General features: G+C 57.9%; 49 protein-coding genes and 1 pseudogene (2 of these 50 cut by a window edge). 27 read left to right on the top strand and 23 right to left on the bottom strand.

Features of this window, described 5'->3' with window-relative positions; all coding sequences use genetic code 11:
- A protein-coding gene (locus ACM6I0_RS03845) for a DUF3320 domain-containing protein (protein WP_414921495.1) crosses the window boundary here: on the top strand, positions 1–4,776 show its 3' portion. Its footprint begins 1,062 nt before the window's first position; 4,776 of the gene's 5,838 nt are visible here — the last part of the coding sequence; the start codon falls outside the window, past its left edge; the stop codon is at positions 4,774–4,776.
- A gap of 105 nt (positions 4,777–4,881) precedes the next feature.
- On the opposite strand, the gene ACM6I0_RS03840 is transcribed toward ACM6I0_RS03845, so the two are convergent.
- Positions 4,882–5,322, bottom strand: coding sequence for a hypothetical protein (locus tag ACM6I0_RS03840; protein ID WP_285432084.1), 441 nt, complete (start codon positions 5,320–5,322; stop codon positions 4,882–4,884).
- Positions 5,323–5,735: 413 nt separating this feature from the next.
- On the opposite strand from ACM6I0_RS03840, the gene ACM6I0_RS03835 reads away from it, so the two are divergent.
- Positions 5,736–6,608 carry a DNA/RNA non-specific endonuclease gene (locus ACM6I0_RS03835; RefSeq protein WP_285432086.1) on the top strand — a complete coding sequence of 291 codons (873 nt, stop codon included), beginning with the start codon at positions 5,736–5,738 and terminating at the stop codon, positions 6,606–6,608.
- A gap of 63 nt (positions 6,609–6,671) precedes the next feature.
- On the opposite strand, the gene ACM6I0_RS03830 is transcribed toward ACM6I0_RS03835, so the two are convergent.
- The 3 genes from ACM6I0_RS03830 to ACM6I0_RS03820 form a co-directional block, all read right to left on the bottom strand.
- The gene (locus tag ACM6I0_RS03830) at positions 6,672–7,880 is read right to left on the bottom strand and encodes a cation:proton antiporter (protein WP_414921494.1); all 1,209 of its coding nucleotides are present in this window, start codon (positions 7,878–7,880) and stop codon (positions 6,672–6,674) included.
- A gap of 219 nt (positions 7,881–8,099) precedes the next feature.
- Positions 8,100–8,510, bottom strand: a complete 411-nt coding sequence (locus ACM6I0_RS03825; protein WP_285432090.1) for a cupin domain-containing protein — start codon at positions 8,508–8,510, stop codon at positions 8,100–8,102.
- A 46-nt stretch (positions 8,511–8,556) separates the two neighbouring features.
- Entirely contained in the window at positions 8,557–9,051 is a 495-nt protein-coding gene (locus ACM6I0_RS03820; RefSeq protein ID WP_414921493.1) for a cupin domain-containing protein, read from the bottom strand.
- Positions 9,052–9,524: 473 nt separating this feature from the next.
- On the opposite strand from ACM6I0_RS03820, the gene ACM6I0_RS03815 reads away from it, so the two are divergent.
- The 6 genes and pseudogenes from ACM6I0_RS03815 to ACM6I0_RS03790 all read left to right on the top strand — a co-directional run bounded on the left by ACM6I0_RS03815 (position 9,525) and on the right by ACM6I0_RS03790 (position 13,104).
- Entirely contained in the window at positions 9,525–9,923 is a 399-nt protein-coding gene (locus ACM6I0_RS03815) for a hypothetical protein (protein WP_285432092.1), read from the top strand.
- Between the two features lie 65 nt (positions 9,924–9,988).
- Positions 9,989–10,384, top strand: a complete 396-nt coding sequence (locus tag ACM6I0_RS03810; protein WP_285432094.1) for a hypothetical protein — start codon at positions 9,989–9,991, stop codon at positions 10,382–10,384.
- 571 nt (positions 10,385–10,955) lie between these two features.
- Positions 10,956–11,144: pseudogene (locus ACM6I0_RS03805) on the top strand (hypothetical protein); the annotation flags it as partial.
- Between the two features lie 145 nt (positions 11,145–11,289).
- Positions 11,290–11,508, top strand: a complete 219-nt coding sequence (locus tag ACM6I0_RS03800; RefSeq protein ID WP_285435809.1) for a hypothetical protein — start codon at positions 11,290–11,292, stop codon at positions 11,506–11,508.
- Between the two features lie 38 nt (positions 11,509–11,546).
- Entirely contained in the window at positions 11,547–12,008 is a 462-nt protein-coding gene (locus ACM6I0_RS03795; RefSeq protein WP_285435810.1) for a hypothetical protein, read from the top strand.
- Positions 12,009–12,741: 733 nt separating this feature from the next.
- Positions 12,742–13,104 carry a DUF6124 family protein gene (locus tag ACM6I0_RS03790; RefSeq protein WP_414921492.1) on the top strand — a complete coding sequence of 121 codons (363 nt, stop codon included), beginning with the start codon at positions 12,742–12,744 and terminating at the stop codon, positions 13,102–13,104.
- 84 nt (positions 13,105–13,188) lie between these two features.
- Here ACM6I0_RS03790 and ACM6I0_RS03785 read toward each other — a convergent pair whose 3' ends face one another.
- Entirely contained in the window at positions 13,189–13,689 is a 501-nt protein-coding gene (locus ACM6I0_RS03785; RefSeq protein WP_259154671.1) for an Lrp/AsnC family transcriptional regulator, read from the bottom strand.
- Between the two features lie 119 nt (positions 13,690–13,808).
- On the opposite strand from ACM6I0_RS03785, the gene ACM6I0_RS03780 reads away from it, so the two are divergent.
- The 3 genes from ACM6I0_RS03780 to ACM6I0_RS03770 all read left to right on the top strand — a co-directional run bounded on the left by ACM6I0_RS03780 (position 13,809) and on the right by ACM6I0_RS03770 (position 17,541).
- On the top strand, positions 13,809–14,843 hold the full coding sequence (locus tag ACM6I0_RS03780; RefSeq protein WP_285435814.1) for a histone deacetylase family protein: 1,035 nt from the start codon (positions 13,809–13,811) through the stop codon (positions 14,841–14,843).
- A gap of 50 nt (positions 14,844–14,893) precedes the next feature.
- Positions 14,894–15,949, top strand: a complete 1,056-nt coding sequence (locus tag ACM6I0_RS03775; RefSeq protein WP_285435815.1) for an ornithine cyclodeaminase — start codon at positions 14,894–14,896, stop codon at positions 15,947–15,949.
- Between the two features lie 176 nt (positions 15,950–16,125).
- A complete protein-coding gene (locus tag ACM6I0_RS03770; RefSeq protein ID WP_285435817.1) occupies positions 16,126–17,541 on the top strand; it encodes an amino acid permease in 1,416 nt (471 codons plus the stop codon).
- 134 nt (positions 17,542–17,675) lie between these two features.
- Here the strand turns inward: ACM6I0_RS03770 and hutC are convergent, their stop codons facing one another.
- The 9 genes from hutC to hutH all read right to left on the bottom strand — a co-directional run bounded on the left by hutC (position 17,676) and on the right by hutH (position 27,002).
- Positions 17,676–18,413 (bottom strand): histidine utilization repressor, encoded by a 738-nt coding sequence (gene hutC / locus ACM6I0_RS03765; protein WP_285435818.1) that lies wholly within the window; start codon positions 18,411–18,413, stop codon positions 17,676–17,678.
- Positions 18,413–19,549, bottom strand: a complete 1,137-nt coding sequence (hisC, locus tag ACM6I0_RS03760; protein ID WP_414921491.1) for a histidinol-phosphate transaminase — start codon at positions 19,547–19,549, stop codon at positions 18,413–18,415. The genes hutC and hisC overlap by 1 nt, the downstream gene beginning before the upstream one ends.
- The gene (locus tag ACM6I0_RS03755) at positions 19,546–20,346 is read right to left on the bottom strand and encodes an amino acid ABC transporter ATP-binding protein (RefSeq protein ID WP_285435922.1); all 801 of its coding nucleotides are present in this window, start codon (positions 20,344–20,346) and stop codon (positions 19,546–19,548) included. Before ACM6I0_RS03755 ends, hisC begins: the two co-directional genes overlap by 4 nt.
- Before the next feature lie 104 nt (positions 20,347–20,450).
- Positions 20,451–21,122, bottom strand: a complete 672-nt coding sequence (locus tag ACM6I0_RS03750; protein ID WP_414921490.1) for an amino acid ABC transporter permease — start codon at positions 21,120–21,122, stop codon at positions 20,451–20,453.
- Positions 21,119–21,778 (bottom strand): amino acid ABC transporter permease, encoded by a 660-nt coding sequence (locus tag ACM6I0_RS03745; protein ID WP_090185343.1) that lies wholly within the window; start codon positions 21,776–21,778, stop codon positions 21,119–21,121. The genes ACM6I0_RS03750 and ACM6I0_RS03745 overlap by 4 nt, the downstream gene beginning before the upstream one ends.
- A gap of 74 nt (positions 21,779–21,852) precedes the next feature.
- A complete protein-coding gene (locus tag ACM6I0_RS03740; protein WP_285435822.1) occupies positions 21,853–22,689 on the bottom strand; it encodes a transporter substrate-binding domain-containing protein in 837 nt (278 codons plus the stop codon).
- Positions 22,690–22,817: 128 nt separating this feature from the next.
- A complete protein-coding gene (locus ACM6I0_RS03735) occupies positions 22,818–24,194 on the bottom strand; it encodes an FAD-binding oxidoreductase (RefSeq protein ID WP_414921489.1) in 1,377 nt (458 codons plus the stop codon).
- Positions 24,195–24,198: 4 nt separating this feature from the next.
- Positions 24,199–25,395: an alpha-hydroxy acid oxidase gene (locus ACM6I0_RS03730; protein ID WP_414921488.1), complete on the bottom strand. Its 1,197-nt coding sequence runs from the start codon at positions 25,393–25,395 to the stop codon at positions 24,199–24,201.
- Between the two features lie 77 nt (positions 25,396–25,472).
- Positions 25,473–27,002 (bottom strand): histidine ammonia-lyase, encoded by a 1,530-nt coding sequence (gene hutH, locus ACM6I0_RS03725; protein ID WP_414921487.1) that lies wholly within the window; start codon positions 27,000–27,002, stop codon positions 25,473–25,475.
- A 417-nt stretch (positions 27,003–27,419) separates the two neighbouring features.
- Between hutH and ACM6I0_RS03720 the strand changes: the two genes are divergently transcribed.
- Positions 27,420–28,382: an isopenicillin N synthase family dioxygenase gene (locus tag ACM6I0_RS03720; RefSeq protein WP_414921486.1), complete on the top strand. Its 963-nt coding sequence runs from the start codon at positions 27,420–27,422 to the stop codon at positions 28,380–28,382.
- 528 nt (positions 28,383–28,910) lie between these two features.
- On the top strand, positions 28,911–29,273 hold the full coding sequence (locus ACM6I0_RS03715; RefSeq protein ID WP_259154654.1) for a DUF6124 family protein: 363 nt from the start codon (positions 28,911–28,913) through the stop codon (positions 29,271–29,273).
- 164 nt (positions 29,274–29,437) lie between these two features.
- On the opposite strand, the gene ACM6I0_RS03710 is transcribed toward ACM6I0_RS03715, so the two are convergent.
- The 6 genes from ACM6I0_RS03710 to ACM6I0_RS03685 form a co-directional block, all read right to left on the bottom strand.
- Positions 29,438–29,737 carry a hypothetical protein gene (locus tag ACM6I0_RS03710; protein WP_222587572.1) on the bottom strand — a complete coding sequence of 100 codons (300 nt, stop codon included), beginning with the start codon at positions 29,735–29,737 and terminating at the stop codon, positions 29,438–29,440.
- A 407-nt stretch (positions 29,738–30,144) separates the two neighbouring features.
- Entirely contained in the window at positions 30,145–31,446 is a 1,302-nt protein-coding gene (locus tag ACM6I0_RS03705) for an MFS transporter (protein WP_414921485.1), read from the bottom strand.
- 47 nt (positions 31,447–31,493) lie between these two features.
- On the bottom strand, positions 31,494–32,651 hold the full coding sequence (gene tcuB / locus ACM6I0_RS03700; RefSeq protein WP_414921484.1) for a tricarballylate utilization 4Fe-4S protein TcuB: 1,158 nt from the start codon (positions 32,649–32,651) through the stop codon (positions 31,494–31,496).
- Positions 32,638–34,092, bottom strand: a complete 1,455-nt coding sequence (tcuA, locus tag ACM6I0_RS03695) for an FAD-dependent tricarballylate dehydrogenase TcuA (protein WP_414921483.1) — start codon at positions 34,090–34,092, stop codon at positions 32,638–32,640. Before tcuA ends, tcuB begins: the two co-directional genes overlap by 14 nt.
- Positions 34,093–34,259: 167 nt before the next feature.
- Positions 34,260–35,195 carry a LysR substrate-binding domain-containing protein gene (locus ACM6I0_RS03690; protein WP_414921482.1) on the bottom strand — a complete coding sequence of 312 codons (936 nt, stop codon included), beginning with the start codon at positions 35,193–35,195 and terminating at the stop codon, positions 34,260–34,262.
- Between the two features lie 322 nt (positions 35,196–35,517).
- Positions 35,518–36,909: an MFS transporter gene (locus tag ACM6I0_RS03685; protein ID WP_285435832.1), complete on the bottom strand. Its 1,392-nt coding sequence runs from the start codon at positions 36,907–36,909 to the stop codon at positions 35,518–35,520.
- Positions 36,910–37,329: 420 nt separating this feature from the next.
- Between ACM6I0_RS03685 and ACM6I0_RS03680 the strand changes: the two genes are divergently transcribed.
- Positions 37,330–38,241, top strand: a complete 912-nt coding sequence (locus tag ACM6I0_RS03680) for a YeeE/YedE thiosulfate transporter family protein (protein ID WP_414921481.1) — start codon at positions 37,330–37,332, stop codon at positions 38,239–38,241.
- A 153-nt stretch (positions 38,242–38,394) separates the two neighbouring features.
- Here ACM6I0_RS03680 and ACM6I0_RS03675 read toward each other — a convergent pair whose 3' ends face one another.
- The 3 genes from ACM6I0_RS03675 to ACM6I0_RS03665 form a co-directional block, all read right to left on the bottom strand.
- Complete coding sequence (locus ACM6I0_RS03675) at positions 38,395–39,498, bottom strand: DNA alkylation repair protein (RefSeq protein WP_414921480.1); 1,104 nt, start codon at positions 39,496–39,498, stop codon at positions 38,395–38,397.
- Between the two features lie 25 nt (positions 39,499–39,523).
- Positions 39,524–40,135 carry a glutathione S-transferase gene (locus ACM6I0_RS03670; protein ID WP_414921479.1) on the bottom strand — a complete coding sequence of 204 codons (612 nt, stop codon included), beginning with the start codon at positions 40,133–40,135 and terminating at the stop codon, positions 39,524–39,526.
- A 76-nt stretch (positions 40,136–40,211) separates the two neighbouring features.
- The gene (locus tag ACM6I0_RS03665; RefSeq protein WP_222587289.1) at positions 40,212–41,132 is read right to left on the bottom strand and encodes a MurR/RpiR family transcriptional regulator; all 921 of its coding nucleotides are present in this window, start codon (positions 41,130–41,132) and stop codon (positions 40,212–40,214) included.
- 309 nt (positions 41,133–41,441) lie between these two features.
- On the opposite strand from ACM6I0_RS03665, the gene ACM6I0_RS03660 reads away from it, so the two are divergent.
- The 13 genes from ACM6I0_RS03660 to ACM6I0_RS03600 form a co-directional block, all read left to right on the top strand.
- Positions 41,442–43,379: a bifunctional 5-dehydro-2-deoxygluconokinase/5-dehydro-2-deoxyphosphogluconate aldolase gene (locus ACM6I0_RS03660; RefSeq protein WP_414921478.1), complete on the top strand. Its 1,938-nt coding sequence runs from the start codon at positions 41,442–41,444 to the stop codon at positions 43,377–43,379.
- A gap of 160 nt (positions 43,380–43,539) precedes the next feature.
- A complete protein-coding gene (gene iolE, locus ACM6I0_RS03655) occupies positions 43,540–44,433 on the top strand; it encodes a myo-inosose-2 dehydratase (protein ID WP_414921477.1) in 894 nt (297 codons plus the stop codon).
- The gene (gene iolB / locus ACM6I0_RS03650) at positions 44,430–45,239 is read left to right on the top strand and encodes a 5-deoxy-glucuronate isomerase (protein ID WP_414921476.1); all 810 of its coding nucleotides are present in this window, start codon (positions 44,430–44,432) and stop codon (positions 45,237–45,239) included. The genes iolE and iolB overlap by 4 nt, the downstream gene beginning before the upstream one ends.
- 44 nt (positions 45,240–45,283) lie before the next feature.
- Positions 45,284–46,786 (top strand): CoA-acylating methylmalonate-semialdehyde dehydrogenase, encoded by a 1,503-nt coding sequence (locus tag ACM6I0_RS03645; protein ID WP_414921475.1) that lies wholly within the window; start codon positions 45,284–45,286, stop codon positions 46,784–46,786.
- Positions 46,787–46,811: 25 nt separating this feature from the next.
- Entirely contained in the window at positions 46,812–47,633 is an 822-nt protein-coding gene (locus ACM6I0_RS03640) for a TIM barrel protein (protein ID WP_414921474.1), read from the top strand.
- A gap of 128 nt (positions 47,634–47,761) precedes the next feature.
- Positions 47,762–49,693, top strand: coding sequence for a 3D-(3,5/4)-trihydroxycyclohexane-1,2-dione acylhydrolase (decyclizing) (gene iolD / locus ACM6I0_RS03635; protein ID WP_414921473.1), 1,932 nt, complete (start codon positions 47,762–47,764; stop codon positions 49,691–49,693).
- A gap of 33 nt (positions 49,694–49,726) precedes the next feature.
- The gene (locus ACM6I0_RS03630) at positions 49,727–50,737 is read left to right on the top strand and encodes a Gfo/Idh/MocA family protein (protein WP_414921472.1); all 1,011 of its coding nucleotides are present in this window, start codon (positions 49,727–49,729) and stop codon (positions 50,735–50,737) included.
- Positions 50,738–50,890: 153 nt separating this feature from the next.
- Complete coding sequence (locus tag ACM6I0_RS03625) at positions 50,891–51,943, top strand: Gfo/Idh/MocA family oxidoreductase (protein ID WP_414921471.1); 1,053 nt, start codon at positions 50,891–50,893, stop codon at positions 51,941–51,943.
- Between the two features lie 149 nt (positions 51,944–52,092).
- Complete coding sequence (locus ACM6I0_RS03620) at positions 52,093–53,019, top strand: sugar ABC transporter substrate-binding protein (RefSeq protein ID WP_285435846.1); 927 nt, start codon at positions 52,093–52,095, stop codon at positions 53,017–53,019.
- A gap of 70 nt (positions 53,020–53,089) precedes the next feature.
- The gene (locus ACM6I0_RS03615) at positions 53,090–54,655 is read left to right on the top strand and encodes a sugar ABC transporter ATP-binding protein (protein ID WP_414921470.1); all 1,566 of its coding nucleotides are present in this window, start codon (positions 53,090–53,092) and stop codon (positions 54,653–54,655) included.
- A gap of 57 nt (positions 54,656–54,712) precedes the next feature.
- Positions 54,713–55,735 carry an ABC transporter permease gene (locus ACM6I0_RS03610; RefSeq protein WP_414921469.1) on the top strand — a complete coding sequence of 341 codons (1,023 nt, stop codon included), beginning with the start codon at positions 54,713–54,715 and terminating at the stop codon, positions 55,733–55,735.
- Positions 55,736–56,062: 327 nt separating this feature from the next.
- Positions 56,063–56,467, top strand: a complete 405-nt coding sequence (locus ACM6I0_RS03605) for a TraR/DksA family transcriptional regulator (RefSeq protein ID WP_007907888.1) — start codon at positions 56,063–56,065, stop codon at positions 56,465–56,467.
- A gap of 199 nt (positions 56,468–56,666) precedes the next feature.
- Positions 56,667–57,671, top strand: partial view of a methyl-accepting chemotaxis protein gene (locus ACM6I0_RS03600; RefSeq protein ID WP_414921468.1) — the 5' portion only. The gene runs 600 nt beyond the window's last position; 1,005 of the gene's 1,605 nt are visible here — the first part of the coding sequence; the start codon lies at positions 56,667–56,669; its stop codon lies off the right edge, out of view.

Below are 57,671 nucleotides of genomic sequence, written 5' to 3'. Positions count from 1 at the left end.
TTCGATGTCGAAATCAACGAGGGTAACGAAGGTCCGGCCGGTAAATTAACGCTCTGGCAACGCAAACTCCTCGATCTGACGACTCGCAACCGTCTACTGCATTTGCCAGACAGCGCTAAAGGCGTACGTCTTGTCTGTCCTGATCCAGCAGCGCTTGAAGACCTTCTTTCGAGTGGCCAGCGCATTCGAGTGGTGCCGGTACCTGACCTGAATAGCAGCGGCCGTGATGTGGCCGTCTACGAGCAGCAGAATAATGAAAGCCTGGTAGACGAAGTCGCCCGTCAAGCGCTTGCTCGGGGCGAAGTGCTCGCCAGCCTGGAGAAGATCAAGCTTGAAGCAACCTTGATTGAGCTATTCCGAAAGGCGCGCAGCGATCTGGAGGAGGGCGGGGCAAACACGCTGTTTTTGGCAATCGGCTTTCTTAAATGGAAGAAAAGCGCCGAAGACCCGAAGACCTACTCCGCACCCCTGATTTTGCTGCCGGTGAAACTTGAGCGCAAAAGTGCCTTGTCTGGGGTGACGCTGACGTTGCTCGACGAGGAGCCGCGTTTCAACCTAACCCTACTTGAATTGCTGCGTCATGATTTTGAGTTGGTGATACCCGGGCTCGATGGCGAGCTACCAAGTGATGAAAGCGGCATCGATGTTACCGGCATCTGGAACATGGTGCGTCGAGCGGTACGCGATGTGCCCGGATGTGAGGTGAGTACCGAACTGGTTCTGGGCACTTTCTCATTTGCCAAATATTTGATGTGGAAGGACTTGAATGCCAACGGGGCACAGCTGCTGCAAAGCCCATTGGTCAAACATTTGCTGGAGCCTAAAGAAGCAGGTGAAGGCTTCTCTGGCTCGGACGAGTTTCCCAGGCCAGAGCGCCTGGACTCAACAGTAACGCCTGCTCAGCTTTTTGCGCCATTGCCCGCTGACTCTTCGCAGTTATCTGCCGTGGTGGCATCGGCTGGCACTCATAGTTTCGTCATGGATGGACCTCCGGGAACCGGTAAGTCGCAGACCATTGCCAACATGATTGCTCATAACCTTGCACTAGGCCGTCGCGTTTTGTTCGTGGCAGAGAAGCGTGCTGCCCTCGACGTGGTTTATCGTCGCTTAGCGGAGAAGGGGTTAGGCGAGTTCTGCCTGGAGTTGCACTCAAGCAAAGCGTCCAAAGTTGAAGTGCTCAAGCAGTTGGATCGCGCATGGGATGTGAGTGACGCATTGAGCGCCGAGGAGTGGGAGCGTGAGGCTGCTCGATTGCAAACGCTGCGGTCGCGACTTAACCAGTTGGTCGAGGTCCTGCATCGACGTTGGAGCAACGGTCTTTCCCTGCATCAGGCGATTGGTCGCGTCGTTCGTGATCACAGTCCTCAGACGCCGAGACTGGCTTGGCCAACAGGCAAGGAACACGATGCTGCCGAGTATGGCCAGTTGCTCGATCTGGCGCGTCGGCTTGGGCTTAACGGCGTTGCGGCGCGCGACTTGTCAGGCAAGTTTGGCGCACTGGCACAGACCCAATGGTCGAACGCCTGGCAGGCACAAATTGCAAGCGCCTCGCGTGAGTTGCCACAGGCCCTTGACGCGCTAAATACTGCAAGTGAGAGGCTTCTTGGCCTGACGCACTTGGCGTTGCCTGTGGCGGAAGTCACACAGGTACAGCAGCTTCACGATTTGACGAGCTTGATCGTGGAATCCTGCGGGATGAACCTTTCATTCGCATTTGCCCCCAATGTTGTCACGCGTATAGAAGCAGCCCGGCGTGCTTGTCAGTTGGTAGAGAGCTATCGGGAGTTGGAGGAAAGCCTGTCACTGGATTATGCCGATGAAGCTTGCCGTCGCATCCCGCTTGAGGCCATGCACCGCGAATGGCGAGAGGCCGAGGGCAAGTTCTGGTTCCTGGCTACTTTCGCCAAGAAAAAGGTGGCGGAAAAAATAGCCTCTTTAGGTGGCGCGGCGGGCCTTCCGGACACGCTGGGTGACCTCGCCATTTTCGAGCGCCTGCATGCGCAGTTAACGGAGTTGGACGCGTTGGCAAGTGACATGCAGTCGATCCCTGGCTGGCAAGGTCTGACCAGCGACACCGCCCTTACACTGCGAGCTATCAAACTGGCTGAAACGCTGCGCGGGCTGCTGAGTGGCTTGGCCGAATCACCCGACCACTTGGTTTCATTGCGCGGCGCAGTCGCGCGTCTCGTCATCGATGCGAATGAGATGTTGGCGCCGGGTGGGCAAATCAGCGCAGCGTTATCGGCATTGCAACAGGCGTTGTCTCGCTATAACGAAGCCGCTCGGCTATTCGCTGGATTGGCAGCAACGGACGCAGACGCGCATCCGAGTGTTGCGGCGTTGCGGGCTACTTCACTTTCTATCCAGCAGCAGGAAGAACAACTCAAGGCCTGGTGCGACTGGTGTCGAGTACGCAAGCAGGCTGGTGAAGCCGGCTTGGCAAGCCTCGCCCAAGCGTTGGAAGCCGGAAGCCTGACTCCGTCTGCAAGCGAGGAAACTTTTGTCACGGCCTATGCTCATTGGTTTGCGACACAGGGCATCGACAGCGAGCCGCTTCTGAGGAATTTTGTCGCTGCCGAGCACATGAGTGACATTGGTGCTTTCGTTCGCCTGGACGACGAACTGGCTAAACTGACGGTGCGATACATTCGGGCGAAACTATGTGGCCTGATCCCTTCAAAGAATGACATTCCCAAGAGCAGCGGCTTCGCCATTCTCAAGCATGAATTGCAGAAGTCCCGTAGACACAAACCAGTCCGGCAGCTGGCTATTGAGATGGGGGACGCGCTGAATCGCCTCGCACCGTGCATGCTCATGAGCCCACTGTCGATTGCGCAGTTTTTGCCTGCCGATCAGCCCCCATTCGATCTGGTCATCTTCGACGAGGCTTCGCAGATTGCTCCATGGGACGCAATCGGTTCGATAGCTCGGGGCAAGCAAGTTGTTATCGCCGGTGACCCTCGTCAGATGCCGCCTACGAACTTCTTCAGCCGTGGCCCCAATGCTGGCGACGACGACACAGCAGAAGACATGGAGAGCATCCTGGACGAATGCCTGGGAGCAGGGGTGCCGAGCCACAGTTTGAGTTGGCACTACCGTAGTCGCCATGAAAGCCTGATCGCGTTCTCCAACCATCGTTACTACGATAGTAATTTGATTACCTTCCCAGCAGCCGAAACTCGCGCAAGTGCTGTTGAATGGCGCAGGGTCGAGGGCGTGTATGCGAAAGGAAAAGGCCGTTACAACCAAGCTGAGGCTGAAGCCATTGTCAGCGAAACAGTCAAACGTCTAACCGATCCTGCGTTCGTCGCTGCGGGTCATTCAATCGGGATCATCACGCTCAACTCTGACCAGCAAAAGCTGATCAACGATCTGTTGGACGCTGCCCGTAAGCAACACCCACAGATTGAGCCGTTTTTCCAGGATACCCAGACCGAACCCGTCGTCGTCAAAAACCTGGAAACGGTCCAGGGCGATGAGCGAGACCTGATTATGCTCGGGATCGGCTACGGGCCCACCGAGCCGGGTGCGCAGGTTATGTCGATGAACTTCGGCCCTCTCAACAAGGACGGTGGATGGCGCAGGCTAAACGTCGCCATCACACGGTCACGTCGAGAGATGTTGGTATTCACCTCGTTCGACCCGTCGATGATCGATCTGAACCGGACCAATGCTCGGGCGGTCCGGGATTTGAAGCACTTCATTGAGTTTGCTCAGCGTGGCCCCAAGGCTTTGGCAGAGGCGGTACATGGCTCGGTTGGTGGATATGACTCACCGTTTGAAGAAGCTGTTGCTCAAGGGCTGCGTCGTCTTGGGTGGCAAGTAGTCCCGCAGATCGGCGTGTCGCGTTTTCGTATCGATCTGGGGATTGTTCACCCTGATCGTCCGGGTGACTATTTGGCGGGTGTCGAGTGTGATGGCGCGACTTACCACAGTGCCGCCACCGCTCGGGACCGGGATAAAGTCAGAGGCGCGATTCTCAGCGGCTTGGGATGGAACCTGGTGCGACTTTGGTCCACGGAATGGTGGGTAAATAAAGAAGGCGCCTTGCAGAAGCTGCACATGGCTCTGAACGACCTTCTGGCTCAATCCCGAGTAGAGGCAATCGATAGTCCAGTAACCGAGGAGCCACTGGCCGCTCCAATCGTTATCGATTTCTCAAGCGACTCCGGCATTAGTGATGAGTTGCCAGAAGCGCCCATTAGCTCCGTGAGTACATTGCCGTCGCAGATTGCGGACGTTCGTGTTGCTCGTGCTCACAGCGATCAACCGGTTTCTCTGGGGCAGAAGGGTGAATATCGCGTTGCCGATCTTTCTACGCTTGCGCACATGATCCAACCCGAGCAGTTTCACTTAGCGCATTACAGTCCGGTGCTCCGTCAGATCATTGAAGAGGTGCTACGCCAGGAAGCCCCCATTCTCGACACACTCTTAGTCCAGCGTATTGCTCGCGCACACGGTTTCCAACGATCAGGACGGCTTATTCGAGACAGAGTGCTGGAACTGGCCGAACAGCACCATCACGTTCGGCAGGAAGGACTTGAGGAGGCATTCGTCTGGCACGCCGAGGGCGATGTGATGGAGTGGTCGACATACCGTGTTCCGGTATCGGTCGATGACGCACGTTCAATCGAGGAGATCGCGGCGCAGGAGTTGCGTATCGCCGCGAGCATTATCGATTCTGGGGACCGAGCCCTTGAGGTTGCCAGGCTATTAGGCGTCAGACGTCTAACAGGGGCGGCACGTGAACGCATTGAGCGAATACTGAGCGCATAGGGGCCGATTGATTCGTCGTGGTTTAGCGTTTTCCGAGGGCGGCTATTTAGCCGCCTTGCCACTTCATGAGCGTGGCGTGGGAAACTGGCCGAAGCTCCTCTGCGCTCAATGCCCCTCTTGAACATAGGGACCCAAGGAAAAACCTTGCGTATCCCAGTTGATTTGGTAGATCACTTCTTTCCTTGGCTTGATGTTGGCCGCGACAGTTTTGATCGCGGCACCCGCGCACAGTCCAGATTCGGCTAGTCCGGTACCGAGGTTCACTTTACCGGGCGGCAAAACGAAAGATGCCTTTTGACCGGGAGCTATCTTCGCGGCGCGCTGACCATCAATGTAGAGCACGGCGTCACATCCCGCGCCGACAAACCCGTCATCACGGAAAATGGTCAGGCGTCCCGAATCTTCCGTATCTTGTGCATCTTCGCTTTTGATCGGGAACATATCGTTGGCCGGCACCGGCCGCGCTTCCGAAACCTGCATAGGCGATGTTTCGCACCCGCCCAAGGCGAGCAGGAGTGCCCCCGTTGCGATAATCCTTCGCATCATTTCTCCCTCCAGAAAAAGGCGAATGTATCAGAGCGTCATACTGCTTTGCTTCACTGGTCATGTTAGACCGTCGGGCAACAAGTGCAGACCTCAGCCCTATGTGCAACGGGTACTTTCCGATCCGGTTGCTCCCGAATGCCAGAGCACAGCGGTTTGGTTTTCCCCGTTTTCTGCCGATCACTTTGTCGACGTGAATTGACAGGTAGAATGCCAACGCTGCTCAGCACTAAAGGGATTAATGGTGGTCATAACGCGCACGATCGTTAGTGGTCGTACTGTTTGGAACCGACCGGTTCCACACGGGTATTTTGATCAAGGACAGTGAAAGCATGCTCACCGCAACATAATCTGCAGCCGCCTCCATCGGCATTCGCCCTACGTTTACTCCTCAATCCCATTCGAAGATCTAAAGCATGTACCTACGCAAAATTGCAGTTGGGCTGTCGGCCCTTGTTTTGCTCTCAACCGGCGTGGAAGCCCGCAGCCTGCTGGATTTCCTCAAGCCACCCAGCCAGTCTCAGGAACACGCGTCCCGCTCGGGCTCGATCAGCCAGAACGCGGCGCTGGACCTCTATTCAAACAAGCAGAAGCAGGCGTCGTTCGAGGGCTGTGCCGATCTGTTCCCGTCAGCCAGGCCGATCAACATGGCCACCGTGCCTGCAACCATGAACCCGTTGGCCTTGTGTTCCGATAACTTCGCGGTGCTGTACTCACAAACCAGCAAGACACCGTTGGTAGTGGTGGAGCGTCTTACTGCCGCCCAGCTTCAGGATGCAAAAGGGGAGGAGCGCACTAACCAGTTCTATGCGGACCCACGCATTCCCAAGGGTGGGCGGGCAGAGTTGAGCGACTACCGTAGCCAGCATCCGGCCGTGGACCGTGGTCATCAATCCCCGGCTGCCGATGCACCGAGTCCTCATGCGATGGCACAATCTTTTGCGCTGTCGAACATGGTGCCGCAAGACCCTACCAACAACCGGAAGATCTGGAGCAAGGTCGAATCCGATGTCAGGAAATTTGCCAAGCGAGCCGATGGCGATGTTTTTGTGTTTACCGGCCCGCTCTTTGACTCGGGTCACTCCACCATTGGCGACAACAAAGTCTGGGTGCCGACTCGCCTGTTCAAGCTGGTTTACGACGCATCGTCCAAGCGCGCCTGGGCTTACGTATTACCCAACGCGGAAACTCGTATTGAGAGACCGATGGACTATGACGCTTTCGTAAAAAGTACGGGGCTCAAGTTGCTGGGTAATTTACCGGTGACAGGTTCCGTGGGGCGCAGTTGATGCCTTCTGCTTGACGGGCTGCACCCTGAAAGTTTGAAAAAAGGGGATGGATTTATAGTTTTCTTAAACTATATCCGTCTCCTTTTTCGTCTTCTTGGCCAGTCGTGCAACCCACGGATTGGCACTCAAACCATGCAGCAGCACGCTGAGTAAAACAGTACAGGCAGCGGTCGCCACCAGCGTGCGACTGGCGTTCAGGGGGAAGTCCAGGATCATTACGGCGAAGACGATGCTGGCCAGTCCTCGCGGTCCGAACCAACCGATGAACAGACGGGTTTCGCCATCGAAGCGGGTTCCCGCCAAGCTGATCAACACAGGCAGGATACGGATTACGGTCAAGCTGAGCACCGCGTAAATCCACATGTTCAGGGTGACGATTGCCCAGGCCCAGGGAATCACCAGTGCGCCAAATACGATCCAGGTAATGACCGATAACAGGCTGGCGATTTCTTCGCCGGCCTCGAGCAGATGGTGCTTTTGTTCGGTAAACAAATAGCTCGCGAGCAGCCCCCCGACGAAGGAAGCGATAAAGCCGCTGCCACCCAGTGTTTGCGCCGTGGCGAAGCATAAAAGCGCCAGCCCGGGCAGGGTCAATTGTGACCACATGGGTGTTTGCCAGCGGTGTTTTGCGGAGTAACGCTGTAGCAGCCAGGCGATGAGTGTCATGGCGATACCCACCAATGCACCGATGCCCAGCTCTTCGATCACCAGCTCCAGTGCCAGCGTCATAGGAGACTGCGTTTGCTCTTCCACCAGCAGCGCCAGGAACATCAACAGTACCGGAACACAGATACCATCGTTGAGCCCGCTCTCCACGTTCAACCCTTCGCGCACAGGCGCTTGAACCTTGGGGTTGCTCACCACCGCCTTGCCCAGCGCAGCGTCCGTGGGCGCCAGGAGAGTCGCCAGGATGGCCAGTTCCAAGAGAGGAACCTGCGGAAACAACCAGATACCCGCCAGCCAACCGCTCAGGATGGTCAGTGGTAGACCGATCAATAACAGGCGCAGTGGCAATCCTTCGTATGCCCGTAACACCTTGAGGTCGGCGTTAGCCGCATCGCTGAACAGAACGATCGCCAGGGTCAGTTCAGCCAGGATCTTGAGGCCTTCCTTGTCAATCCGGGGTTGCAGAACGCCCAGCACCGCCGGACCCAGAATCAATCCCGCCAGCATGAACATCAGCGGACCATTAATCAGGCGTGACTCGAGTTTCCCGGCAAATATGCTGTAGGCCAGGAGGAAGGCGGCGAGCAAGGCTAAGTTCTGATACATGGACGACCCACCTTTTCAGGTCAGGGCAAGTTGTTCAGATACTTTGGTTTGAACGTGTTACTGGGCTTTCTATTGCATAAGGTTAGCTGGCCTGGCTGAGTCCGTAGCGAGCAGTTGACGATTGTGTCGGCCAACTGTTCGCTCACTCGCTTGAATACCGCACCTCGTTTTCGGTAAATCCATTCAGTTTCAACTGGCAGGTTCACTCAACAGGTCAACTCATTCGCCTGTCGGACCGACGTTATATTCCTCGTCGGTGACCTTTTCCATCCAGACGACACTCACACCGTCCAACGCTTCCTGGACCCCAATGTGGGTCATGGCTGTGGTGGCGCTCGCGCCGTGCCAGTGTTTATGACCCGGTGGGCACCAGATGACATCGCCGGCACGAATTTCCACAATCGGTTCGCCTTCACACTGCGTCCAGCCGCAGCCTGCGGTGACGATCAGCGTCTGACCCAGCGGGTGGGTGTGCCAGGCGCTACGAGCGCCGGGTTCAAAGGTGACGCTGACGATGGATGCTCGGGCCGGTGAAGGAGGGGAGTTGAGCGGGTCCATACGGACGGTGCCTGTGAAGTACGCTTCTGGGGCTTTTATCGATGGCTGCGAGCCTGCGCGCTTGAGGATCATGGTCGCTCCTGGATAAATGAAAACTGAAAATACACGTAACGCGTCTTCACTTTGACGCGTTGCGAGGGTCGTCATGACTATCAATATACTCAAGCCCCAACGGACCTGTTCCATACACCTGAGAGATGTACTCTCCCGACTTGGCCCAATGAAAATGCGGCGTATTGGCCGGGAGCACTACAACACTGCCGGGGCCGTAGGCAACCAACTTGTCTGGATCAAAGACAGACCCGAAACCAATATAAAACACACCGGACATTACGGTGTAGATACGATCTTCAGGGTGTGTATGGGGCATTAACTTGATGCCATTCGGCACTTTGACTCGCACAACGTACGGGCCTGGCTTACTGGGGTCGCCGACCAGCACCGCCAGCTTCACTTCTTTCGGGAACGCCGGAAAGTTACGCCACTCCACGTCTTCATTGTGCAAGGCCCCGGGTGTGCCGAGCGGCAAGGGTTGCGCCTGAACGAACGGTATTGTTGCGCACGCGACAAGAAGGGTGGTCAGGCAAGCAGTTTTCATAATGCTCTGAATCATGAGAGACACCTTGGCTACGTCATCGGTAAATCGGCATCGTCACCGGGGGCTCTATAAACACGTCAGGCGAGTCGCCGATGAAGACACAAAACGCCTGCGTAATCTAAAGGCAGAGCACAGTTGTGATAATGCCGCCAATGCGCATTTCAGTTGATACGTAATGTAATCAATCGGTGATGTCCTGTTCCCCATTCGAAACACCGCGCTCATTCAGCGCGCCACCGGTCTCGAAGAGGATCGACGCGCAAATGATCTGGCGATTGACGGGGAGGCGCCTTCCCAATAACTGTAGCGAACGAGCCGGGAAAAAATAAACCCATTCTCTAATGCCTATCGGTTTAACTTTGTTTCAGGAATGAATCATTTTTGTTGATTTTGCGCTATTAACTTTATCGTGAATTAATATATTTTTTGGTTGTTGGATGGCTATTCTCAATGCATTGGATCCGTAGGCTCATAGCAGGGTGAAGGGCATGAATAAGGTAATTATTTATTCGTTAGTCGTGCTGTTCATGACAAGTTGCTCATCTTCTGAGCATCAAACTGCGGTCGATGCCCACGCCGATGCGCCGGCAAGCGCGAAACAACTAAATGGCAGTGAGATTAACGCGACGGTGATAGGTCGCAAGCATTCGAGTGTGACGTCTACCGGTTATCCCTTTACTGAAACATTGAACCCTGACGGGACTGCAGTAATCCAGATTTCCAGCGATCCGATGCAATCCGGTTATTGGGTTATTACGGAGAATGTTATCTGTGTGACCTATCAAAAATATGGCAAGGAATGCAATAAAGTACTCACTGATGGGGTTGCAGTCTGGTTTGTCGATAGTGTGAATAACAAAACCAATAACAAATTTACAGTCAAATAAAGGCTGTGGCTGTTGTCTTTTGATTGATAAGTTTTATCGGGGTTGGCAGACAGTGGAGGTGCGGTATGAATATTGAACGTTGGAGTTGCCTGTTCCTGGTACTTGCCTTGTCCGGGTGTGCTACGTCTGGTGGAAATACGGTGAAGCCGGTTTCAGCTTCAGCAGTGGCGCTTGATGATGAGCAAGTTCGCAGCACCTTGGTTGGGAACAAACTCAATAATATCGGCCCTTCAGGCTTGCCCTATACTTTAAGTTTTAATGCTGATGGGACCGAAATATTCACACTGTCCGGTAAACCACCCGAGACGGAATATTGGACCGTCAAGGAGGGGGTGATTTGTTTCACCTCGCCCAAAATCCCCAAAGAATGTTATCGATTAAAAAAAGACAAGGATGATTACTGGCTGGTACATCCACAGACAGGAGCAGTCCACTACCACTACACACTGACTCCACAGTGATCGTGGTTTGTTCCTGCGTCCTGAGCGCCGCGAGCGTCATCTGAAGCGCGAAATGCGCGCCAGTACGGATGTCTCCGGTTTAAAACGTAAAGGATGTCCCCGGTTTCTACAATTCAACCCATCTCCCCTGTGGGAGTGGGCTTGCCCGCGATGGCGTCAGACCCAACACCATCAATTTCAGCCAAGAAAAATTGGCCCAACATTCGAAGTCTTAAACAGGTTTCAAGTCGCCTGTTTAAAGACACCCAGTGTTACGTCCTAACGGCTACAACGCCTTGCGTCGTTACCTACGCGTACGCCAGAATCTGCCGGCTTGTGCGTCCAGGGCACGGGTTCTATCGTGGCTGGGTCACTGAAAAACAGTGATCGGGTTTGGTAGCCCGGCATAACTAGACGCATAGCGCACCGTTTGCAGATCCTTTAGGTCTCTGCTTTATGGCGGCCATGCGCAGGGCTCCTTCGGGGGCGCCGGGTTTATCTAGTTACCGGTCTACCAACCCGCGTATGGCCGCCACCCGTCGGTTGGTAGCGAGGGTGAAGGCTCCTTTTTAAGCATTAACTAGATAGCTTCATTCATGATCAAACCCACACCCAACCCACCCCACCCGATACCGATCCAGCATCCCCGTACGAATCCGTCGATTCCAAAAAATTCCACGACGCCGCCGAGCGCGCTCTCCACCACTACCTCAACCCGGGCGCCCTCATCATGGCCGCGGTCAACGAACCCGAGCGCATGTTCCTCGTCTACCCCGAGTACTACTGGCTAGCACCCTCCCCAAGACCCTACCGGGATTAAGCCAGTGGGGTTCGTCGCCACAGCGAGGTGTGATCGCGATGTTGAAATGCCATCACCAAAATAGTATGTTGCTGAAAAATCATCTATGGTTCACAAGGAAGACATCATGTCGCTCAAAGGGAAGATCATTTCCGGCTATCTCGTCATTGGCCTGATCTACACGCTTTACTCCTGGCTGTTCACTTCGTACTCCCACGCCAGCTTCGCCTATAACCTCGGCAGAGGTCTGATGTGGCCGGCTGCAATGTCTCCTGCTTTCGGTACGTTTATCGGCGTCATTGTCCTGCTCGTGGTCATCGGCGCGATTCATTTGAATCGACGCTAATCGATCCGCACCTCCAAACTGATCAAGGACAAATGCTCATGGGCATGAGAAAGCTAACGCTGGCTGTGTTGTTCGCGGCGGCACTGGCAGGCTGTGGTGGTAGTAAGGACAAGGCAGAGGAGTTGATTGAGGTCAGCGGTTTGACCAAGCATTACAGCACCATCGTGGAAATCGCATCGGCAAGTTACGCTTCCCGTTACCCGATGCTGGAACGGGAACAGATTCGCAACGTCGTGCGGGACAAACTTGATCAGGACGAATTGAAAAGCAAGATGGTTGACATCTATGCCGATCATTTCGACGACGAAGAACTCGAACTGATGATTCGTGCCAATAAGCATCCCGAGCAAGCCATGGCGATTATCCTAGGCTCCAAAGAAGGCCGCGCGCTAGCCGAAAAGGTAATGGATGTCCAAAAAACCATTTCACAAGACATGCAAAAGTCGATGGTAAACAGTGATGATGCAATCATCGATGCTCTGGATGAGCTGAAGGGCTAAAGCTCATCATCGCGCCTGATGTCGTACACAGACGTCTTCAAGGATTTTCAGGCCGCTGATTCAGTAGATGAAGCGTAGCGTAACGGCCATTAACGCCCGCGTAATGCAGCTGTCGAGCCAGCGAGGCTGCCTCCGCGGGCGTTATTGTAAAAAAGATGAAACCTATTTCAGGACTAGATAGCCTGGCCGATTCGGCAATGCCGTCAATCAACCTCAGCAATCATCCTGAACCCTAAGCCGTACCTATTCATTGTCATCTTGAAGCCTTGAATTCAATCCTGTCCTCCCTGTGAGAACGAGCCTGCTCGCGATGGCGTCAGATCCGACGCCACCGATTTCACACAAGAATTTGTCCATCGGTGTTTGATGCCTTAAACAGGTTTCAAGTCGCCTGTTTAAAGACACCCAGTGTTACGTCCTAACGGCTACAACGCCTTGCGTCGTTACCTACGCGTAAGCCAGAATCCGCCGGCTTGTGCGTCTGTGGCAGGGGTTCTATCGTTTGCTCGTCACTAAAAACGGTGATGGGTTTGGTAGACCCTCAGCATCGACGCATAGCGTCACCTTCGGCGGTCCTTCTTCAGGGCTGCGATTTTATGGTGGCCATGCGCAGGGCTCCTTCGGGGGCGCCGGTTCCGATGCCCGGTCTACCAACCTTCGTATGGCCGCCACCCTCCGTTTGGTAGCGAGAGGGCGATGGCTCCTTTTAATAAGTAGCATCGGAGTTTCATTCATGATCAAACCAACACCCAACCCACCCGATACCGATCCAGCGTCCCCCTACGAATCCGTCGACTCCAAAAAATTCCACGACGCCGCCGAGCGCGCCCTCGACCACTACCTGAACCCGGGCGCCGTCATCATGGCCGCGGTCAACGAACCCGAGCGTATGTTCCTCGTCAATCCCAAGTACGACACCGAATCCCTGCTGGCCAATGCCAGTGAATCACTGGGCTCGGCCACCACCATGCTCAGCAACTTCGCGACGTTGCTGGACAACTCGCACCGCAAGACCCTGCTGGGAATTACCCAGGTGGTGATGTTGGGGGAATTGGCAGTGAATCAGGCATTGGATCTGGTTGAGGTGAAGGAGTAAGAGCACACCCTGTGTGGCGGTGGTTAGTCCGTCGTCACAGAGGGGAGGGTAAGTCGGCAGGGGTTGGATGGCGCTTCGGCCCATTCAGTCTTTGCTCGATTTGGGTATCGCAATACGGCTACTGGTCTTGACCTCGCGTAATGCCAGGCTGGACTGGATGGATGCGATACCCACCTGACGCCTGAGCACCTGCTCGATAAAGTCGCTATAGCTATCAAGATCCTCTGCCAACACTTGCAGCACGTAATCGGCATCCCCGGTGATCTTGTGACAGGACAACACCTCGGGCAATTGCGCAATCACTGCCTCGAAGGCGTCGGGAGCATGATCGGCGTGGGTGGAAAAACGAATGTGCACGAAGGCCATGATGTCCAGTCCCAGCATTCGTCGATCAAGGTTCGCCTGGTAGCCCTTTATCACTCCCGCCTCTTCCATTCTCTTTCGCCGCCGCCAGCAAGGAGTCAGGCTTAACGACAGGCGCTCGCTGAGTTCGGCGTTGGAAATGCTCGCATCCTCTTGCAGCAACGTGAGTATTGCCAAGTCCGTCTCGTCGAGACTGATGCGTTTGGATGATTTTTTCTGCATTTGGCCAATCCTGAGTATAAAAACCCGAAAAATCTAGTAAACCACGAAAACAAAGCAAAGAAAGCGCATCCGTGCCGGAACAGAATATTTGCACTGGCTCACATTAACGGATGCGCAGAATGTTTACAGTTTTCAGTGATTCCCACCGTTTGCACCACGGCACCGAATTGAAAGACGGCGTGCTCAAGCCGTCGTTCGAACAGCCCAGTCGGGCCGATACCGTCCATAACCGCGTCAAGCAGGTAGGCCTAGGCCAGATCGTAGAACCGCGAGCCTTTGATCGCATGTGCTACGTCAACGCGCACAGCGAGCGCTACGTCAGCTTTCTGGAAAGTGCCTGGACAGAATGGTGCGCGACCGGACGTACCCACGACGCCCTGCCGCTGGTATGGCCAGTGCGCGATCTGTCCAACGAACAAGTACCGGCCTTCATCGACGGCAAATTGGGTTTCTACGCCATGGACGCTGGCTCCCCGATTACCGCCACGACATGGCAAGCGGTTAAAACCAGTGCCGACATAGCCCTCACTGGCCTGGCATTGATCGATGAAGGCCACGACAGTGCCTTTGCCCTGTGCCGTCCGCCCGGCCATCACGCAGCGCGTGAATACATGGGCGGCTACTGCTATCTCAACAACGCCGCCATTGCTGCACAAAGAGCCATTACCCAAGGCGCCAAGCGTGTCGCGGTACTGGACGTCGACTTTCATCATGGCAACGGCACCCAGAACATTTTCTACGAGCGCAGTGACGTCATGTTTGTCTCGTTGCACGGCGAGCCCGCGGTGTCCTATCCGTACTACTCAGGTTATAGCCACGAAGTCGGCGCAGGCCTCGGTGAAGGTTACAACCTGAACTATCCGCTGCCAAAGAACACCACCTGGGAAAGTTACCGCAACGCCTTGCACCACGCCTGCAAGAAACTCCAGCAATTCGCCCCGCAAGTGCTGGTTATTTCACTGGGCGTCGACACCTTCAAGGACGACCCCATCAGCCACTTCCTGCTGGAAAGCGAGGACTTCATCGGCATCGGTGAGCTGATAGCGGGCGTGGGTTGCCCCACCCTGTTCGTGATGGAAGGCGGCTACATGGTTGATGAAATCGGGATCAATGCGGTCAACGTGCTGCATGGCTACGAGAGCAAGCGCGCCTGAACCACCCCCTGAATGGCAGCGCTTCAAACATTAAATCGGAGAATAAAAACATGACTCTTTTTATAGACGTCGATCATGCCGCACGCCTGTTCGCCAAGGTGGGGATCCGCCGCGCAATCCGCGAAATGGCGACGTATATCGAAGCCGATTATTCGCGTTGGGCACAGTTTGATAAGTCGCCCCGCACCGCCAATCATTCGGCCGACGGTGTGATCGAGTTGATGCCCACCGACGATGGCCAACAGTACTCGTTCAAATACGTGAATGGTCACCCGGATAACAGTCAAAGGAATTTGCTGACGGTCATGGCCTTCGGTGTCCTGGCCGATGTCCAGAGTGGCTATCCAACGCTGCTCAGTGAACTGACGCTCACCACTGCCGTGCGCACTGCCGCGACCTCTGCCTTGGTTGCGCAGTCCCTGGCGCGGCCCGATGCAAGCATCATGGCAATCATCGGCAATGGCGCTCAGAGCGAATTTCAGGCCCTTGCCTTTCACGAAATGCTGTCCATCAAGGAACTGCGCATTTTCGATATCGACCGCGACGCTTCACTCAAGTTGAAGCACAACCTGTGCGCGTTCCCGGACATTGAAGTGATTCTGGCCAGCTCGGTGCAGGAGGCGGTCAAGGGCGCGCACATCGTTACCACAGTCACCGCCGACAAAGCCTATGCGACGATTCTGACGCCCGAGATGATCGAACCCGGCATGCATATCAACGCGGTCGGCGGTGACTGCCCCGGGAAAACCGAACTGCACGCCGACATTCTGCGCAATGCCCGGGTCATCGTTGAGTTTGAACCTCAAACCCGGATTGAAGGCGATATTCAACAACTGGAGCCTGACTTTCCCGTCATCGAGTTTTTCCGGATTGTTCAAGGCGAAGTCCCGGGTCGCGAGAACGACGCACAGGTCACCGTGTTCGATTCGGTGGGCTTTGCCCTGGAAGACTTTTCGTCCCTGCGCTACGTGCACGATCTGGCGCGGGAGCATGCCATCGGTGAGCGCATCCATCTGGTGCCCACGCCTGCCAACATAAAAAATCTCTACCAACTGCTTGATCAGCCGCCCGCAATCGCCCCCCCGCGCCTGCGCACAGCCAGCTGATAGCCATCGATGACGCCCACTGAGCAAATCGCCAGGGGGCCGTTCATGGTGTGAGTGGTCGAGGAACCCTGCCACTGCAAAACCAACACCGGCAGTCGCCGTTGTACCTCTAACAAGAACGCTAGACACCCACCTTTCTGCCAAAACTCAAAAACATAAAATCAAGAGGTTTTGTAATGAAATCGACTCCGTCCGAGCGGGTTGAACAGCCCGCGCTGCAGCGCACGCTCAGCAATCGTCACATTCAATTAATGGCAATGGGAGGCGCCATCGGTACAGGCCTGTTCATGGGGTCAGGAAAGATCATTGCCCTCTCAGGTACGTCGATCATCCTCATTTATATGATCATCGGGATGTTCGTCTACTTCGTCATGCGCGCCATGGGCGAACTGTTGCTCTCCAACTTGAACTTCAAAACCTTCGCCGATTTTGCCGGTGCCTACCTCGGCCCGCGAGCGGCATTTTTCCTCGGCTGGTCATACTGGTTGAGCTGGAGTGTCGCGGTGGTGGGCGATGCCGTCGTGGTCGGCGGATTCTTTCAGTACTGGTTCCCCGATGTGCCTGCGTGGATCCCGGCCATCGGTATGTTGATGACGCTGTTCGCCTTAAACGTGCTGACCGTCAGGCTTTTCGGTGAAGTGGAGTTCTGGTTCGCGATCATAAAGATCATTGCTGTCGTCACCCTGATTGGCGTCAGCATAGTGATGATTGCCAGCTCCTTTGTATCCCCCAGTGGCGTGACTGCTTCCCTGAACCACCTGCTGGATAAACAGGCAGCCTTTCCCAATGGTCTGTTCGGTTTCTTTGCCGGTTTCCAAATGGCAATTTTCTCCTTTGCCGGCACTGAACTGATCGGTACTGCCGCCGCCGAAACGCGCGCCCCCGAGAAGACCCTGCCTAAAGCCATCAACTCGATTCCGCTGAGAATCATCCTGTTTTATGTGCTGGCACTGGCTTGCATTATTGCGGTGACTTCCTGGCAACAGGTGTCGCCCAACAAGAGCCCTTTCGTCGAACTGTTTCTGGTTGCAGGGTTTCCCGCCGCCGCCGGTATCGTTAATTTCGTGGTGCTGACGTCTGCCGCCTCATCGGCCAACAGTGGCGTATTTTCATCCAGCCGCATGCTGTTCGGGCTGGCCAGTCACGACAATGCTCCCGGGGTTTTCCGGCGCTTGTCGGGCAATAGCGTGCCTCTGCTGAGCCTGGCGTTTACCACTTTGTTGATGCTGGTGGGCGTACTGCTGCTGTTCATCGTTCCAGAGGTCATGACAGCGTTTACCATCGTCTCTACCGTGTCGGCAATCCTGGTGATTTTCACGTGGTCGACCATCCTCGCGTCGTACATTGCCTATCGCAGAGCTCGGCCCGATCTGCATGCGCAATCGATCTACAAGATGCCTGGCGGGGTGCCGATGGCCTGGTTCTCTTTGGCGTTTCTAGGCTTCGTTCTCTGTTTACTGGCACTCAGACCTGACACCCGTATTGCCTTGATGGTCATGCCGGGGTGGTTTATATGGCTGGCGATCGCTTACCAATTGACCTGTTCCAGGAGGTCTAAAGTCGCTGCTGATTCTGCAAGCCAATACAGCTGATGCGCTGAATAGCACGAGTTGGTTAATAGTCTCTGGCGGGCGCCTGCAGTCTGTGTTCGCGCAGGCATTGCAATTATCTGGCCCGACCAGGGACTCAAGAGAAGGAGTGACACACAGGGCTCAATCCACCGGCCTTAACTGTCTCTGTGTGCTCCATTCACCGGTAGGCGACTGCCCAGGCGATAGCGTGAGGAGGGATGAATCAGGCGCACATAGGTGACAATTTTGCTCTGGCTCCAGGTCCGGCGCATGAGGACCAGGCAAGGTTCATTGGCATCGATTTGCATGTGTTTGCTTTCATCGCTGCTGGGGTGGCTGGCTTCGACGATATGTTCCATTTCATCGGGCCTGATGACCTGCAGAAGGTATCTGGCCGGTTGCAGGTGCTCGCCGAAATCCTGCTGCAAAAACTCCGGTACCAGCTCGGGATTGACGTAACGATCCTCGAGCTGCACCGGTACGCCTTCTTCGCAATGCACGCAGACCAGATGAAAAACCGAAGAGCCGGTGGTCAGCGCCAGCGCGGCGGCCACCGGCATAGAGGCCGCCTCGCGTCCCAGGTGCAGGACTCGACAGGTGTAACTGTGACCCCGGGCGAGGATTTCGTCAGCGATGTTGGTGATTCTCAGCAGGTTCGATTGCGGTTTGCTTTCAGCGACGAAGGTGCCTACACCTGAAATCCGCACCAAATGCCCTTCTTCGGTCAGCTCGCGCAATGCCCGGTTGACGGTCATGCGCGACATGCCCAGTTCTTGCACCAAACGGTTCTCTGACGGGATCAGATCGCCCGGTTTCCAAACGCCCGCGCGAAGCTGGCCTTGCACAAAATCCTTCGCGCGCTGATAGAGCGCTTGCGGTGCATTTTTAATCATTAGTCGGTCCGTGTTTCTTGTGCGGCAAGGACTTTTGCCAGTGCCTGGAGGAAAAGGTCGTTATCCTCACAGCTTCCGATGGATACCCGCAAGTGCTGAGAATAACCGGCTTCGCGCCAAGGCTTGATGATGACCCCCTCGCGCAGCAGTGCCTGGTTGATGACTTCGGCAGGGTAGGGCGTGTGGAAGTACAGAAAGTTTGCCATGGAGGGTGCGGTCGCGACGCCTTGCTCTTGCAGGGCGGCTGCCACCCTGCGGCGTTCGCTGGCGACATGGGAAAGACAGCGGTGCAGGTATTCATCGTCGGCCAGCGCAGCAACCGCCGCGGCTTGGGCTACGCGGTTAACGTTGAAGGGCGTGCGCAGACGGTTGATCAGATCGGCCAGTAGCGGATCGCTGACGATTCCGTAGCCGACTCGCAAGCCCGCCAGGGAATAGGCCTTGGAGAAAGTCCGCAGCAGTATGAACGGTTTGCCACTGGCCTGAATCAAGCCCAGGCAATCTGGATATTCGGCCTCCCATCGGGCGTATTCGTAATAGGCCTCATCGAACACCAGCAAACATTTTGGCGGCAATGCGTCGAGCAACTGCTGCAACTCATCGGCGCTCAGGGTGCAGCCCACCGGATTGGACGGGCAGGAAAACATCAGCAATCGCGTGCGGGGCGTGAGCGCGGCGACCATGCCCGCCACGTCGAAAGTGCCTTCGTCGGTCATCGGCACGCCCACGACCCGGGCACCGGCGGCCATTGGGTAGATGAAATGCAGCCCAAAGGACGGCACCACGGTGACGACTTCATCGCCATGGTCCAAGAACACGCGACTGATGACGCTCAGCAAATCTTCCGAGCCATTGCCGAACACCAATTGATCTTCCGGCACGTCGAGTTTTTCCGAGAGTGCGGCGCGTAATGCCTGGCAACCGGCGTCGGGATACAGCGCAATCTCACTGCAGGCCTGAGTCATCGCGGGGGTGACGGCGGGTGCCGGCCCCATCGGGTTTTCATTGCTGCCCAGTTTGGCTACGCGGGTGAGGCCAAAGCGCTTGCGCACCGCCTCCGAGCCGAGGCCGGCGTTGTAGCTGGCCAGGTCACGCACTTCGGCACGGGCCAGCAGATTCAGGTCGTTGGAATTCATACCGGGCTAACCTCTTTGGTGTCCTGCCAGAAGGCGTTGCGATCCAGATAGTTCTGCAGGAATTGCTGCAGACGTGGCTGTTCGGCGTTGTGAAAGATTTCGTGAGGGGTGCCCTGAGCGACCACTTGGCCTTGATCGAGGAACACCACCGAGTCGGCGACCTGAGCGGCGAACCCCATCTCATGCGTGACCACCACCATGGTCATGCCTTCCTTGGCGAGGGTTTTCATGACCTGCAGTACTTCGCCGACCAGTTCCGGGTCGAGGGCCGAGGTGGGTTCATCGAACAGCATGATGTGCGGCTCCATGGCCAGTGCCCGGGCGATCGCCACGCGCTGTTGCTGACCACCGGACAGTTGCGCCGGGTAAGCCTCGGCCTTATGGGCCAGACCGACTTTATCGAGCATCGCCATGGCGCGTTGTCGGGCGTCATCGGCGGATAATTTGCGCACACGCAGCAAGGCTTCACTGACATTGCCAAGGGCGGTCATGTGCGGCCACAGGTTGAATTGCTGGAAGACCATGCCAACGTTGCGCCGCACCTGATTGATTTGCGATTGGGGCGCACGCTTGCGGCCCTTGCCGTTCTCCGGCACCCAGCCAAGCAGCTGGCCTTCGATGTAAATCTCGCCCTCGTCGTACTCCTCAAGGAACGCCATGCTGCGCAGCAGGGTACTTTTGCCTGAGCCGGAAGGACCGATCAGGCACACCACTTCAGAGTGCCGGACCTGCAAATCGATACCCTTGAGTACACGCAGATTGCCAAAGCTCTTGCCGACGTTGTGCAGTTTCAGCATCGGCGCGCTGTTGTCGGAGAGTGTCTTGGAAGTCTTCATCGCTTCACCTGATTCGTTCAATACGGATGAGTGTGGCGCAGCTGTCGGCGTCGAATGGAAGTTGCTCATCGCGGCTGCTTCTGCATGAATCGCCCGACGCGCACTTCCAGCAGCATGCCCATCCGTGAGCAGGCTTCCACCAGGAGCAGGTAGCCGATGCACAGCACCAGCAGGGTCTCGACAAAGGCGAAGGTTTCCGAGCCGATGCCGGTGAGGACCATGGTCAATTCGGGGATGGTGATGATCGACAACACGGCCGTTTCCTTGCACAGGATGGTGATCAGATTGACCAGTGCCGGGAGGATGATCACCAGCATTTGTGGAATCTGGATGCGCGTGATGCATTGCAGGCGGGTGATGCCCAGGCAGTCGGCCGCTTCCAGTTGCCCACGGGCAACGGATTGAAAGCCGGAGCGGAAAATTTCAGCGAAATAGACGCTGCCATAAATGCCCAGCCCGAGAATGCCGGCCGGAATGGGGTCCAGGTTCAAGCCAAAAGACGGGCCGCCGTAATACACCAGGAACAGCTGGACCAGAAACGGTGTACTTCGAATCATCTCGATGAACGCTCGCAACGGCGCGCGCACCAGGCTGTTGCCGAACAGTTGGGCAACGGCGATTAACATGCCCAGTATCAGGCCCAACGCGACACCGGCAGACCAGGTCCCGAGGGTGATCATGAAGCCTTGTCCGATGTCGCCGAGATGGTCGGTGATGATCGTGGGGTCAAAGATCATGCGTAGCGCTCCTTCAGATGACGCTCCAGCAGGCCGCCGAAGAAGGCCAGCGGAATGTTGATCAGGCAATAGAAACCGGCCAGCATCAGGTAGTCCTGAACGAACATGTAGTCACTGGCGGCAATGTTCTGGGCGGTGCGCGTCAGGTCGGCCAAACCCACCACTGACACCAGTGACGAAGCCTTGATCAGCAGGATCATTTCGTTGACCAGTGCCGGCAAGGTCAGGCGTACGGCTTGAGGGACGCGAATGCGCACCAGCATTTGCCCTGAGCTCAGACCCAGCAGGCCTGCGGCTTCCAGCTGACCGCCAGGGATGGCGAGAAAACCACCGCGCATGATTTCAGCGATATACGCACCCGCCGCCAGAGACAGCCCGATCACCGCTGCCACCATGGGCGAAACGTTGGGCAGGCCGATACGCGGCAGGAAGTAATAAATGAACAGCAGTTGCACCAGCAGCGGAATGCCGCGGAACACAAATATGTAGGCGCCACCCAGGCGTCTGAGCAGCGGCAGGGGTGAAAGACGCAGACTGCCCACGATAACGCCGATGACAAAGCCGATGGCCAGTGCCGCGACGGAAATTTCGAGGGTCACCAGCAGGCTGTCCAGCAGAAGGGGCAGGTTTTGCAGCAGTAAAGGCCAATCGAACATCGTCGTGCCTCCAGCATGGATAAATCACCGGCTCGGCTGAGCCGGCGATCCGTTCATAAACCCCGCGTTCCTTCTTACCAGGTCGGCTCGAAGTCGGCTTTCGGCACGTCCATTTCGGTCCCCAGCCATTTCTTTTGCAAGGCGGCGAGGCGACCGTCTTCGTGCATTTTCAGCATGGCGCTATCGAGGGCGGCGATCAGGCTGTTGGCGTCGTCATCCTTGCGTCCCAGGTAGGCGAAGTAGGATTTCTTGCCAAATGGAGGCATCACCACTTTGTACTTGTCTGGGTGTTGGGCCGCGACGTAGGAGATGTTCGGCAGCGAGTTGGCGACGGCAACGATGCGCTTGGTTCCCAGCTCTGCGTAGGCCTGGTTGTTGTCGATGTATTCACGGACATCGACTTTTTTCGGCAGGGTGGCGGCGAAGGTTTTCAGCTCTTCGAGTTGCGCCGAGCCTTTGCCTGCGCCCACGACTTTGCCGGCAATGTCTTCAGGTTTACTGATGGGGCTGTCCTTGGCGCTGACCAGCAACGCTACGGTGGCCTCGGCTATCGGCAAGACGAAGTGGTAACGCTCCTTGCGTGCCTTGGTAACGATGATAGGCCCCGCGACGACGTCGAATTTCTTGGCTTCAAGCCCTGGCAACACACTTGGCCATGGCAGGTCCATGAATCTGACCTTGACGCCCAACTCTTTGCCCAGCTGCTCGAACAGTTCGGCGTTCATGCCCTTCTGTTTGCCGTTCTCGGTGAAGTCGAAAGGCGCAAATTGCAGTTCAGTGCCCACCACCAGTTCACCGGACTTTTTCACATCGGCAAGCTGATCGGCCTGGGCCGCCATACAGGCGCCAGCCAGGGTCAAGGCGATGCACAGACCGTTGAATTTTTTACTGAACAGAGAATCGAGTTGCATGGTGTAACTCCTTCATCAGGTGCAGCGAGGCTTATGGTGTGTGTTGGTTCTGGTTATGCGTTGCGGGTAAATCATTACGGCTACAGCAGTTAACGTGCCATTGCGGTATATACAGCTTGAATCGGCATTCAACCGAGGATTTTCCCCGGGTTGAGAATGCCCTTGGGATCGAAGCAATCCTTGAGCTGCTGCATCGCCTGGCGAGCCTCGAGGCTGACCGAGTGATGGAGAAAGTCGCGCTTGAGCAAGCCGATGCCATGTTCGGCCGAGACCGAACCGCGCAATTCGCCGACAGCGCTATAAACCAGCTCCTCGACCTCCAGGATGGGGGCAGGCTCGGGCAAGGAAGCGCAGTCCACCGTCAGGTGCAGATTGCTGTCACCGATATGGCCGAAATACACACTGTGGTTGCCCGGCCAGCGCTGTTCCAGAAGCTGGCGACAGCGTTCGGCGAAGTCGCCGATCTGGCCGATGGGCAGGCTGATGTCGAAGTTCAAAGGCTTCATGCGCAGGGGGAATTCGCCCGTCGCTTCACGGATCTTCCAGAGTGCCCGGGCCTGGGTCTGGGAGCTGGCCAATACCGCATCGACCACTTCACCGGCGGCAAAGGCTTCTTCCAGTGTTTGCTCAAGCAATTCCCGAGGGCTGGCGCATTCGAGCAGCACATACAGCGGATGGTCGAGCGACATTGGCGCGCTTGGGTTTTCCAGCCAGGAAACCCCCAGGCGGAAAAAGTCCTGCCACATCAGCTCATACGCTTGCGGCGTACCGACGCTGCGTTGCACCCGGCGCAGCAGGCTCACCGCACTGGCGTAATCGGGCAGGGCGCAGAGCAGGGTGGTGGTTTCGCCAGGTTGAGGCGCCAGCTTCAATACCGCACGGGTAATCACCCCAAGAGTGCCTTCGCTGCCGATGAAGCACTGTTTCAGGTCATAACCGCAGTTATTCTTGATCATCTTGTTGAGCAGATTCAGCACCCGGCCATCAGCCAGGACCACCTCCAGACCGAGTACCAGGTCCCGGGTCATTCCGTAGCGAATCACTGCATTGCCGCCGGCATTGGTGGCGATGTTGCCACCGATCTGGCACGAACCACGGGCGCCGAGATCCAGGGGGAAGACAAACCCGGCATCAAGCGCTGCTTGCTGAATCTCTTGCAGCGTAGTGCCGGCCCAGACGCTGATGGTCGCCGCCGCAGGATCGATTTCTTCGATGCCGCGCAGGCGCTCAAGGGACAGGGCAATGTCCGTTTCACGAGGCACCGCGCCACCGGCCAGTCCGGTCATTCCGCCTTGGGGGACCACCGGCTGTTGCGCGTTACTGCAGATGCGCAAAGCGCTCGCGACCTGCTCGGTGGTGCGTGGCAGCAACAGTGCGGCGGGGCAGGCCGGCGCATGGCCCGTCCAGTCGCTGTAGTGCCGTTGACTGATATCGGCGCCCGTCACTACCGCGGCATCGCCCAGCGCCAGGCGCAATTGTTCGAGGGTCTGTTGCAAATCGTTCATCGGTTCAACTCACGGTGAAGGATGTGGAGGGCGTCGCGCACAGCTGGCGACGGTGGAGCTGGTTCAGGTCTGGTGTTCCGAGCAGCGACAGGGCCAGACGCAATTCTTGTGCGAGCAGGTCGAGCGCATGCCCGGCACCTGCCTGCCCACCGACCGCCACTCCATACAAGGTAGCGCGCCCGAGCAAAACCGCATCGGCACCGAGGGCGCAGGCTTTGAGAATGTCGGTGCCACGGCGGATGCCACTGTCGAGCAGCAGCGTGAGCTTGCCTTTGGCGACGGCGGCAATCGCCGGCAGGCAATCGATGCTCGCCGGGACGCCGTCCAGTTGCCGGCCGCCGTGGTTGCTGACCACCACGCCATCAAGACCCAGCGCGATGGCTTTCTCGGCATCAGCCGGGTGCAACACTCCTTTGAGCAACAACCGTTGTGGCCAGCGGTCGCGCAAGCGGGCGAGGGCATCCCAATCGAGGCCGGTGTCCATTTGCGAACCTATGAAATGGGCGGCGCCTTCGATAGTGCGTTGCGCGGATGGCAGATAGCGTTCGATGTTGCCCAGGTTTGGCAGGCCATGAGGCCACAGCGTCTGGGCCATCCACCGTGGATGATTGAGCACGTCGAACTTGTTGCGCAGGCTCAGTTGCCGGGGCCGGACGAAGTTGCGTTTGTCCCACTCCCGGTTGCCCAGCAGTACCGCGTCGCTGGTCAGCAACAAGGTCTTGCAGCCCACGGAGGCTGCACGCAGGAGCAGGTCTTCCTGAACCTTCGGGTCACGCAGGCAATAGAGCTGGAACCAGAGATTCACCTCTGGCACCGCCGCGACCACTTGCTCCAGAGAGCTGGTGGAAACGGTGCTCAGCGTAAAGGGCAGGCCGCGCTCCGTTGCAGCGCGGGCCAAATGAATATCGGCATCGCGATAAAGCATGGCGTTATAGCCGGTGGGACCGATTGCGATGGGTAGCGGCAGCTCTCTACCGAACAGCGAGCGCTGGGGGTGCGTTTCGGAGCAGGGCACCAGGGTCTGCGGCAGCAGGGCAATATCCGCGAAGCCTTGACGGTTGCGGCGCAAGGTCAATTCTTCTTCTGCACCACCTTCCAGGTATTCCCAAGCGAAATGCGGCAAGCGTCGGCGGGCCATCACTGCCAACTCGGCAATGCTGTGTGCTCGACGATAGTCCGGGCCTGAATAATAGCGGCGCATGGCATATCCCATCGGCTACGTAACAGTAGGTGTTCGCCGCAGTCAGGCGGCGAACGGGTTCAGCTCAGAGGTACGAATCAGGCATACAGGCGTTCTGCCGGCAACCAGCGCGTGAACGCCGCGTTCTCGACCCAGGCGCGCGCAGCGGCGATATCCGGGGCGAAATAGCGATCTTCATCGTAGTGCGCCACTTCACGGCGAATCATCGTCAGCACTTCGCTGAGCTTTTCCGAAGTCTGCAGTGGGGCATGCAAGTCCACGCCTTGAGCGGCGCCCAGCAGTTCGATGGCGACCACCGCACTACTGTTGCCGGCCATGTCCAGCAAACGACGTGCCGCAAAGGTCGCCATCGAGACATGGTCTTCCTGGTTGGCTGAGGTTGGCAGGCTATCGACTGATGCAGGATGCGCCAGGGTCTTGTTCTCTGAAGCGAGGGCGGCAGCGGTGACCTGAGCGATCATGAAGCCGGAGTTCAGGCCACCTTCGCGCACCAGAAAGGCCGGCAAGCCCGACAGTGCCGGATCAACCAGTTGGGCGATTCGTCGCTCGGACAGGGCGCCAATCTCGGAGATGGCCAACGCCAGCACATCGGCGGCCATGGCGACCGGTTCGGCGTGGAAGTTTCCTCCGGAAAGCACGTCGCCGTCGGCGCAGAACACCAGCGGGTTATCCGAGACGGCATTGGCTTCACGCAGAAAGACTCCGGCGGCGAAGCGCATGTGGTCCAGGCACGCGCCCATGACCTGAGGCTGGCAACGCAGCGAGTAAGGGTCCTGCACCCGGTCGCAGTGGCGATGGGATTCGCGAATTTCACTGGTAGCCAGCAATTCGCGATAGAGCTGCGCCACGTCGATCTGCCCCGGTTGTCCACGAACGGCCTGGATGCGTGGGTCGAACGGCACGTCCGAGCCTTTCAAGGCTTCAACGCTCAGGCTGCCGGCGACTACCGCAGCGCTGAACAGTTTTTCGCAGGCGAACAGGCCACGCAAGGCCAGCGCCGTCGAGACCTGAGTGCCATTGATCAGCGCCAGGCCTTCCTTCGGGCCCAGCACCATCGGTTCGAGACCCGCAATCGCCAGACCTTCGACAGCCTCCATTTCACGGCCCTCATGACGCACCCGGCCGACGCCGATCAACACGGCGGACATATGCGCCAACGGTGCCAGGTCGCCCGAAGCGCCAACGGATCCTTGTGACGGTATGCACGGGTAAACCCTGGCTGCATAGAGCTTGCTCAGGGCCTGAATCACCTCCCAACGAATCCCGGAAAAACCACGGGCAAGGGAACCCACCTTGAGCGCCATGATGAGAGCGACACTGGCGTCATCCAACAGTGGGCCGGTGCCGGTGCAATGTGAAAGCAACAGGTTGCGCTGCAGTTTGGCCAGCGACTCGGTAGGGATAGAGGTCCGCGCCAGCAGGCCGAACCCGGTGTTTATGCCGTACACCGTCCGCTCGTTGGCGATGATTTCGTCTACTGTACGAGTACTTGCATCGACGACATCGCGCGCAGCCGGGTCCAGTTCGAAAGGACTTTGCAGCTGATAGATGGCGCGCAATTGATCGAGGGTGAGGTGACCGGGTTTGAGCTGCAACGGTGTGTGCATTGAGAGTGTCCTGATGTCAGGGTGATGGGGAATAGGACCAGCTACATGTTCCTGTATATACAGGTAAGGCAAAATGCAGGCCAGCTTTCCGTTTCCGCTCGCTAACGATCATTCCAGACCCGCTTGCCCAGACAAAAAGGGAAATTTATAAGGACGGTTTTTCCAAAGTCTGTAACCGAAGGTTGCACCAGTTGTGGGCGCTCTGCCCACTGCTGGGGCGAAGGGAAACGGGCTCGTAACAGGTTTGATCGGGTTCTTGCGTCGCAACGAGAGGGGGTATTCGCATTAGCCCAAGGCTTGCAGGTAGCTGACTGGTGAGGCGGCACATTAAATGCTATGTCCTGTATATACCGCCTCGTCAATTGTTGACTAAGCCGTAATCTCGCCACCGCTGTATTTACTTTTGCAGGAGTAGACATGACCTCTAGCACCAATCTGCCTCTGATCGATATGACCGGAGTTCGCGACGGTAATCAGGCAAGCATTCGCCGGGCCGGTGATGCCATTCGAAAAGCCTGCAGCGAAATCGGTTTTTTCTACATTATCAATCACGGCGTGCCGCAGCCGGTGATCGACAGAGCGATGGCGGCAGCGGCACAGTTCTTTGCCTATCCGACTGAGACCAAGCGCCAGGTGGCGGTGAACAAGCGGCATCGAGGCTGGCATGCACTGGGTGGGGCGACCATGTATGAAGCCACCAAGCCTGATCACAAGGAGTTCTTCAGTATCGGTCTGGAGCTGGCGGAGGATGATCCGTGCGTTGTCGCCGGTGAGGCATTGCGTGGGCCGAATCAGTGGCCGGAATTCATGCCGGAGTTGCAAGACGCACTGTCTGAATACTATTCAGAAATCGGTAAGGCCGGGGCGGATTTACTGAGGGCAGTGGCGGTAGGGTTGGGTATCGAAGAAGATTTTTTCATAGATAAATACACCAAGCCCCTGCAGCGTACGCAGATGGTCTATTACCCACCACAGCCTGCACAGGCTGAGGCTGACCAATTCGGCGTGGCACCGCATACGGACTACGGTTGCATTACCTTACTCTACCAAGACAACAGCGGCGGTCTACAGGTCCGCGAGCTCGGCTCCAACCGTTGGATCGAGGCGACTCCTATTCCCGGCAGTCTGGTAGTTAACGTTGGAGACCTTTTGGCTCATTGGTCCAATGATCGCTTTCGCTCGACCCTGCACCGGGTGATTAACACTTCGGGTCACGAGCGCTACTCCATTGCCACGTTCTACGACCCGACTTATAGCGCTGTTGTCGATCCCTGCGATCTGGGAATCGATCCGGCGCAGAGTCTGTATCCACCGGTAGCGGCCGGCGACTACATCCTCAAACGAATCGATGACTCAATGGCGTATCGCAAAAAGGGCTGACGACGCGGACAAGATCGACGTTGTCATGGCCGGCACCGCGAAGCCCATGCCATCCCGAGACCGAGAATTCGCCACATTTCCCTGTGGGAGTGAGCCTGCTCGCGATGGCGTCAGACCCGACGCCATCGATTTCAGCCAAGAAATATTCGCCCAACGTTTGATGCCTTAAACAGGTTTCAAGGCGCGTGTTTAAAGACACTCGGTGTTACGTCCCAACGGCTACAACGCCTTGCGTCGTTACCTACGCGTACGCCAGAATCCGCCGGCTTGTGCGTCTGGGGCACGGGTTCTATCGTGGCTGGGTCACTGAAAAACAGTGATCGGGTTTGGTAGCCCGGTATTCCAGGCGCATAGCGCCACCTTTTGCAGAGGTTGTTTTTAACCTCTGATTTTTATGGTGGCCATGCGCAGGGCTCCTTCGGGGGCGCCGGGTTCCTGGACCGGTCTACCAACCCGCGTATGGCCGCCACCCATCGTTTGGTAGCGAAGGGTGATGGCTCCTAATGAGCTCGTCCAGGAGATCCATCTATGCCTAAACCAACACCCAACCCACCCGATACCGACCCAGCATCCCCCTACGAATCCGTCGATTCCAAAAAATTCCACGACGCCGCCGAGCGTGCCCTCGACCATTACCTCAACCCAGGCGCCCTCATCATGGCCGCGGCCAACGAGCCCGAGCGCATGTTCCTCGTCAACCCCAAATACGACACCGAATCCCTGCTGGCCAATGCCAGTGAATCACTGGGTTCGGCCACCACCATGCTCAGCAATTTCGCGGCGTTGCTGGACCACTCACACCGCAAGACCCTGCTGGGAATTACGCAGGTCGTGATGCTGGGGGAATTGGCGGTGAATCAGGCGTTGGATCAGGTTGAGGTGAAGGAGTAAGAGCAAGCCTTGTGTGGCGATGGTTAGTCCGTCGTCACAGAGGGGAGGGGCAGTCGGCACCGTATCCATGAAGTCTCAGCTTTCAGGTGAAGAGTCGGATCGGTACCGGGTTTCGTTCGACCCATGGCTGCTTTTTGCGAAAGGTAGTTAACGGCCAGAAGCAGTCATTCAGGTTGAGCATTGTCCAGAATGCCTTTGGTCTCGATATCAAACCTGCTCAACAACGCGGCACCATCCGAAACACCAAGAATCTGATCGATCGCAGAGATTTTCTGGGTTGCGTGGTCGAGCTGAAAGTCAGCGTTGCCGTATGCAGTTTCAGCCTCATTATGAAGTGCATAGGCCATATGCGCCGCGACACGGACGCTCATTGGAGCATCCACAACGCTACCCAGATAATCAGCAAGTAACGTCCTGATCTCTAGCAATGCGAGGGCGAGTAGCCTGGTCTGGTCAGTCTGCATATAAGGGTCCTGGATATTGCAACGAGTGTACAAAGCGAATTTCGCGAGGTTATATAAACACTCAGACAGCCAAAAGCAAAAGACCGCTTTGGGTCGATAGATACCGTTCGCGAGCGGCCGCTCCTGGCCGATTTCTGCCTGTCGCGACGGGCAGATCTCGTACTGCGATGATGATAAAACGACCGTCTCGGGCGCTTTTGGAAAAGCCGCACCCCTGCTTCGGAGCCCCTAATCGAGTGGGATCAAGGGCCACATATTGATAAATCATTCGAAATATCTTTCTCTGCCCAGTGAATGGGGTCTTTAGGCCGATTACTGCCCTGACGAAAGGCTGTAATCGACCTCATGCGACTCTATTTCGGTTCCCGCCGTTGATCGACGCGTGGTAAGCGTCGGCGATCGAGAAACTAAACGGCTCTGACTGCCAGAGCTTTTTGCCGACGATACAGAATCGTCGTCGCCGTGAACCCACACACCGCCGCGAACATCAGCCAGTAGGCAGGTGATGCCTTGTCGCCCGTGGCCTGTACAAGCAGCGTCGAGATTGCCGGGGTAAAACCGCCGAACACCGCGGTGGCCAAACTGAAGGCCAGTGAAAACCCGACTACCCGCACGTTCTGTGGCATGACTTCGGTCAGTGCCGCGACCATGGCGCCGTTGTAAATACCAAAGAAGAATGAGAAGTACAGCAGAACAGCGAGTAGTCGTTCGAAACTCGCCGCCTCTGCTAGCCAGTGCATGGCGGGATAGGCGGTGAAGATGCACAGCAACGATATCGCCAGCAACAACGGCCGCCGGCCAATGCGGTCGGAGAGGGCGCCGCCGATAGGCAGCCAGATAAAGTTGCTGATGCCGACCAGCAATGTGACCACCAGGCTGTCGGTGGTGCTCAAGTTCAGTACTGTCCTGCCAAACGTCGGTGTGTAGACCGTAATCAGGTAGAACGTGGTGGTGGTCATGGACGCCAGCAAGCCGCCCGCCAGTACGGTGCGCCAGTTGTCACGCATCGAGCGAAAAACTTCGCGCGTTGTTGGACGATGACTGCGAGCAGTGAAGGCAGCGGTTTCTTCCAGTGAGCGGCGAATAATGAAAATGAACGGGATGATCACGCAGCCAATGAAGAACGGAATACGCCATCCCCAATCGGCGATTTCTGCGGCTTGCATCGTGGCATTGATCGTGTAGCCCAACGCGGCCGCGACGACGATTGCCACCTGTTGGCTGGCCGATTGCCAACTGGTGTAGAAACCGGTGTGACCGGGGGTGGAAATTTCCGCCAGATACACGGAAACACCGCCCATTTCCGCGCCGGCGGAGAAGCCCTGGAGCAGCCTGCCCAACAACACCAGAATCGGTGCTGCCACGCCGATGGTGGAATAGCCCGGCACCAACGCGATCAATACGGTACCGGCGGCCATGATCGAAAGCGTCACGATCAGCCCCTTGCGACGGCCCACCTTGTCGATGTACGCCCCCAGCACAATGGCGCCTAACGGACGCATCAGGAATCCGGAGCCGAATACCGCGAAGGTCATCATCAGCGAGGCAAACTCGCTGGTGGCTGGAAAGAAGGTCTGGGAGATGTAGGTCGCGTAGAACCCGAACAGAAAGAAGTCGAACTGCTCGAGAAAATTACCGCTGGTGACCCGAAAAATGGCGCCCAATTTGGACCCCTTGGCTCGGGTTGTTGCCGTTGTCGTTTTCATCATGGCTACCGTTATGCTCACTATTGTTTTTGGAATGAGTGCTTTAACCGTCAGTCGCTGCCGGCGTTGATCGGGTTGGGTTGACGCTTCTCGATGGCGTGTTTGAGCAGCGCAGCGCTACGGAATATTCCATGGGCGAATTTGCTGTAGGGCATGGTCAAGAAAAACGCCATGACCAGGCCGAGATGGATGGCCAACATCAAGCCCAAGGCGCTGGTTTCACGCAAAGCCAGCAGCGCCATGCCGCTTGCGCTGACTAGAAACAGCAGTGCGATGAAGCCGCGATCCATGGGTTTTTGCTTCTCATCGCCGTGCGCAGGGTTGCGACGCAGGTTCAGCCAAAGAAGACCCGCCGGACCGATCAGCAGGCCGATGCCACCGGCAATACCCAACATCACCGGCAAGCTGAAGACCGGATAAGGCGCCGACCACTTCAGCAGATAGTGAAAGAGCGTGGCGACGCCGGTGGCGGCGAAACACAGCATGAAGCCGTAGAAGGTGAGGTGGTGGAATCGGCGTCGCCACAAGGTGAATTGATCGTCGGCGTTGTTGCAGCCTTCGCCGTGGCCACCGTCCAGGTATTTGAGCTTCGCGACGTTGGCCGTCGCCTCCACTGCAGCGGACGTCTTCAGCTGCAGTGGCGCTGCGACCGGTGAAACGTTGCGCCAGAAGCGCCGTACGCCCATGGTCAGGGCAAGTACTGCAAAGCCGAACACTGAGCCGAACATCAGCGCCAGGGTGTTGTGAGGGAAAATCTTGTAGAAGTTGCCCCCGGGAATGGCCGTGAACAGGTTGCCCATGAGCATCAAGGTCAGGCATAAAAACAACGCCAGTCCCCCACCGGAAGCCAGCGCCAGGGTCAGGCCGTTGCGCTGATACAACTTGCCCATCACTTGCGGCCAGGCGTATTCGGCGTAAGTATCCAGGCGCACTTTGGCCATGGCTTTGGGGATGTTGACGTCGAATTCGTGTGGGGCGGCGTACTGACAGGCGTGCAGGCACGCGCCGCAGTTATGGCACAAGTTCGCCAGGTAATGGATGTCGGCCTGAGTGAATTCCAAACGCCGGGTCATCGCCGGAAATACCGCGCAAAAGCCTTCGCAATAACGGCAGGCATTGCAGATGGTCATCTGCCGCTGGACTTCACTTTCGTCAAGATTCAGCACCGGGATTAACCCGCCCGATGCTTGGGGATCAAACAGTTGCATGTCGAGACTCCATGTTCGCAGATGAAACGCCAAAGCCCACCGAAGCGGCCGCCTGCACACCGGCGATGCGGCCAAACGCGGTACCGATGGCCATGCCGATGCCGGCGGTGTAGCCCTTGCCCAGAACATTGCCGGCCATCATTTCTCCCGCGACGAACAGGTTGGGGCTCGCTTTGCCGTTGAAATGCACGGCAGCGGTTTCGTCGGTGGCGAGGCCGAGGTAGGTGAACGTGACACCCGGTTTAAGCGGGTAGGCGTAGAAAGGTGGTTTTACCAATGGCCGCGCCCAATGGGTTTTGGCGGGCGTCAGTCCGTGGGTGTGGCAGTCGTCCAACGCCGTGTGATCGAACGTGCCAACGCGGCAGGCGCTGTTGTAGTCCTCGACAGTCTTGACGAATTTTTCTTCAGGCAACTTCAACTGGCGGGCAAGGTCTTGCAGAGTATTGGCGGTAGTTCCAGGAAACACCGGCGGCATGAAGCGGCCGATGGCTTGTTGATCGATGATCGAATACGCCTGCTGACCGGGCTGTCCGGCCACCAGACGCCCCCAGATTGCATAACGTTTTGGCCAGAAATCCTCACCTTCGTCGTAGAAGCGTTCGCCATCACGATTGACCACCACACCGAGAGATACGCAGTCGATTCGGGTGCAGATGCCGCCGTCGTAGAGTGGCGCGCGGGCATCAATCGCGACCATGTGTGCTTGCGTCGGATCGCCGATCACATCGGCGCCAAGGTCGAGCATGCGCCGTAGCAAAATGCCGGTATTGAATCGGGTGCCCCGGATCAGGAAATTGTCCGATGGCCATTCACCGCGCTCGTTCTGACCCCAGGCTTCGCGCAGCCATTCACGGTTGGATTCGAAGCCGCCGGCCGCCAACACGCAGGCCCGGGCTTCAATGCGTTCTGCGGCAAAACGCTGACCATCGACCTCATGTTCGCCCACATGGGCGGCGACGAATTTCCCCTCGTCCAACTCGATGTCGGTCACTTGCGTGTTGTAGCGAACTTTTACACCCAGGCGCTCGGCGCTGCGGAAATAAGCATTGACCAGCGCCTTGCCGCCGCCCATAAAAAATGCATTGGTCCGCGCCACGTGCAGCGCGCCGGACAGCGGTGGCTGAAAATGCACGCCGTGTGAACGCATCCAATCGCGGCAAGAGGACGATGCCCGAATTGCAATGCGTGCAAGCTTTTCATTCGTAAGGCCGCCGGTGACCTTCAGCAGGTCTTGCCAGTATTCTTCTTCCGGATAGGCATCGATCAGCACGTCCTGCGGTTCGTCGTGCATGCACCGCAGGTTACGGGTGTGTTGGGAGTTGCCACCGCGCCAGATTTTCGGAGAGGCTTCCAGTAGCATCACGCTGGCGCCCGCTTCTCGCGCCATCAGGGCGGCGCACAAGGCAGCGTTGCCACCCCCTATGATTAAGACATCGATCATTATCGCTCCTCGATTTGCAAGGAAGCGGGAACGAAGTGCTCCTTGCGAGTGGGGAGAACGATAGGGTGAGGAAGGAGTGGCCGAAAGGCTGCGTTTGACGCGGGGTGTTTAGTTTTTCTAAAGGCTTTGTCGTCAGGAAAGTCTAATGAGTCCGGGCTGAAGGAGGATTACGCATCTACACCTTCTATCCATGTAGCGCCAGGCCACTGTTTGTCGATGACCAGCTGTCGCGCCACATCGACGATGACCAACCGCGTTGCCAGCGCCGCCGGAGAGAGTTCGTCGTCAGCCAGCGTCGCCAGAAGATTACGCCGGCCCACATGGGGATCGGCAATCCTGATCATTGAAAGTCCGGACCTGTCTTTCAATGCAGCGGCCGCCCCCGGTTGTATCGTTGCCGCATGACCTGCCCGAACGGCGTTCATCAAAACAGCGAGACCGTCGACTTCCATAATGACATTGGGTGTTAGCCCGACCCGCTCGAACGCGCTCATCAATGCCGAGCGCAATCCATGTTGCGCGCTAGGCATCACCAGCGGCAGGCCGCCGAGGTCTGCTAACTGCACGCTATCACCAGAAGGCGCTTGAGGCAGGCTGGGCGAGGCAATGACAAACAGCTTTTCATCCAGCAGCGGAGTCACGCTCCAGCGTTTACCCCCTTCGAGCTGGAACAGGATGGCCAGATCAATTTGCCGTGCGTTGAGCTGCGCCGCCAAGTGGCCGGAAAGCATTTCCACCAGATGCAGTTGTATGTCCGGATAACGCGCACGCATTGCATTGATCAACGGCAACGCGAGCACCGTTGCGGTAGTCGGCGGTAAGCCGACGCTGACATAACCGCTCATTCGCCCGCGATGGGCGGCCATGATTGCGTTGTCCGCCTGGCGTAGCGTCAATTGGGCGTGGTGTAAAAACGCAAATCCGGCGCTAGTGGCCGTCACGCCGGTAGAGGTTCGATTCAGGAGACGGGTGCACAGTTCGCTTTCCAGCTTGGAGATTTGCTGACTGAGGGCTGACACGCCAACGTCCAGCTCAAGTGCCGCACGCCCCAGGCTGCCAAGCTCGATGATTTTTACGAAATAGCGCAGTTGTCTCAATTCCAATGTGGCGGCTCCTCGCGAATTTGTTATTTAACTGCCTGAACGTTCGCTACACAAGTTGCGAAGCCCGAGGAGGGAGCATTCTCACAGGTTGGGGTTGACCGTTGAGCGCGTGCGCTTTGTCGTAACTAAATGGGTCAATTTAACGGTTGGCACGGGGAGTGTCGAATGACTGCTCCTGGCCGTTTTCAGCCGGTCGCGACAGGCTAATGGGTGTCCCCTTTCTATTGCGATTATTGCCTATGGTCGAGGTCGGCAATCGGCTGATCGGTCATTAAGAGTATTTACAAAACGTGGTGCGATTCAGTTCATGGCGTTTGCCAGCTCAAGTTCGGACAGCAACGACTCGGGCAAAGCTTGCAATGCTTGCAATGGCTGCGAATGCAACTGCCCCCCATAACGCAAACGTTGCTCCATGCTCGCTCGATAACATGAAGCAATAAGCAACCAGCGCTGCACCAATTGCCTGTCCAACCAACCTTGACGTAGCAACCATACCGCTTGCACTGCCGGCACGTGTCGGTGGCGCGCTGCCCATAAAACCTTTGAGGTTAGGTGCTTGGAAAAAACCAAACCCAATGCCTGACATAGCCATGCGCCAGCTAATATTCAAAGTCGAGGGGTTATCAGGCATAAGTACTAGAGCTATCAACCCAACCGCCAGTATCGAAAGACCGATTCCTCCTAATGCGCCGGGAGAATAATGATCACTCAAGCGGCCGGCAATTGGGGCCATTATCGCTACCATGACAGCCCATGGCGTCATTAGAAAACCAGCCTCTACTGGGGATTTCCCAAGCGTCGTATAGAAATAAAACGGCAGGGCTACGAACGCCAGTCCTTGTGCTGCGAAGGTGCAAATGGACGTCACGACAGAAAGCGCAAACATGGGCCGACGCAGCAGATCAATCGGCAGCATTGGCGCCTTATGACCTGCCTGCCGATGCATGAGCAGTGCGAAGAACAAAGCAGTTGCGGCCAATTCCAATGCCAGTGTAGTGAATTTCTCTTGGTGGGCAGCATCCCCGAATAACAAAATCAAAAAGCTGAACGCGACTATGTTGTAGAGGGCAGTCAGACCATCAAACTTGTGGGTCGCCCGGCGGGTATCAGGCAATACTTTTCGCCCCAGGAAAAGTGCGACCAAGCCAAGCGGAACGTTGATTGCGAATAACCACGACCAACTGGCGACTGACAAAATAAGGGATGACAAGGTCGGCCCGATTGCAAAAGCCACCGCAACGACCAAGGCGTTGGTCCCATAACCACGTCCCAGCATGCGCGTCGGGTAGATGGCTTTAAGCATGGCTGTATTCACACCCATAACGGCGCTAGCCCCAATTCCCTGTAACAGCCGAGCTATGACCAGTGAAGGCAACGACCAGGCCAGAGCACAGGCAAGCGATGCCAATGTGAATAAAAACAGTCCGAAAAGTAGTACCCGCCGGTAGGAGATGATTTCACCCAATGCAGCGAACGGGAGGAGCGTTGCGACCATCGCTAACTGATAGACGTTGATGATCCAGACCGATGATGCAGGTGTTGTCTGCAATTGAGCAGCTATTGCAGGTAAAGCGACATTGGCTATTGCGGTGTCGAGTGATGCCATGGCGACACCAATCGCCAACGAAAATATCGCGAGGCGGCGGGCGTTTTCAGGCAACCCATCTGGCTGAGAAGTGACGGTCTCTGCATCCATTGTTGTTTGTCTGGACATGCTGGCTCCAAGATGTAGAGGAGGTGGTTTCTTCTATCAAGTTTGCTTCGTTGGTATTGCTCATTGGGTGGTGCTTAGGTGAGAAGCAATCTTCTGTCGCTTGCTTGATAGCGTCCAAGACCGATATACAATCTTTCATATAGGCTCAGCCTATAGTTAAAAATGTCGACTGTTCTAGTTCGCAGCGACACATCCATTGACCAATCGCCGCCTTACGCGAAAGTCAGCTTTGTGGAGGTTTTTGCCGGTCGTGACCGGCAACAGTCTGCCAAGAACAGTCATTCAACTTCTACGAAACCAGTGAGCGACACAAAGCGACCGTCAGATTACAGCCGCGTCAGATACACAGTTAACCTGATCGAGAGCTACGCTAATACCTGGTGAAACCCGGCCCATCCAAATCAGCAGTGGCGCACGAACATGGTGTTCTTTTTACTGATGGCGTTGGTATTAGCGTTCCTGATTGGCTGGGTTTCGCAGCGCATGGGCATGTGCCTGGTCAGAGCGAGCGAACAATTGCTGGCGGGGCGCCCGACGTTGTTTGTGGCACTGACATCGTGTGGATTGTTCGGGCTGATGCTGGCCCCGATCTATCGTTTCTCCGGGGTCAGCCTGCCGCTGTACTCGCCTGGTATTTCCTATCCCTTACTGGTTTCGGGAGGCTTGTTGTTCGGGGTGGCATCGGTGCTGAACAACGGTTGCAGCGTAGGCACGCTAACCAGGTTTGCCTGTGGCAATTTCAATAAACTGTTCACGATGATCGGCTGGATCCTGGGGATGGTGCTCTGGTATTACATGCGCATGATGCCCGAACAAAAGAGCATTCTGATGCCGGAAATTTCCAGCCGTCATTACTGGCTGTTGATCGGTGTAGTGGCGCTGGTGCTGATCTTTTTGGTCGCCATTCACGGTAATAAACACCTGGTTTTCTCCAGTATGCTGCTGGGTGCGTTGACGAGTGCACTCTATGCATTCGAGCCGTCATGGACACCCAGTGTGTTCTTTTACAATGTTTCGCAGATGTTCTGGCAAGCCGATATGGCAATCAGCGCCCGGCGTATTGCGGTGTTTGTCATGTTGCTGGCAGGTATGTTGAGTTTTAACCTGTACAGGAAGAAGTTCTGTTTCGAGGCCTTTACCCCCCCAAAAGCTGGCGTTCATCTGTTGGCGGGTATTTTGATGGGAATTGGGGCTTCGATGATGCTTGGCGGTAACGACTCGCAAATACTGTTGGTGTTTCCAACACTGGGCGTTGCTTCGAGCATTCCGCTCGTGTCGATTGTCACAGGCATGCTGGTGTCGTTGTGGTGCAAAAAACGCGCTATGCGTTGAACGCACTAAAGATGGCTCCAGGGACAATATGTCCGTCCCCTTTTTTCTATCGACCCGAGCCATCCACTGCCGAGTTAAGCGGCCCTCACGGGTAGACTCCGTCACTTCTAATAGCATTGGAGGCGGTCGGACGCAGCCTCGCGTTGCTACACGTTACGCGAGGATCTCAAATGAGGTGCTGGCAAGGCGTTCGCCATTCACCATGATGTGCACCGCGTGTTTGCCCACATAGTGTTTGCGAGTAGTCAGTTCCTTAATATGCTGCCCTCGACTCACAAACTCACTCCCCCCACCAGCCAGCGTCAACGCCTTCAGCTTGAACACCTTCGCCGACGTCCCGCCATTGGCCTTCACATAATCAATCGCATAATCAATCACCAGCCGCTGACTCTCCGCCACCGTGGATTTCACGCCAAACGACAACGTAATTTTCTCCCCCAGCCGAATCACCGCCGGCTCGACTTTCACCCCAATAATCTCAACCTCAGCCTTGCCACTCGCCCCGATAATCGCCAACGCCCGCTGATTGCCCTGTTTGATCAAACTGCGCAGCGCATGCTTGGCAATCCAGGCCGTGTGTTTGTTTTCCAGCGACCAACCCTCGATCACATCCAGCACCCACTCCGGATGGTCCTTGGTGATGTCATTGAGGTGGTTCGCCACGGACTTGCGTACGTAGAGGCTTGCATCGGCCTTGAGGTTGTCGAGAATTCCCGCCGCCAATGTCGGGTCGCGCTGAATCTGTTCCAGTCGAAAGGACCACGGCAAACGCGGTCGACTGCCTTCGCTGGCCAGGCGTCGCACGTGTTCGTTGTCATCCAGGGACCATTGCTGCATCAGCGCCAACGACCGCTGCAGATCTCTGCGCAGAAAATAGCGGATCGCGAATTCCGCAGAGCCAAACGCGGTGAAGTACTTGAGTGCGTCCATCGACTGTTCGAAATCATGCGCGCCGTACATCGCCACGTAATGCGGCAGCGAGATGCTGACGAAGCCGCTGTTGAGGCGGGGGGCGAGGGCGCGCAGGATTCCGAGGGACTCGTCATAACCCAACGGCAGCACGGCGTGCAGGCATTCGCTGACCCGGGCCATGCGTTGCATGATCGACAGGCCGGCGAGGCCGTCGTTGGCCATTTTCAGGAAGGCTTTGGCGTTGAACGCCGGGTAGACCGCGGTCATTTCGGTCGCGATGTGCTGGAGGCGCGCGGCGTTGAAGATTTCCTTCAACGCCGGGGCAGGTTGTTCAGCGGCGGTCATGGTCGGGTCCGATGGAGGAGGCCGCTCAGGTTATCGGGGTACTGATGAAGGCCTCAAGCTTTTCTGCCTGCGCGGTGAATTCAGCGATCCGCGGAAACTGCTCGGCATCGACTTGATCCGGCACCACGAGGTTGGTAAAGCTCCAGGCGACCGCGAGGGTGATGCCGTCTTGCCCGATCAAGGCGCCGTTGCCCAGGGGCTGCTTTTCCAGTTCGCGCTCAAGTGACGAGTACGCCGCCGCCAGTTGACCTTCAACCCGTTCGACCCACGGCTGGTATTGGATGTCGGCCGGACGCAGGTTGCGTTCGTAGTAGAGCTGCACCGACTTTTCGCACGCCGCCAGCCCGAGGCCGATCAGGCGCAAGGTGCGCAACCGCTGTTTAAGGTCGCCGGGCATCAGGCTTTTGCCGGGACCGGCCAGGGCTTCCAGGTAGTCGATGATCAGGGTCGAGTCGATCAACACCTCGCCGTCGTCCAGCACCAGGGTGGGCGCCTTGACCACCGGGTTGATCTGCTGGAAGTGCTCGAAGTGGCGGAACACCGACACCGATTCGTGTTCCAGGTCGATGCCCAGGTATCGGGCGGAAATGGCCACGCGCCGCACGTAGGGCGAATCCAGCATGCCGATCAGTTTCATAGCGCCGTTCCTTGAGGTGTCCATGTCGGGATGGACTACCTTAGCTGAGCTTCCATGACCTGCAAGTGGCGCGTGGTTAATCCTCGAAGCCGACCTGTTCGTGGATCTCGTCGACCTTCAATTCCAGTCGATAGGCCACGGCGATAAACAGGGCCTGGCACAGGCACAACGTCGCACTCAGTGAGCGAAACGCAAACGAACTGCCTTCGTTGACCAGCAGCACGGTGTTGGCGCGCTTGGCCAGTGGCGACAGGTTGCTGTCGGTGATGATCAGGGTTTTAGCCTGATTGTGCTGGGCGATGCGCAGGCAGTGCTGGGTTTCCTTGCCGTAGGGCGTGAAGCTGATGGCGATCACCAGGTCATTGGCGCGCACGCTGCGCATCTGCTCGCGATAACTGCCGCCCAGGCCCGACACCAGATGAATGCGCTTGTTGGTGTGTTGCAGGTTGTAGACCAGGTAATCGGCCACGGCGAACGAGCGGCGCACGCCGACCACGTAGATGTTGTCAGCGTTTACGACGAGGTCCACGGCCTTGTCGAAGGCTTCGTCATCGAGTTCCTGTCCCAGTCGCTCAATGCCGGACAGGGTCGCGTCGATGCACTCGCGGGCGAGGTCGCCACCGCTGGCCTTTTGCGATTTGTTGGCGATCATGCTGCGAATGCGCTGCTGGTAGTTCTGCACCGGCGTGGTCTTGTGCGTGTACGCCTCGCGGAACAAGGCCTGCATCTCGCTGAAACCACTGAAACCGAAGCGCTGGGAAAACCGCACGATGGCCGAGGGGTGCACTTCGCACTCGCGGGCGATATCGCTGATGCGGTCGACCATGATCCGGTCGCTTTGCTGGCTCATGTAGCTGGCGATGCGTTTGAGCTGGCGCGGCAGGCTTTCGTATTCGTTGGTGATCAACTGCAGCAAACGCTCGGCATTGATCGGGGGGCTGACGAGATCGCTGTCGGGCGTGCTCTCGGACGTAGCCGGCTGATCGGTGCGGGACATAAGGAATCCTTCTGGCTTGTTCTTATAGGGACGACAGATCGCGTCATCCCCTGACAATAGGTTGGCTGTGCGCAGTCTACAGGGTAGGCCTGAATAAAATCTTGAGCTTGCGGCGTGTATGGGGTTGCTGAAACGATGCACTGCGCCTGGAGCGCCTGTACAAGAGTTTATTGGAAAAAATATTCCACGTAAAAAATAATTGGAATATTTATTGATTGTTCGGTCGCCCTCGTTTTAGTCTGCATCCACCAAGAGTGTTCGGCGCCTCCAGTGCCCGAACGCAGGCTGATAAAAATAACAGGAGCCAACATGGGCCAGACTCGTTTTGCCAGTGGGCGTCAATTGGATTTGATTTGCCTGGGGCGCCTTGGCGTCGACCTCTATGCGCAGCAAGTCGGAGCGCGGCTTGAGGATGTGAGCAGCTTCGCCAAATACCTCGGCGGATCTTCGGCCAACATCGCCTTCGGCACCGCCCGGCTGGGTCTCAAGTCGGCGATGTTGAGCCGGGTAGGGGACGACCACATGGGCCGCTTCCTCCTGGAATCCCTGGCGCGTGAAGGCTGTGACGTCAGCGGCATCAAGGTCGACCCGGAACGCCTCACCGCGATGGTGCTGCTGGGCCTCAAGGACCGCGAAACCTTTCCCCTGGTCTTCTACCGCGAAAACTGCGCCGACATGGCGCTGCGGGCCGAAGACATCAGCGAAGCCTTTATAGCCTCCAGCAAAGCCTTGCTGATCACCGGCACCCATTTCTCCACCGACGGCGTGTACAAGGCGAGCATCCAGGCGCTGGACTACGCCGAAAAACACAACGTCAAACGCGTGCTGGACATCGACTATCGCCCGGTGCTCTGGGGCCTGGCCGGCAAGGCCGACGGCGAGACCCGTTTCGTCGCCGATCAGAACGTCAGCCAGCATGTGCAGAAAATCCTCCCGCGTTTCGACCTGATCGTCGGCACTGAAGAAGAGTTTTTGATTGCCGGTGGCGCCGAGGATTTGCTCAGCGCGCTGCGCAACGTCCGGCGCCTGAGCGATGCAACCCTGGTGGTCAAGCTTGGCCCGCAAGGTTGCACAGTGATTCACGGTGCCATTCCGGCGCAGCTGGAAGACGGCGCCATTTACCCCGGCGTTCGGGTGGAAGTGCTCAATGTGTTGGGCGCTGGCGATGCCTTCATGTCGGGCTTCCTCAGCGGTTGGCTGGAGGACGCCAGCGACGAGCGCTGCTGCCAGTTGGCCAATGCCTGCGGCGGTCTGGTGGTGTCGCGCCATGCGTGCGCCCCGGCGATGCCGACCCGCGCCGAACTCGATTACCTGTTCAACAGCCCGGTGCCGATCACCCGGCCGGATCAGGACGCGGTGTTGCAGCGTTTGCATCAGGTCAGCGTGCCGCGCAAGCAGTGGAAACAGCTGTTCATCTTTGCGTTCGATCATCGTGGGCAACTGGTTGAACTGGCACACAAGGGCGGTCGCGACCTCAATGCTATCTGCGAACTCAAGCAACTCTTTATCAAGGCTGTGGAACGGGTCGAAGCCGATTTGCGCGAGCAGGGCATCGAGGCCGATGTCGGGCTGTTGGCCGATCAACGCTTCGGCCAGGACTCGCTGAACGCCGCCACCGGCCGTGGCTGGTGGGTGGCGCGGCCAGTGGAAGTGCAGGGCTCGCGGCCGTTGGCGTTCGAACACGGGCGCTCGATTGGCAGCAACCTGATCGCCTGGCCGCAAGAACAGATCATCAAGTGCCTGGTGCAATTCCACCCGGACGACGAGCCATTGCTGCGCCTGGAACAGGAAGCTCAGATCAAGGGCTTGTATCAGGCCTCACAAGTCAGCGGTCATGAACTGCTGCTGGAAATCATCCCGCCTAAAGACCACCCGTCAACCCACCCGGACGTGCTGTATCGCGCACTGAAACGCCTCTACAACCTCGGCATCTACCCGGCGTGGTGGAAGATCGAAGCGCAAAGCGCCGAGGAATGGAAACAACTCGATGAGTTGATTCAGGAGCGTGATCCGTACTGCCGGGGTGTGGTGCTCCTGGGCCTGAATGCGCCTGCGGCGGCGTTGGCTGAAGGCTTTCTGCAAGCGAGCCAGAGCCAGACCTGTCGCGGATTTGCCGTCGGCCGCACGATTTTCCAGGAGCCGAGCCGCGCGTGGATGGCCGGTGAAATCGATGATGAAGGACTGATTCGCCAGGTGCAGGGCACGTTTGTCGAATTGATCGATGCCTGGCGCACAGCCCGCGCCTGATGCAACACCGCGACCTCCTTGTGGGAGCGAGCTTGCTCGCGATGACGGCGGCACATTCAACATTAATGTCGCCTGATACACCGCCATCGCGAGCAAGCTCGCTCCCACAAGGGATTCGCGCCGTATTCAATGGTTAGGTACAACAATAATAGGTGCAGCCATGCCCGCTATCCGAATTGGCATCAACCCGATTTCCTGGAGCAACGATGACCTGCCGTCCCTCGGTGGCGAGACGCCGCTGAGCACCGCTTTAAGCGAAGGCAAGGAAATCGGCTACGAAGGTTTTGAACTCAACGGCAAATTCCCCAAGGATGCCAAAGGCGTCGGCGACGTGCTGCGGCCTTATGACCTGGCGCTGGTCTCCGGCTGGTATTCCAGTCGCCTGGCGCAGCGTTCGGTGGCAGAAGAAATCGACGCCATCGGCAGCCATGTCGAGCTGCTGGCGAAGAACGGCGCCAACGTGCTGGTTTACGGCGAAGTCGCTGATTCCATCCAGGGCCAGCGCATTCCATTGGTCGAACGCCCGCGTTTCCACACTGAACAGGCGTGGCAGGCATACGCCGACAAGCTCACCGAACTGGCGCGTTTCACCCTGTCCCAAGGCGTGCGCCTGGCGTATCACCACCACATGGGCGCCTACGTCGAATCCCCGGCGGACATCGACACGTTGATGGCACTGACCGGCAGCGAAGTCGGTCTGCTGTTCGATTCGGGTCATTGCTACATGGGCGGCGGCGAACCGTTGCAAGTGCTGCGCAAGCACATCGAGCGCATTTGCCACGTGCACTTCAAGGACGTGCGCAAACCGGTGGTGCAACTGGCGCGCAACAATCTGTGGAGTTTCCCGGACTGCATCATCAACGGCACCTTCACCGTGCCGGGCGATGGCGACATCGATTTCGCCGCGCTGCTCGATGTGTTGCTGGCCAACGATTACCACGGTTGGCTGGTGGTCGAGGCCGAGCAGGACCCGGCGGTGGCACCGAGCTATGTCTATGCGAAAAAAGGCTTCGACACCTTGCGTGCGTTGCTCGACGAGAGGATTGCGCGATGAGCCTGCTGGTCAAAAGCAATGCCCGTGGCCGGACCATGGTCGAGTTGGGCCAGGGTGAATTGGAATACGTCGGTTTTGCCGCTTACCGTTTAAGCCTGGGCGAAACCTTGCCGGTGGCGGCAGGCGATAAAGAACTGTGTCTGGTGCTGCTCAGCGGTCGCGTCAGCATCAAGGGCGAAGCGCCGGGGCAGGGCGCGTTCGACTGGGAAAACCTCGGCGATCGCCAGTCGGTGTTCGAAGACAAATCCCCGTTCGCCGCGTATTTGCCACCGGGCAGCCAGGCGCAAGTGGTCGCACTCAGCGATGTGCAAATCGCCGTCTGCGCCGCGCCAGGGTTGGCCGGTAATGGCCTCGGACCTCGCCTGATCAAACCCGAGACCATGAAGCGCAGCGTGCGCGGCAAGGGCGCCAACACCCGTTACGTCTGCGACATCCTGCCGGACTCTGAGCCTGCGCATTCGCTGCTGGTGGTGGAAGTGCGCACGCCGTCGGGGCACTCCTCGAGCTACCCGCCGCACAAGCACGACACCGATGATTTGCCGCACCAGAGCTTCCTCGAAGAAACCTATTACCACCAGATCAATCCGCCTCAAGGCTTTGTGTTCCAGCGCGTCTACACCGACGACCGCAGCATCGATCAAGCCATGGCGGTGGAAAACAGCGATCTGGTGGTCGTGCCCAAGGGCTATCACCCGGTCAGCGTGCCGTACGGCTACGAGTCGTATTACCTGAACGTGATGGCCGGCCCAAAACGCGTCTGGCAGTTCCATAACGATCCGCAGCACAGCTGGCTGCTGGATCTGTGAACTGAATAACCTGAATTCCACCTTTTGCACGGAGAACAAGAACAATGAGCGACGCCCCGGTCATCGGCCATTACATCGACGGTCAAGTGCAAGACAGCACCAGCGAGCGGTTCAGCAACGTCTTCAACCCGGCCACCGGCGTGGTGCAAGCGCGCGTCGGGCTGGCCAGCCAGAAGACCGTGGACGAGGCCGTCGCCTCGGCCCTGAAAGCCTTCCCCGCGTGGTCCGAACAATCGTCCCTGCGCCGTTCGCGGGTGATGTTCAAGTTCAAGGAGTTGCTCGACCGTCATCACGATGAGCTGGCCGAAATCATCAGCCGTGAACACGGCAAGGTGTTCTCCGACGCCAAGGGCGAAGTCACCCGTGGCATCGAGATCGTCGAATACGCCTGCGGCGCGCCGAACCTGCTGAAGACTGAATTCAGCGACAACATAGGCGGCGGCATCGACAACTGGAACCTGCGTCAGCCACTGGGCGTGTGCGCCGGCGTCACACCGTTCAATTTCCCGGTGATGGTGCCGCTGTGGATGATCCCGCTGGCGTTGGTCACCGGTAACTGTTTCATCCTCAAACCGTCCGAGCGTGATCCGTCGGCCAGTGTGCTGATGGCCCGCCTGCTGACCGAAGCCGGTTTGCCGGATGGCGTGTTCAACGTCGTCCAGGGCGACAAGACGGCGGTCGACGCATTGCTGCAACACCCGGACATCGAGGCGATTTCCTTTGTCGGCTCGACGCCGATTGCCGAATACATCCACCAGCAAGCCACCTCACGCGGCAAGCGCGTTCAGGCGCTGGGCGGGGCGAAGAACCACATGATCGTCATGCCCGACGCGGATCTGGACCAAGCCGCAGACGCCTTGATCGGCGCCGCTTTTGGCTCGGCCGGCGAGCGCTGCATGGCGATCTCGATAGCGGTCGCTGTGGGCGATGTCGGTGACGCGTTGATTGCCAAACTGCTGCCGCGCATCGATCAGCTCAAGGTTGGCAACGGCATGCAGGGTGACAGTGACATGGGGCCGTTGGTGACGGCTGAGCACAAGGCCAAGGTCGAAGGTTTTATCGATCAAGGCGTGGCCCAAGGCGCGCAGCTGATTGTCGATGGTCGTGGATTCAAGGTGCCGGGCGCCGAGAACGGGTTCTTCGTTGGCGCCACGCTGTTCGATAACGTCACAACCGAGATGAGCATCTATCAGCAGGAAATCTTCGGTCCGGTGCTGGGCATCGTTCGGGTGCCGGATTTCGCCAGTGCCGTGGCGTTGATCAACGCCCACGAATTCGGCAACGGCGTGTCGTGTTTCACCAGCGACGGCGGCATTGCCCGCGCCTTTGCCCGCACCATCAAGGTCGGCATGGTCGGCATCAATGTGCCGATTCCGGTGCCGATGGCCTGGCACTCGTTCGGTGGCTGGAAGCGCTCGCTGTTCGGCGATCACCACGCCTACGGCGAAGAAGGCATCCGCTTCTACAGTCGCTACAAAAGCGTGATGCAGCGCTGGCCCGACAGCATTGCCAAAGGCCCTGAATTCAGCATGCCGACTGCCAAATAACACGCCCTTGCGGAGAACAACAATAATGAGCAAGCCCCTGCGTTTCGCCCTGAACCGTATGGTCGCCCCCCGTTTGTCCCTGCCGGCATTCATCGAGTTGGCGGTGGCCCTCAAGGCTGACGCCATCGAGATTCGCAACGACCTCGAAGGCGTCGAGATCAAAGACGGCACCACCCCGGAACGGGTGCGCGAACTGTGCGCCGCCAATGGCATCACCGTACTGTCGATCAACGCGTTGTACCCGTTCGATGTGTGGAACGCGGAGCGTCGCGAGCAAGCGTTGAAGCTGGCCGAGTATGCCCAAAAGTGCGGCGCACAGGGCGTGGTCATGTGCCCGTTGAATGATCGCGCCGATCCGCGCAACGAAGCCGAACGCGCGACGTGGTTGCGCGCCGCGTTGACCGAACTGGCACCGATCCTGCGCGATCACGGCATTCTCGGTTTCATCGAGCCCTTGGGTTTTGAAGAGTGCTCGCTGCGGCGCAAACGCACGGCGGTGGACGCGATCAAGGCTATTGGCGGGCTGGATGTGTTCCGCCTGGTGCACGACACCTTTCACCATCACCTGGCGGGCGAGTCCGAGTTTTTCCCCGAGCTGACCGGACTGGTGCACATCTCCGGCGTCGAAGATGCCGAGGCACCGCTGGCGACCATTCGCGACGGCCATCGGGTGCTGGTGGGCGAGGGCGACATTCTCGGGAACGCGGTGCAAATCGAGACGTTGTTGAGTAACGGCTACAACGGCTACCTGTCGTTTGAACCGTTTGCCGAGAGCGTGCATGGCCTGGCCGATATTGAGCAAGCCATCGGCGCGAGCATGGATCACCTGCAAAAATCCCAAGGCTAATGAAAGTCCCGTGTGGGCGCGGGCTTGCCCGCGATAGCGATCTACCTGACACAGCAATGTTGAATGTACCGCCGCCATCGCGGGCAAGCCCGCTCCCACAGGTTTTTTGGTGTATTGAAGGATTGGACATGACCACAACACGACTGACCATGGCCCAGGCCCTGGTGAAATTCCTCGATAACCAATACATCGAGGTCGATGGCGTCCAGAGCAAATTCGTCGCCGGGGTCTTTACCATTTTCGGCCACGGCAACGTGCTGGGCCTGGGCCAGGCCCTGGAGCAGGACAGCGGCGACCTCGTCGTCCATCAGGGCCGCAACGAACAAGGCATGGCCCACGCCGCCATCGGTTTTGCCAAGCAGCACCTGCGCCGCAAGATCTACGCCTGCTCCTCATCGGTTGGCCCCGGTGCAGCGAATATGTTGACCGCCGCCGCGACGGCCACCGCCAACCGCATCCCTTTGCTGTTGTTGCCCGGCGATGTCTACGCCTGTCGCCAGCCGGACCCGGTGCTGCAACAGATCGAGCAGTTTCACGACCTGAGCATCAGCACCAACGATGCCTTCAAAGCCGTGAGCAAATACTGGGACCGCATCAACCGTCCCGAGCAATTGATGACGGCGGCGATCCACGCCATGCGCGTGCTCACCGATCCCGCCGAAACCGGCGCCGTGACCCTGGCTTTGCCGCAAGACGTGCAAGCCGAGGCCTACGACTACCCCGATTATTTCCTGCAGAAACGCGTGCACCGCATCGAGCGGCGTCCGGCCACCGAGGCGATGCTCGGTGATGCGTCGGCGCTGTTCAAGGGCAAGCGCAAGCCGCTGATCATTTGCGGTGGCGGGGTGCGTTATTCCGGGGCCAACGCTGAGTTGCAGGCGTTCGCCGAGCGCTTCGACATTCCCTTCGCTGAAACCCAGGCCGGCAAGAGCGCGGTGGTGTCCAGCCATCCGCTGAACGTCGGCGGCATCGGCGAAACCGGGTGCCTGGCGGCGAATCTGTTGGCCCGGGACGCCGACCTGATCATCGGAATTGGCACCCGCTACAGTGATTTCACCACCGCGTCGAAGTCCTTGTTCCAGCATCCCGAGGTGCAATTTCTCAACCTCAATATCAGCCCGTGCGATGCGCTGAAACTCGATGGCGTGCAATTGCTGGCGGACGCCAGAACCGGCTTGCAAGCGCTGTCCGAAGCCTTGGGCGATTACCGTTCCAGCTGGGGCAATCAGCCTCGGCAAGCCAAGGTGCAGCTGGATGAAGAAATCGACCGCCTCAATCAGGTCGAATACCAGGCCAAGGATTTCACCCCGGAAATCAACGATCACATGGACCCGGCGGTGCTGCGCGAATTCATCGAGCTGACCGGTTCCTGCCTGACCCAGAGCCGCGTGCTCGGCGTGCTCAATGAAACCCTCGCCGATGACGCCATTATCGTCGCCGCCGCCGGTAGCTTGCCCGGCGACTTGCAGCGCAGCTGGCGCAGCAAGGGTGTGAACACCTATCACGTCGAGTACGGTTATTCGTGCATGGGCTACGAGGTCAACGCCGCGTTGGGTGTGAAACTCGCTGAGCCGCAGCGCGAGGTCTACGCCTTGGTCGGCGATGGCTCTTACATGATGCTGCACTCGGAGCTGGCGACCTCGATTCAGGAGCGACGCAAGATCAACGTGGTGTTGCTGGACAACATGACCTTCGGCTGCATCAACAACCTGCAAATGGGCAATGGCATGGACAGCTTCGGCACCGAGTTCCGGTTCCGTAATCCTGAAACCGGCAAGCTCGATGGCGACTTCGTGCCGGTGGATTTCGCCATGAGCGCAGCGGCTTACGGCTGCAAGACCTACAAGGTCAAAACCGTGGACGAGCTGCGGGCTGCACTGGCGGATGCACGGTTGCAGACGGTGTCGACGCTGATCGACATCAAGGTCCTGCCCAAAACCATGATTCACGGCTACCTGTCGTGGTGGCGGGTCGGTGTGGCGCAAGTCTCCACCAGCGCCCGCACCGACGCGGTGGCCAAGACCCTGAATGAACGACTGGCCAAGGCCCGTCAGTACTGATTGCTCTACAAAAATTCCAACAGGAGAACAGACATGTCGTTGAAGCTAGGCGTTATCGGCACCGGGGCCATCGGCCAGGACCACATCCGTCGTTGCAGCCAGACCTTGCTCAATAGCAAGGTGGTTGCGGTGACCGACATTAATTTGCAGCAAGCGGCGAAAGTGGTGGCCGACCTCAAGCTCACCGCCGAGGTTTATCCTGACGGCCACGCGCTGATCAAGGCGCCGGAAGTCGAGGCGATCCTCGTCACTTCCTGGGGGCCGAGCCACGAGGAGTTCGTGTTGGCAGCAATCGCAGCCGGCAAACCGGTGTTCTGCGAGAAGCCGCTGGCGGTCACCGCTGAAGGCTGCCGCAAGATCGTCGAAGCCGAAGTGGCCCACGGCAAACGCCTGGTGCAAGTGGGCTTCATGCGTCCGTACGATGAAGGTTATCGCGCCCTCAAAGCGGTCATCGACAGCGGCCAGATCGGCGAACCGTTGATGCTGCACTGCGCGCACCGCAACCCGACCGTGGGTGAGAACTACAAGACCGACATGGCGATCACCGACACGCTGATCCATGAGCTGGACGTGCTGCGCTGGTTGCTCGACGACGATTATGTGTCGGTGCAGGTCGTATTCCCACGCAAGACCAGCAAAGCCCTCGCGCACTTGAAAGACCCGCAGATCGTCCTGCTGGAAACCGCCAAGGGCACGCGCATCGACGTGGAAGTCTTCGTCAATTGCCAGTACGGCTACGACATCCAGTGCGAAGTGGTGGGGGAGACCGGCATCGCCAAATTGCCAGAGCCGTCGCAGGTTCAGTTACGCAGCGGCGCGAAGCTGTCCAACGCAATTCTGATGGACTGGAAGGACCGTTTCATCGCGGCCTATGACGTGGAGTTGCAGGCGTTTATCGATGGCGTACGGGCCGGGCAGGTGGGCGGGCCATCGGCCTGGGATGGCTTCGCCGCCGCCGTTGCAGCAGATGCGTGCATCGAAGCACAAGGCAGCGGGGCCATCGTCAAAGTTGCTCTGCCTGACCGGCCACATTTCTACGGCTAACCACCATCCCTGTGGGAGCGAGCTTGCTCGCGATGGCGGCAGCACATTCAACCTCAAAGTGACTGTCAGACCGCTATCGCGAGCAAGCTCGCTCCCACAGGGGCCATGTACACCCGGTGAGCGGTTCATAGAACAATAAGAAGGAATACACACATGCGTATCGGACTTGTCGGTTACGGCCATGGCGGCCGGTTTTTCCATGCTCCGCTGATCAGCAGCCTGCCGACCGCGAAGTTTGTCGGCGTGGTCACCCGTTCACCGGAGCGCCGACAGCTGCTGGCGACCGAGCACCCTGGCGTGCCGGCCTTCGACAGCATTGGCCAGCTGGTCGAGGCCGGCGTTGATGTGCTGGTGATTTCCACTCCACTCAAGGGTCGCCCGGCGCTGGTGCTCGACGGCATCGAACATGGCGTGGCGGTGGTCAGTGACAAACCCTTCGCCGCCGATGCGCAACAGGCACAGACCCTGATCACCATGGCCGAGCGCCAGGGCGTGCGGCTCAGCGTCTACCAGAACCGGCGTTGGGATTCGGACTTCCTCACCGTGCGCAAACTCATCGAGTCCGGCGCGTTGGGCCAGGTCACCCGTTTCGAATCGCGAATCGAGCGTTACGCCCCGCAAGCCGTGAACAACGGCAGTGGCGGCGGCTTTCTTCGTGATTTGGGCAGCCATCTGGTGGACCAGGCGCTGCAACTGTTTGGCCCGGTCACGCGGGTCTACGCCGAACTGGACTACCTGGAAAAAGACCAGGTGTTCGATAACGGCTTCTTTATGTCCCTGACCCATGCCAGCGGCGTCACCTCGCACCTGGGCGGCAGTTGCCTGCAAAACACCCCCGGGCCGCGTTTCCGCGTTACCGGCACCCAGGGTTGCTACAGCGTCGACGGGCTGGACGGGCAGGAGGCCTCGGCGCTGGCCGGGCTCTCGCCAAAATCCGAAGGCGAACGCTGGGGCGTCGAGGAGCATCGGCGCTGGGGCTGGTTCGAACAGGGCGAAGTGCGCGAGCGGGTACCCTCCGAACGCGGCTGCTGGCAGCAGTTCTATTTACAGCTACAAACCGCGTTACAGAGCGGTGGCCCACTGCCGGTCGAGGCCCGTGATGCACTGGCGACCACCCGCGTTCTGGACGCGGCGCGATTGAGTGCAGAGCGCCAGCAAGTGGTGGTTTTGGGGCAGTTTGATCACCGTGGAATAAAATCAGAATAAAATTCTAAAATGAGTTGATATAGAAATAATATTCCAATAAAGTCGTTTCCAGCGACCTGCCTCTCGCTCGTTTTCATCGCTTGCCCGCTTACTGAAAAATCGTCCCGCCTTATCCATAAAACCAACAAGAATGTGGAGAAAGACTTTTCATGAAGACCCAGATCCGTTTCGCCTCGCTTGCCTTGTCCCTGATGTTCGCCAGCGGCGCGGCACTCGCCGACATGAAGATCGGTGTCAGCATGTCCCAGTTCGATGACACCTGGTTGACCTACCTGCGCGAGTCCATGGACAAGAAAGCCAAGGCATATCCCGAGGGCGTAAAGCTGCAATTCGAAGACGCTCGCAGTGACGTGGTCAAGCAACTGAGCCAGGTCGAAAGCTTCATCAGCCAGAAGGTTGATGCCATTGTGGTCAATCCGGTGGATACCGCCGCCACCAAAAAAATCACTGAAGCGGCGGTCAAGGCCGGCATCCCGCTGGTCTATGTCAACCGCCGCCCGGATGACCTGAAGCTGCCCAAAGGCGTGGTCACGGTAGCCTCCAACGACCTGGAGGCCGGTGAAATGCAGATGCAGTACCTGGCCGACAAAATGGGCGGCAAGGGTGACATCGTGATTCTGCTCGGCGACCTCGCGAACAACTCCACCACCAACCGCACCAAAGGCGTTAAAGAGGTGCTGGCCAAGTACCCGAACATCAAGATCGAGCAAGAGCAGACAGGGATCTGGCTGCGCGACAAAGGCATGACCCTGGTCAACGACTGGCTGACCCAGGGCCGCAAGTTCGATGCGGTCGTGGCCAACAACGATGAAATGGCCATCGGTGCCGCAATGGCCCTGCAACAGGCCGGCGTCGACAAGGGCAGTGTGCTGATCGCCGGTGTCGACGGCACGCCGGATGGCTTGAACGCCATCAAGAAGGGCAGCATGGCGGTGTCGGTGTTCCAGGACGCCAAAGGTCAGGCGGACGGTTCAATCGATACCGCCGTGAAAATGGCCAGGAACGAGCCGGTTGAGCAGGCCGTCTGGGTCCCGTATCGCTTGATCACCCCGCAAAACGTCGACACGTTCAAATAGCCCGTCCGTTCAATAACAACAATAAGTACGCAAGGTTGCCACGGCGACCTTGCTGATGGAGTACCTGATCATGTTCGCTTCAGCGACTGCTTCGAGCACCCCGTTGGTGGGTATCCAGCCAACCGCAACACCTGTCGATGAGCCGTACCTGCTGGAGATCATCAACGTCAGCAAGGGTTTTCCCGGTGTGGTGGCCTTGTCCGATGTACAGCTTCGGGTGCGCCCCGGTTCCGTGCTGGCCCTGATGGGTGAGAACGGTGCGGGCAAATCGACGCTGATGAAAATCATCGCCGGCATCTACCAGCCGGACGCCGGTGAAATTCGCCTGCGGGGCAAACCGGTGGTCTTCGAAACGCCACTGGCGGCGCTGCAAGCCGGGATCGCGATGATCCACCAGGAACTCAACCTGATGCCGCACATGAGCATCGCCGAAAACATCTGGATCGGCCGCGAGCAGCTCAACGGCCTGCACATGATCGACCACCGCAAAATGCACCGCTGCACCGCCCAGTTGCTGGAGCGTCTGCGGATCAACCTTGATCCCGAAGAGCAGGTTGGCAACCTGAGCATTGCCGAGCGGCAGATGGTCGAGATTGCGAAGGCGGTGTCCTACGACTCCGACATCCTGATCATGGACGAACCGACCTCGGCGATCACCGACAAGGAAGTCGCCCACCTGTTCTCGATCATTGCCGACCTCAAGCGCCAGGGCAAAGGCATCATCTACATCACCCACAAAATGAATGAAGTGTTCAGCATCGCCGATGAAGTGGCGGTGTTTCGTGACGGCGCCTACATCGGCCTGCAACGGGCCGACAGCATGGACGGCGACAGCCTGATATCGATGATGGTCGGTCGCGAACTGAGCCAGTTGTTCCCGGTGCGCGAGAAGCCGATCGGCGATCTGCTGCTGTCGGTGCGCGACCTCAAGCTGGACGGTATTTTCAAAGACGTCTCTTTCGACCTGCATGCGGGCGAGATTCTCGGGATCGCCGGGTTGATGGGCTCGGGCCGCACCAATGTCGCCGAAGCGATTTTCGGCATTACCCCAAGCGATGGCGGCGAGATTCGCCTCGATGGCGAAGTGGTGCGCATCAGCGATCCGCACCTGGCCATCGAGAAGGGCTTCGCCTTGCTCACCGAGGATCGCAAGCTCAGCGGCCTGTTCCCGTGTCTGTCGGTCCTGGAAAACATGGAGATGGCCGTGCTGCCGCATTACGCCGGACATGGCTTTATCCAACAGAAAGCCCTGCGTGCGCTGTGCGAAGACATGTGCAAGAAGCTGCGGGTCAAAACCCCTTCGCTGGAACAGTGCATCGACACCTTGTCCGGCGGCAATCAGCAGAAAGCCTTGCTGGCGCGTTGGCTGATGACCAACCCGCGAATCCTGATTCTCGACGAGCCGACTCGCGGCATCGATGTCGGGGCCAAGGCCGAGATCTACCGGCTGATTTCCTGCCTCGCCAGCGAAGGCATGGCGGTGATCATGATTTCCTCGGAGCTGCCGGAAGTGCTGGGCATGAGCGACCGGGTGATGGTCATGCACGAGGGCGACCTGATGGGCACCCTCGACCGCAGCGAAGCGACCCAGGAGCGGGTCATGCAATTGGCCTCGGGCCTGTCCTTGGTTCACTAATTGATGCCGGTGGTGACGATGGTCACGGCTGGCTACGCAAGAGAAGGGTGAGTGTTTATGAACGCGATACTGGAAAACAAGCCAGCAACGGCACCGATCAAAAGTCGCCGGCGCTTCCCGACCGAGCTGAGCATTTTCCTGGTGCTGATCGGCATCGGCCTGGTCTTTGAGGTGTTCGGCTGGATCGTGCGCGACCAAAGCTTCCTGATGAACTCCCAGCGCCTGGTGCTGATGATCCTGCAAGTGTCGATCATCGGTCTGCTGGCCATCGGCGTGACGCAGGTGATCATCACCACCGGGATCGACCTTTCTTCCGGCTCGGTGCTGGCGTTGTCGGCGATGATCGCGGCCAGCCTGGCACAGACCTCGGACTTTGCCCGGGCGGTGTTTCCGTCGTTGACGGACTTGCCGGTGTGGATTCCGGTCATCGCCGGGCTTGGGGTGGGGCTGTTGGCGGGGGCAATCAACGGCAGCATCATTGCCATCACCGGCATTCCACCGTTCATTGCCACCCTCGGCATGATGGTGTCGGCGCGGGGCCTGGCACGGTTCTACACCGAGGGCCAGCCGGTGAGCATGCTGTCGGATTCCTACACGGCGATCGGGCACGGTGCGATGCCGGTGATCATCTTCCTGGTCGTGGCGGTGATCTTTCACATCGCTCTGCGTTACACCAAGTACGGCAAGTACACCTACGCCATCGGCGGCAACATGCAGGCGGCGCGTACCTCGGGGATCAACGTCAAGCGGCATCTGGTCATCGTCTACAGCATCGCCGGCTTGCTGGCCGGCCTGGCAGGTGTGGTGGCTTCAGCGCGCGCCGCGACCGGGCAGGCCGGGATGGGCATGTCGTATGAACTGGATGCGATTGCCGCTGCGGTCATCGGCGGCACGAGCCTGGCCGGTGGCGTAGGGCGCATCACCGGCACGGTGATCGGTGCGCTGATTCTCGGGGTGATGGCCAGCGGGTTTACCTTTGTCGGGGTCGATGCGTATATTCAGGACATCATCAAGGGACTGATTATTGTGGTGGCGGTCGTCATCGACCAGTACCGCAACAAGCGTAAACTCAAGCGCTGAAGCCGAACGAAACAGCAACATGCGCCACGCCTGACCCGCGTGGCGCAGCCGTTTGTCTTCTATATACAGCCGCTTGATTGAATTTCTTGCTATAAACGCACTCCGATAACCACCGCAAAGACTGCTATAAAGCACTTTCGTGGCTTTGTCGGACGAATTCGCTGTCTTTTCAGTTGCTGAGGCCTCAAGTCGGCCTTAGACTGCCGCCCCTCGTAAATTGAGTGCCGGGTGGCGCTTGGAATAAATGGCGCCTTTCCGATGGCCAGACCTGGTCAGCCGGAACGCTCCCTAATTCGCCTTAATGCACGTTTTTTTATAGAGATATCAATGACAAAGGACAAGTTGCTGGCCATGCCGGCGGATGACTACATGAATGCCGAGCAACATGCTTTTTTCTCCGAGCTGTTGCAGAACATGAAAGTCGAAACCCATGAGCGCATCGAACAGAATCGCATCGCCATCGAGAGCCTGGACACTCCAGCCGATCCGGCCGACGCTGCTTCTGTCGAAGAAGAGCGCACCTGGCTGGTGAACGCGATCGATCGCGACCAGCGCATGCTGCCTCAGTTGGAACAGGCTCTGGAACGCATCAAAGAAGACAGCTTCGGCTGGTGCGATGACAGCGGCGAGGCCATTGGCCTCAAGCGCTTGCTGATCAGCCCGACCACCAAGTACTGCATCGAAGCTCAAGAGCGTCACGAACAGATCGACAAGCACCAGCGTCAGGCCTGATTTCGTAACGCCCCGCATCGCGGGCAAGCCTTGTTCCTGAAGGAACGACGCTTGCCCGCGATGCTTTTTTTCGTCTGCGAAAAACTCGCGTCCTTCTATTGATCTGCTGCAAGGCCCACTACTAATGGACCATAGATAATGGCCCACTAGTGGCGTTTAATGCAGTCACAACAATTAGAAGCTCCACGGGGTGACGAAGATGACGAGAGACGGATCTCTGGTTGGGCATGTGCCTGCACCAGTACTTGCGCCAAAAAACCTTTGGCTGACGCCGACTTTGCAAAGCATCGCCCTGGTGCTGTTGCTCTGTGGCATGACCTTGGGCGGCGCTTCGCTTTACATCAGTCTGCCGGTGGCCGTGCTGATCGTCTGGCTGCCACGCTTGCGTACGCGCGCCGTCGTCGATTCAACCCCAGCCGATAGCTCAAGCGCCATTGCCGAGCTGACCCGCGACCTTTCCTACACCACCAGTCACAACGCGTTGTCCGCCGCTGGCGTGGCCTATTCGGTCAAGCAACTGGCCGAGAGGGTCCAGTCGCAACTCGATGCGGCCAAGCGGATCGTCAGCAACGCCGAAGTGATGATTTCCACCGAACAAGCCACCTCGACACTCAGTCGAGAAGCCTTGAACGCTGCCAGCCAGGCCCACCAGAGCAGTGCGGCCGGGCGTACGGAATTGATCGAATCGATCTCCCGCATGCATCAGCTCAGCCAGCGCGCCAGCAACAGCCGTGAGCTGATCGAAGCCTTGAGTGTGCGCAGCGACGACATTCAACGGGTCACGCTGGTGATTCAATCCATCGCCAGCCAGACCAACCTGCTGGCCTTGAACGCCGCCATTGAAGCGGCCCGGGCCGGGGAACACGGACGCGGGTTTGCGGTGGTGGCCGATGAGGTGCGTGGCCTGGCGGCGCGCACGGCGACCGCGACCGGCGAAGTCGGGGAGATGGTCGCCGATATCCAGCAACGCACAGCGCAAGTGGTGGAGCAGATCCGGCAACTGTCCAGCGATCTCGACACTGGCGTCCAGCAGGTCGAGCACACCGGTCAGCATCTGGAGAACATTGCGCGCCTGGCCGCAGGCGTCGAGCACCAGGTCGCAGAAATCGCTCGGGGGACCGACACCAACCGTGAACAACTCGACAGCCTGTTTCACGCCATCGAACAGATGCGCAGCGACCTGGCGGTCAGCGACCAACAGACC

The organism is Pseudomonas sp. IT-P294 (genome assembly GCF_949767865.1).
In the GTDB taxonomy this organism is placed as follows: Bacteria; Pseudomonadota; Gammaproteobacteria; order Pseudomonadales; family Pseudomonadaceae; genus Aquipseudomonas.
Note: the sequence above shows the minus strand (reverse complement) of the source record. Positions and strands in the feature narration are given on the sequence as shown.

Excerpts from the sequence above, each read along its gene's own strand:
- ACM6I0_RS03675 (WP_414921480.1), bottom strand. The coding sequence starts at position 39,498 with ATGACCGCCGCTGAACAACCTGCCCCGGCGTTGAAGGAAATCTTCAAC.
- ACM6I0_RS03630 (WP_414921472.1), top strand. The coding sequence starts at position 49,727 with ATGTCGTTGAAGCTAGGCGTTATCGGCACCGGGGCCATCGGCCAGGAC.
- tcuA (WP_414921483.1), bottom strand. The coding sequence starts at position 34,092 with ATGATCGATGTCTTAATCATAGGGGGTGGCAACGCTGCCTTGTGCGCC.
- ACM6I0_RS03720 (WP_414921486.1), top strand. The coding sequence starts at position 27,420 with ATGACCTCTAGCACCAATCTGCCTCTGATCGATATGACCGGAGTTCGC.
- ACM6I0_RS03820 (WP_414921493.1), bottom strand. The coding sequence starts at position 9,051 with ATGATTCAGAGCATTATGAAAACTGCTTGCCTGACCACCCTTCTTGTC.
- iolE (WP_414921477.1), top strand. The coding sequence starts at position 43,540 with ATGCCCGCTATCCGAATTGGCATCAACCCGATTTCCTGGAGCAACGAT.
- ACM6I0_RS03785 (WP_259154671.1), bottom strand. The coding sequence starts at position 13,689 with ATGCAGAAAAAATCATCCAAACGCATCAGTCTCGACGAGACGGACTTG.
- ACM6I0_RS03775 (WP_285435815.1), top strand. The coding sequence starts at position 14,894 with ATGACTCTTTTTATAGACGTCGATCATGCCGCACGCCTGTTCGCCAAG.
- ACM6I0_RS03770 (WP_285435817.1), top strand. The coding sequence starts at position 16,126 with ATGAAATCGACTCCGTCCGAGCGGGTTGAACAGCCCGCGCTGCAGCGC.
- hutC (WP_285435818.1), bottom strand. The coding sequence starts at position 18,413 with ATGATTAAAAATGCACCGCAAGCGCTCTATCAGCGCGCGAAGGATTTT.
- ACM6I0_RS03640 (WP_414921474.1), top strand. The coding sequence starts at position 46,812 with ATGAGCAAGCCCCTGCGTTTCGCCCTGAACCGTATGGTCGCCCCCCGT.
- ACM6I0_RS03840 (WP_285432084.1), bottom strand. The coding sequence starts at position 5,322 with ATGATGCGAAGGATTATCGCAACGGGGGCACTCCTGCTCGCCTTGGGC.
- ACM6I0_RS03625 (WP_414921471.1), top strand. The coding sequence starts at position 50,891 with ATGCGTATCGGACTTGTCGGTTACGGCCATGGCGGCCGGTTTTTCCAT.
- ACM6I0_RS03795 (WP_285435810.1), top strand. The coding sequence starts at position 11,547 with ATGGGCATGAGAAAGCTAACGCTGGCTGTGTTGTTCGCGGCGGCACTG.
- ACM6I0_RS03810 (WP_285432094.1), top strand. The coding sequence starts at position 9,989 with ATGAATATTGAACGTTGGAGTTGCCTGTTCCTGGTACTTGCCTTGTCC.
- ACM6I0_RS03755 (WP_285435922.1), bottom strand. The coding sequence starts at position 20,346 with ATGCTGAAACTGCACAACGTCGGCAAGAGCTTTGGCAATCTGCGTGTA.
- ACM6I0_RS03835 (WP_285432086.1), top strand. The coding sequence starts at position 5,736 with ATGTACCTACGCAAAATTGCAGTTGGGCTGTCGGCCCTTGTTTTGCTC.
- ACM6I0_RS03790 (WP_414921492.1), top strand. The coding sequence starts at position 12,742 with ATGATCAAACCAACACCCAACCCACCCGATACCGATCCAGCGTCCCCC.
- ACM6I0_RS03660 (WP_414921478.1), top strand. The coding sequence starts at position 41,442 with ATGGGCCAGACTCGTTTTGCCAGTGGGCGTCAATTGGATTTGATTTGC.
- iolB (WP_414921476.1), top strand. The coding sequence starts at position 44,430 with ATGAGCCTGCTGGTCAAAAGCAATGCCCGTGGCCGGACCATGGTCGAG.
- ACM6I0_RS03610 (WP_414921469.1), top strand. The coding sequence starts at position 54,713 with ATGAACGCGATACTGGAAAACAAGCCAGCAACGGCACCGATCAAAAGT.
- ACM6I0_RS03735 (WP_414921489.1), bottom strand. The coding sequence starts at position 24,194 with ATGAACGATTTGCAACAGACCCTCGAACAATTGCGCCTGGCGCTGGGC.
- ACM6I0_RS03715 (WP_259154654.1), top strand. The coding sequence starts at position 28,911 with ATGCCTAAACCAACACCCAACCCACCCGATACCGACCCAGCATCCCCC.
- ACM6I0_RS03705 (WP_414921485.1), bottom strand. The coding sequence starts at position 31,446 with ATGATGAAAACGACAACGGCAACAACCCGAGCCAAGGGGTCCAAATTG.
- ACM6I0_RS03815 (WP_285432092.1), top strand. The coding sequence starts at position 9,525 with ATGAATAAGGTAATTATTTATTCGTTAGTCGTGCTGTTCATGACAAGT.
- ACM6I0_RS03645 (WP_414921475.1), top strand. The coding sequence starts at position 45,284 with ATGAGCGACGCCCCGGTCATCGGCCATTACATCGACGGTCAAGTGCAA.
- ACM6I0_RS03620 (WP_285435846.1), top strand. The coding sequence starts at position 52,093 with ATGAAGACCCAGATCCGTTTCGCCTCGCTTGCCTTGTCCCTGATGTTC.
- ACM6I0_RS03670 (WP_414921479.1), bottom strand. The coding sequence starts at position 40,135 with ATGAAACTGATCGGCATGCTGGATTCGCCCTACGTGCGGCGCGTGGCC.
- ACM6I0_RS03745 (WP_090185343.1), bottom strand. The coding sequence starts at position 21,778 with ATGTTCGATTGGCCTTTACTGCTGCAAAACCTGCCCCTTCTGCTGGAC.
- ACM6I0_RS03710 (WP_222587572.1), bottom strand. The coding sequence starts at position 29,737 with ATGCAGACTGACCAGACCAGGCTACTCGCCCTCGCATTGCTAGAGATC.
- ACM6I0_RS03780 (WP_285435814.1), top strand. The coding sequence starts at position 13,809 with ATGTTTACAGTTTTCAGTGATTCCCACCGTTTGCACCACGGCACCGAA.
- ACM6I0_RS03740 (WP_285435822.1), bottom strand. The coding sequence starts at position 22,689 with ATGCAACTCGATTCTCTGTTCAGTAAAAAATTCAACGGTCTGTGCATC.
- hutH (WP_414921487.1), bottom strand. The coding sequence starts at position 27,002 with ATGCACACACCGTTGCAGCTCAAACCCGGTCACCTCACCCTCGATCAA.
- ACM6I0_RS03680 (WP_414921481.1), top strand. The coding sequence starts at position 37,330 with ATGGTGTTCTTTTTACTGATGGCGTTGGTATTAGCGTTCCTGATTGGC.
- ACM6I0_RS03800 (WP_285435809.1), top strand. The coding sequence starts at position 11,290 with ATGTCGCTCAAAGGGAAGATCATTTCCGGCTATCTCGTCATTGGCCTG.
- tcuB (WP_414921484.1), bottom strand. The coding sequence starts at position 32,651 with ATGCAACTGTTTGATCCCCAAGCATCGGGCGGGTTAATCCCGGTGCTG.
- ACM6I0_RS03605 (WP_007907888.1), top strand. The coding sequence starts at position 56,063 with ATGACAAAGGACAAGTTGCTGGCCATGCCGGCGGATGACTACATGAAT.
- ACM6I0_RS03665 (WP_222587289.1), bottom strand. The coding sequence starts at position 41,132 with ATGTCCCGCACCGATCAGCCGGCTACGTCCGAGAGCACGCCCGACAGC.
- iolD (WP_414921473.1), top strand. The coding sequence starts at position 47,762 with ATGACCACAACACGACTGACCATGGCCCAGGCCCTGGTGAAATTCCTC.
- ACM6I0_RS03830 (WP_414921494.1), bottom strand. The coding sequence starts at position 7,880 with ATGTATCAGAACTTAGCCTTGCTCGCCGCCTTCCTCCTGGCCTACAGC.
- hisC (WP_414921491.1), bottom strand. The coding sequence starts at position 19,549 with ATGAATTCCAACGACCTGAATCTGCTGGCCCGTGCCGAAGTGCGTGAC.
- ACM6I0_RS03750 (WP_414921490.1), bottom strand. The coding sequence starts at position 21,122 with ATGATCTTTGACCCCACGATCATCACCGACCATCTCGGCGACATCGGA.
- ACM6I0_RS03685 (WP_285435832.1), bottom strand. The coding sequence starts at position 36,909 with ATGTCCAGACAAACAACAATGGATGCAGAGACCGTCACTTCTCAGCCA.
- ACM6I0_RS03615 (WP_414921470.1), top strand. The coding sequence starts at position 53,090 with ATGTTCGCTTCAGCGACTGCTTCGAGCACCCCGTTGGTGGGTATCCAG.
- ACM6I0_RS03825 (WP_285432090.1), bottom strand. The coding sequence starts at position 8,510 with ATGATCCTCAAGCGCGCAGGCTCGCAGCCATCGATAAAAGCCCCAGAA.
- ACM6I0_RS03730 (WP_414921488.1), bottom strand. The coding sequence starts at position 25,395 with ATGCGCCGCTATTATTCAGGCCCGGACTATCGTCGAGCACACAGCATT.